This is a genomic window from Roseivivax lentus (genome assembly GCF_900156805.1).
Lineage (GTDB): Bacteria > Pseudomonadota > Alphaproteobacteria > Rhodobacterales > Rhodobacteraceae > Roseivivax > Roseivivax lentus.
The window spans coordinates 219,707-273,893 of record NZ_FTOQ01000004.1 but is presented as its reverse complement, the minus strand read 5'-3'; the positions used below and the strand labels follow the sequence as shown (position 1 = coordinate 273,893).

The 54,187-nt window shown below is 67.7% G+C and carries 59 protein-coding genes and 1 tRNA gene (2 of these 60 cut by a window edge); 26 read left to right on the top strand and 34 right to left on the bottom strand.

Features of this window, described 5'->3' with window-relative positions; translation table 11 throughout:
- From BW990_RS10085 to BW990_RS10060, 6 genes are all read left to right on the top strand, one after another.
- A protein-coding gene (locus tag BW990_RS10085) for a branched-chain amino acid ABC transporter permease (RefSeq protein ID WP_076447804.1) crosses the window boundary here: on the top strand, positions 1-494 show its final stretch. It extends 583 nt beyond the left edge of the window; 494 of the gene's 1,077 nt are visible here — the last part of the coding sequence; its start codon lies beyond the left edge, outside the window; the stop codon is at positions 492-494.
- 60 nt (positions 495-554) lie between these two features.
- A complete protein-coding gene (locus tag BW990_RS10080; protein WP_076447801.1) occupies positions 555-1,856 on the top strand; it encodes an ABC transporter substrate-binding protein in 1,302 nt (433 codons plus the stop codon).
- A 78-nt stretch (positions 1,857-1,934) separates the two neighbouring features.
- A complete protein-coding gene (locus BW990_RS10075; RefSeq protein WP_076447798.1) occupies positions 1,935-2,759 on the top strand; it encodes an ABC transporter ATP-binding protein in 825 nt (274 codons plus the stop codon).
- A gap of 150 nt (positions 2,760-2,909) precedes the next feature.
- A complete protein-coding gene (locus BW990_RS10070) occupies positions 2,910-3,182 on the top strand; it encodes a hypothetical protein (RefSeq protein WP_076447796.1) in 273 nt (90 codons plus the stop codon).
- Positions 3,183-3,367: 185 nt separating this feature from the next.
- Entirely contained in the window at positions 3,368-4,579 is a 1,212-nt protein-coding gene (locus tag BW990_RS10065; protein WP_076447793.1) for a phenylacetate--CoA ligase family protein, read from the top strand.
- Positions 4,580-4,613: 34 nt separating this feature from the next.
- Positions 4,614-6,284, top strand: coding sequence for a peptidoglycan-binding domain-containing protein (locus BW990_RS10060; protein WP_076447790.1), 1,671 nt, complete (start codon positions 4,614-4,616; stop codon positions 6,282-6,284).
- A gap of 94 nt (positions 6,285-6,378) precedes the next feature.
- On the opposite strand, the gene ykgO is transcribed toward BW990_RS10060, so the two are convergent.
- Positions 6,379-6,504, bottom strand: coding sequence for a type B 50S ribosomal protein L36 (ykgO, locus tag BW990_RS10055; protein WP_005850168.1), 126 nt, complete (start codon positions 6,502-6,504; stop codon positions 6,379-6,381).
- Positions 6,505-6,588: 84 nt separating this feature from the next.
- Positions 6,589-6,663 (bottom strand) — tRNA-Val (locus BW990_RS10050).
- 160 nt (positions 6,664-6,823) lie between these two features.
- Here BW990_RS10050 and BW990_RS10045 point away from each other — a divergent pair.
- Positions 6,824-7,687, top strand: a complete 864-nt coding sequence (locus BW990_RS10045) for an N-formylglutamate amidohydrolase (protein ID WP_076447787.1) — start codon at positions 6,824-6,826, stop codon at positions 7,685-7,687.
- A gap of 24 nt (positions 7,688-7,711) precedes the next feature.
- Here the strand turns inward: BW990_RS10045 and lpxK are convergent, their stop codons facing one another.
- From lpxK to rbfA, 6 genes are all read right to left on the bottom strand, one after another.
- Positions 7,712-8,707 carry a tetraacyldisaccharide 4'-kinase gene (lpxK, locus tag BW990_RS10040; RefSeq protein WP_076447784.1) on the bottom strand — a complete coding sequence of 332 codons (996 nt, stop codon included), beginning with the start codon at positions 8,705-8,707 and terminating at the stop codon, positions 7,712-7,714.
- On the bottom strand, positions 8,707-9,966 hold the full coding sequence (locus BW990_RS10035) for a 3-deoxy-D-manno-octulosonic acid transferase (protein WP_159441623.1): 1,260 nt from the start codon (positions 9,964-9,966) through the stop codon (positions 8,707-8,709). The genes lpxK and BW990_RS10035 overlap by 1 nt, the downstream gene beginning before the upstream one ends.
- A 209-nt stretch (positions 9,967-10,175) precedes the next feature.
- Entirely contained in the window at positions 10,176-10,970 is a 795-nt protein-coding gene (locus tag BW990_RS10030) for an inositol monophosphatase family protein (protein ID WP_076447778.1), read from the bottom strand.
- A complete protein-coding gene (locus BW990_RS10025) occupies positions 10,957-12,303 on the bottom strand; it encodes a TldD/PmbA family protein (protein WP_076447775.1) in 1,347 nt (448 codons plus the stop codon). The genes BW990_RS10030 and BW990_RS10025 overlap by 14 nt, the downstream gene beginning before the upstream one ends.
- Positions 12,304-12,370: 67 nt before the next feature.
- Positions 12,371-13,120 (bottom strand): phosphodiester glycosidase family protein, encoded by a 750-nt coding sequence (locus BW990_RS10020; RefSeq protein WP_076447772.1) that lies wholly within the window; start codon positions 13,118-13,120, stop codon positions 12,371-12,373.
- Positions 13,121-13,124: 4 nt separating this feature from the next.
- Complete coding sequence (rbfA, locus tag BW990_RS10015) at positions 13,125-13,523, bottom strand: 30S ribosome-binding factor RbfA (protein ID WP_076447769.1); 399 nt, start codon at positions 13,521-13,523, stop codon at positions 13,125-13,127.
- Positions 13,524-13,607: 84 nt separating this feature from the next.
- On the opposite strand from rbfA, the gene dapB reads away from it, so the two are divergent.
- Together dapB and BW990_RS10005 are read left to right on the top strand one after the other, a co-directional pair.
- Positions 13,608-14,420, top strand: a complete 813-nt coding sequence (dapB, locus tag BW990_RS10010; RefSeq protein ID WP_076447767.1) for a 4-hydroxy-tetrahydrodipicolinate reductase — start codon at positions 13,608-13,610, stop codon at positions 14,418-14,420.
- Positions 14,421-14,517: 97 nt separating this feature from the next.
- A complete protein-coding gene (locus BW990_RS10005) occupies positions 14,518-14,874 on the top strand; it encodes a dihydrodipicolinate reductase (RefSeq protein WP_076447764.1) in 357 nt (118 codons plus the stop codon).
- Positions 14,875-14,973: 99 nt separating this feature from the next.
- Here the strand turns inward: BW990_RS10005 and BW990_RS10000 are convergent, their stop codons facing one another.
- Complete coding sequence (locus tag BW990_RS10000) at positions 14,974-15,156, bottom strand: DUF1674 domain-containing protein (RefSeq protein WP_076447762.1); 183 nt, start codon at positions 15,154-15,156, stop codon at positions 14,974-14,976.
- Positions 15,157-15,221: 65 nt separating this feature from the next.
- Between BW990_RS10000 and BW990_RS09995 the strand changes: the two genes are divergently transcribed.
- The 3 genes from BW990_RS09995 to BW990_RS09985 are packed head-to-tail and all read left to right on the top strand — an operon-like array spanning position 15,222 to position 19,510.
- Positions 15,222-16,475: an RsmB/NOP family class I SAM-dependent RNA methyltransferase gene (locus BW990_RS09995; RefSeq protein WP_076447759.1), complete on the top strand. Its 1,254-nt coding sequence runs from the start codon at positions 15,222-15,224 to the stop codon at positions 16,473-16,475.
- A 60-nt stretch (positions 16,476-16,535) separates the two neighbouring features.
- Positions 16,536-18,647, top strand: a complete 2,112-nt coding sequence (locus BW990_RS09990) for a 4Fe-4S binding protein (protein WP_076447991.1) — start codon at positions 16,536-16,538, stop codon at positions 18,645-18,647.
- Positions 18,644-19,510 (top strand): FAD:protein FMN transferase, encoded by an 867-nt coding sequence (locus BW990_RS09985; RefSeq protein ID WP_076447756.1) that lies wholly within the window; start codon positions 18,644-18,646, stop codon positions 19,508-19,510. Before BW990_RS09990 ends, BW990_RS09985 begins: the two co-directional genes overlap by 4 nt.
- Positions 19,511-19,516: 6 nt before the next feature.
- Here the strand turns inward: BW990_RS09985 and BW990_RS09980 are convergent, their stop codons facing one another.
- Both BW990_RS09980 and rnhA read right to left on the bottom strand, forming a co-directional pair.
- Positions 19,517-20,164 (bottom strand): trimeric intracellular cation channel family protein, encoded by a 648-nt coding sequence (locus BW990_RS09980; RefSeq protein ID WP_076447754.1) that lies wholly within the window; start codon positions 20,162-20,164, stop codon positions 19,517-19,519.
- Positions 20,161-20,619 carry a ribonuclease HI gene (rnhA, locus tag BW990_RS09975; RefSeq protein ID WP_076447990.1) on the bottom strand — a complete coding sequence of 153 codons (459 nt, stop codon included), beginning with the start codon at positions 20,617-20,619 and terminating at the stop codon, positions 20,161-20,163. The genes BW990_RS09980 and rnhA overlap by 4 nt, the downstream gene beginning before the upstream one ends.
- Before the next feature lie 160 nt (positions 20,620-20,779).
- Here rnhA and BW990_RS09970 point away from each other — a divergent pair, with 160 nt between their 5' ends.
- On the top strand, positions 20,780-21,340 hold the full coding sequence (locus BW990_RS09970) for a DJ-1/PfpI/YhbO family deglycase/protease (protein ID WP_076447752.1): 561 nt from the start codon (positions 20,780-20,782) through the stop codon (positions 21,338-21,340).
- 84 nt (positions 21,341-21,424) lie between these two features.
- Here the strand turns inward: BW990_RS09970 and BW990_RS09965 are convergent, their stop codons facing one another.
- Complete coding sequence (locus BW990_RS09965; RefSeq protein ID WP_076447750.1) at positions 21,425-21,874, bottom strand: DUF4399 domain-containing protein; 450 nt, start codon at positions 21,872-21,874, stop codon at positions 21,425-21,427.
- A 198-nt stretch (positions 21,875-22,072) separates the two neighbouring features.
- Between BW990_RS09965 and BW990_RS09960 the strand changes: the two genes are divergently transcribed.
- A complete protein-coding gene (locus BW990_RS09960) occupies positions 22,073-22,978 on the top strand; it encodes a LysR family transcriptional regulator (protein WP_076447748.1) in 906 nt (301 codons plus the stop codon).
- Between the two features lie 73 nt (positions 22,979-23,051).
- Here the strand turns inward: BW990_RS09960 and BW990_RS09955 are convergent, their stop codons facing one another.
- On the bottom strand, positions 23,052-23,582 hold the full coding sequence (locus tag BW990_RS09955; protein ID WP_076447745.1) for a DUF3833 domain-containing protein: 531 nt from the start codon (positions 23,580-23,582) through the stop codon (positions 23,052-23,054).
- 229 nt (positions 23,583-23,811) lie between these two features.
- Here BW990_RS09955 and BW990_RS09950 point away from each other — a divergent pair, with 229 nt between their 5' ends.
- Positions 23,812-25,044, top strand: coding sequence for a GAF domain-containing sensor histidine kinase (locus BW990_RS09950; protein WP_076447742.1), 1,233 nt, complete (start codon positions 23,812-23,814; stop codon positions 25,042-25,044).
- Positions 25,045-25,077: 33 nt separating this feature from the next.
- Here the strand turns inward: BW990_RS09950 and rlmN are convergent, their stop codons facing one another.
- Positions 25,078-26,256, bottom strand: a complete 1,179-nt coding sequence (gene rlmN, locus BW990_RS09945; RefSeq protein WP_076447739.1) for a dual-specificity RNA methyltransferase RlmN — start codon at positions 26,254-26,256, stop codon at positions 25,078-25,080.
- 163 nt (positions 26,257-26,419) lie between these two features.
- The gene (locus BW990_RS09940) at positions 26,420-26,947 is read right to left on the bottom strand and encodes an invasion associated locus B family protein (protein WP_076447736.1); all 528 of its coding nucleotides are present in this window, start codon (positions 26,945-26,947) and stop codon (positions 26,420-26,422) included.
- A gap of 169 nt (positions 26,948-27,116) precedes the next feature.
- Here BW990_RS09940 and BW990_RS09935 point away from each other — a divergent pair, with 169 nt between their 5' ends.
- Positions 27,117-28,118 (top strand): asparaginase, encoded by a 1,002-nt coding sequence (locus BW990_RS09935; RefSeq protein WP_076447733.1) that lies wholly within the window; start codon positions 27,117-27,119, stop codon positions 28,116-28,118.
- A gap of 26 nt (positions 28,119-28,144) precedes the next feature.
- Here BW990_RS09935 and serB read toward each other — a convergent pair whose 3' ends face one another.
- A complete protein-coding gene (gene serB, locus BW990_RS09930) occupies positions 28,145-29,026 on the bottom strand; it encodes a phosphoserine phosphatase SerB (RefSeq protein ID WP_076447730.1) in 882 nt (293 codons plus the stop codon).
- Positions 29,027-29,358: 332 nt separating this feature from the next.
- On the opposite strand from serB, the gene BW990_RS09925 reads away from it, so the two are divergent.
- The 8 genes from BW990_RS09925 to BW990_RS09890 all read left to right on the top strand — a co-directional run bounded on the left by BW990_RS09925 (position 29,359) and on the right by BW990_RS09890 (position 37,527).
- On the top strand, positions 29,359-30,513 hold the full coding sequence (locus tag BW990_RS09925; RefSeq protein WP_076447727.1) for a phosphoserine transaminase: 1,155 nt from the start codon (positions 29,359-29,361) through the stop codon (positions 30,511-30,513).
- A 116-nt stretch (positions 30,514-30,629) separates the two neighbouring features.
- Positions 30,630-32,225, top strand: a complete 1,596-nt coding sequence (serA, locus tag BW990_RS09920; RefSeq protein WP_076447724.1) for a phosphoglycerate dehydrogenase — start codon at positions 30,630-30,632, stop codon at positions 32,223-32,225.
- A gap of 104 nt (positions 32,226-32,329) precedes the next feature.
- Positions 32,330-33,040, top strand: coding sequence for a metallophosphoesterase family protein (locus tag BW990_RS09915; RefSeq protein WP_076447722.1), 711 nt, complete (start codon positions 32,330-32,332; stop codon positions 33,038-33,040).
- 73 nt (positions 33,041-33,113) lie between these two features.
- Positions 33,114-33,548, top strand: coding sequence for a universal stress protein (locus BW990_RS09910; RefSeq protein ID WP_076447719.1), 435 nt, complete (start codon positions 33,114-33,116; stop codon positions 33,546-33,548).
- An 11-nt stretch (positions 33,549-33,559) separates the two neighbouring features.
- Positions 33,560-35,101: an alanine/glycine:cation symporter family protein gene (locus tag BW990_RS09905; protein WP_076447716.1), complete on the top strand. Its 1,542-nt coding sequence runs from the start codon at positions 33,560-33,562 to the stop codon at positions 35,099-35,101.
- A gap of 78 nt (positions 35,102-35,179) precedes the next feature.
- Complete coding sequence (gene fmt, locus BW990_RS09900; RefSeq protein ID WP_076447713.1) at positions 35,180-36,097, top strand: methionyl-tRNA formyltransferase; 918 nt, start codon at positions 35,180-35,182, stop codon at positions 36,095-36,097.
- On the top strand, positions 36,097-36,333 hold the full coding sequence (locus BW990_RS09895) for a hypothetical protein (RefSeq protein ID WP_076447710.1): 237 nt from the start codon (positions 36,097-36,099) through the stop codon (positions 36,331-36,333). Before fmt ends, BW990_RS09895 begins: the two co-directional genes overlap by 1 nt.
- 204 nt (positions 36,334-36,537) lie before the next feature.
- Positions 36,538-37,527, top strand: a complete 990-nt coding sequence (locus tag BW990_RS09890; protein WP_076447707.1) for a glutathione S-transferase family protein — start codon at positions 36,538-36,540, stop codon at positions 37,525-37,527.
- A gap of 9 nt (positions 37,528-37,536) precedes the next feature.
- On the opposite strand, the gene BW990_RS09885 is transcribed toward BW990_RS09890, so the two are convergent.
- Positions 37,537-37,911, bottom strand: a complete 375-nt coding sequence (locus BW990_RS09885; protein ID WP_076447706.1) for a response regulator — start codon at positions 37,909-37,911, stop codon at positions 37,537-37,539.
- A 161-nt stretch (positions 37,912-38,072) separates the two neighbouring features.
- Between BW990_RS09885 and BW990_RS09880 the strand changes: the two genes are divergently transcribed.
- A complete protein-coding gene (locus BW990_RS09880; RefSeq protein ID WP_083950540.1) occupies positions 38,073-39,245 on the top strand; it encodes a lytic murein transglycosylase in 1,173 nt (390 codons plus the stop codon).
- Positions 39,246-39,562: 317 nt separating this feature from the next.
- On the opposite strand, the gene smc is transcribed toward BW990_RS09880, so the two are convergent.
- The gene (gene smc / locus BW990_RS09875; protein WP_076447705.1) at positions 39,563-43,018 is read right to left on the bottom strand and encodes a chromosome segregation protein SMC; all 3,456 of its coding nucleotides are present in this window, start codon (positions 43,016-43,018) and stop codon (positions 39,563-39,565) included.
- A 187-nt stretch (positions 43,019-43,205) separates the two neighbouring features.
- On the opposite strand from smc, the gene BW990_RS09870 reads away from it, so the two are divergent.
- Positions 43,206-43,679: a GNAT family N-acetyltransferase gene (locus BW990_RS09870; protein WP_076447704.1), complete on the top strand. Its 474-nt coding sequence runs from the start codon at positions 43,206-43,208 to the stop codon at positions 43,677-43,679.
- Here BW990_RS09870 and BW990_RS09865 read toward each other — a convergent pair.
- The 16 genes from BW990_RS09865 to BW990_RS09790 form a co-directional block, all read right to left on the bottom strand.
- The gene (locus BW990_RS09865) at positions 43,654-44,067 is read right to left on the bottom strand and encodes a hypothetical protein (RefSeq protein ID WP_076447703.1); all 414 of its coding nucleotides are present in this window, start codon (positions 44,065-44,067) and stop codon (positions 43,654-43,656) included. The genes BW990_RS09870 and BW990_RS09865 overlap by 26 nt on opposite strands.
- Positions 44,068-44,101: 34 nt before the next feature.
- A complete protein-coding gene (locus BW990_RS09860; protein WP_076447702.1) occupies positions 44,102-44,869 on the bottom strand; it encodes an HpcH/HpaI aldolase family protein in 768 nt (255 codons plus the stop codon).
- A gap of 170 nt (positions 44,870-45,039) precedes the next feature.
- Positions 45,040-45,237 (bottom strand): hypothetical protein, encoded by a 198-nt coding sequence (locus BW990_RS09855; protein ID WP_076447700.1) that lies wholly within the window; start codon positions 45,235-45,237, stop codon positions 45,040-45,042.
- Positions 45,237-46,046: a division plane positioning ATPase MipZ gene (locus BW990_RS09850; RefSeq protein WP_076447698.1), complete on the bottom strand. Its 810-nt coding sequence runs from the start codon at positions 46,044-46,046 to the stop codon at positions 45,237-45,239. The genes BW990_RS09855 and BW990_RS09850 overlap by 1 nt, the downstream gene beginning before the upstream one ends.
- Before the next feature lie 120 nt (positions 46,047-46,166).
- Positions 46,167-47,087 (bottom strand): endonuclease/exonuclease/phosphatase family protein, encoded by a 921-nt coding sequence (locus BW990_RS09845; protein ID WP_076447695.1) that lies wholly within the window; start codon positions 47,085-47,087, stop codon positions 46,167-46,169.
- A gap of 1 nt (position 47,088) precedes the next feature.
- Positions 47,089-47,697 (bottom strand): hypothetical protein, encoded by a 609-nt coding sequence (locus tag BW990_RS09840; RefSeq protein ID WP_076447692.1) that lies wholly within the window; start codon positions 47,695-47,697, stop codon positions 47,089-47,091.
- A gap of 266 nt (positions 47,698-47,963) precedes the next feature.
- The gene (rpmE, locus tag BW990_RS09835) at positions 47,964-48,185 is read right to left on the bottom strand and encodes a 50S ribosomal protein L31 (RefSeq protein ID WP_076447689.1); all 222 of its coding nucleotides are present in this window, start codon (positions 48,183-48,185) and stop codon (positions 47,964-47,966) included.
- An 11-nt stretch (positions 48,186-48,196) separates the two neighbouring features.
- Positions 48,197-48,586, bottom strand: coding sequence for a 50S ribosomal protein L19 (gene rplS / locus BW990_RS09830; protein WP_076447687.1), 390 nt, complete (start codon positions 48,584-48,586; stop codon positions 48,197-48,199).
- 53 nt (positions 48,587-48,639) lie between these two features.
- On the bottom strand, positions 48,640-49,449 hold the full coding sequence (gene trmD, locus BW990_RS09825) for a tRNA (guanosine(37)-N1)-methyltransferase TrmD (protein ID WP_234990207.1): 810 nt from the start codon (positions 49,447-49,449) through the stop codon (positions 48,640-48,642).
- Positions 49,450-49,517: 68 nt separating this feature from the next.
- Positions 49,518-50,678: a hypothetical protein gene (locus BW990_RS09820; RefSeq protein ID WP_143526131.1), complete on the bottom strand. Its 1,161-nt coding sequence runs from the start codon at positions 50,676-50,678 to the stop codon at positions 49,518-49,520.
- Positions 50,679-50,764: 86 nt separating this feature from the next.
- The gene (gene rimM / locus BW990_RS09815; RefSeq protein ID WP_076447679.1) at positions 50,765-51,274 is read right to left on the bottom strand and encodes a ribosome maturation factor RimM; all 510 of its coding nucleotides are present in this window, start codon (positions 51,272-51,274) and stop codon (positions 50,765-50,767) included.
- Positions 51,275-51,352: 78 nt separating this feature from the next.
- A complete protein-coding gene (locus BW990_RS09810) occupies positions 51,353-52,132 on the bottom strand; it encodes a MipA/OmpV family protein (protein ID WP_076447676.1) in 780 nt (259 codons plus the stop codon).
- Between the two features lie 234 nt (positions 52,133-52,366).
- Positions 52,367-52,750, bottom strand: a complete 384-nt coding sequence (rpsP, locus tag BW990_RS09805; RefSeq protein ID WP_076447673.1) for a 30S ribosomal protein S16 — start codon at positions 52,748-52,750, stop codon at positions 52,367-52,369.
- 40 nt (positions 52,751-52,790) lie between these two features.
- Positions 52,791-53,117, bottom strand: a complete 327-nt coding sequence (locus BW990_RS09800) for a chorismate mutase (protein WP_076447670.1) — start codon at positions 53,115-53,117, stop codon at positions 52,791-52,793.
- Positions 53,110-53,712: a GNAT family N-acetyltransferase gene (locus BW990_RS09795; RefSeq protein WP_076447667.1), complete on the bottom strand. Its 603-nt coding sequence runs from the start codon at positions 53,710-53,712 to the stop codon at positions 53,110-53,112. Before BW990_RS09795 ends, BW990_RS09800 begins: the two co-directional genes overlap by 8 nt.
- On the bottom strand, positions 53,709-54,187 hold the 3' portion of the coding sequence (locus BW990_RS09790) for a GNAT family N-acetyltransferase (RefSeq protein ID WP_076447665.1). Its footprint extends 49 nt past the window's final position; only the last 479 of its 528 coding nucleotides appear in the window; its start codon lies beyond the right edge, outside the window; its stop codon occupies positions 53,709-53,711. Before BW990_RS09790 ends, BW990_RS09795 begins: the two co-directional genes overlap by 4 nt.

Sequence of the window (54,187 nt, the reverse complement as noted above, 5' to 3'; positions counted from 1 at the left end):
TCATGACGATGCTCTGCATCAATCTCACCCGCGGCAATCTGGGCCGGACCTGGAAGGCGACGCGGGACATGGATATAGCGGCCGAGCTCATCGGCATCAACCTGATGCGGTCGAAGCTCATCGCGTTTGCGATCTCGTCCTATATCGTGGGTGTCGCCGGCGCGCTATACGTCTTCATGTGGAAGGGTGCGGCCGAGCCCAACCTCTTCGACATTCCGCTCAGCTTCCAGGTTCTGTTCATCGCGATCATCGGCGGGCTGGGTTCGATCCTCGGCAATTACCTGGGCGCGATCCTGATCGTTGGTCTGCCGGTGGTGCTGAACCTGCTTCCCGCCGCTCTGGGCCTCACGATCTCGTCGGCGCTGGTCGAGCATCTCAACATCATGATCGTCGGCTCGCTCATCATCTTTTTCCTGATCGTGGAACCCCACGGTCTGGCACAGCTTTGGCGTCTCATCCGCGAGAAGCTGATCATCTGGCCGTTCCCGCATTAATGTGACCGGGCCGGCCCAAAAACAAAGATAACTTCGAACAATCCAATGGGAGGATATCATATGAAACACTTCACCAAACTCGCCGCGGCGGCGGTGCTGGGCGCGACGCTCGGCACGGCGGCGGTGGCGCAGGAACTCTACGCGCCGAACCTCGCCTACCGAACCGGGCCTTTCGCGGCGACCGGCATTCCGCTGATGAACGGTCAGGCGGATTACTTCGCCATGCTGAACGCGCGCGATGGCGGCGTCGGCGGCATCAAGGTCAACGCCGAGGAATGCGAGACCGGCTATTCCACCGAGAAGGGCGTCGAGTGCTACGAGAAGACCAAGGGCCGGTCCATCGTCACGCAGCCCTGGTCCACCGGCATCACGCTGCAGGTCCTGCCCAAGACCAACGTGGACGAGATCCCGATCCTCGCCCCGGGCTACGGCTTCTCGCCGATGGCCGACGGCAAGGTCTTCCAGTGGGCCTTCAACACGCCTTCGGGCTATTGGGACGCGGCCTCGATGATCCTGCAATATCTGCAGGACGAGAATGGCAGCCTCGATGGCAAGAAGATCGCCTTCCTGCATCTCGACCACCCCTACGGCAAGGAGCCGCTGCCGCTTCTGGAAAAGAAGGCGGGCGAGCTGAACTTCGAGCTGCTGCCGATCCCGGTCGGTCTGAAGGAAATGCAGAACCAGTCCGCACAGTGGCTGCAGATCCGCCGCGAGCGTCCCGATTACGTCGTGATGTGGGGCTGGGGCGCGATGAATGCCGGTGCCATCACCGAGGCGGTGAAGACCAAGTACCCGATGGAAAACTTCATCGGCGTCTGGTGGGCCGGGCATGATGCCGACCTCAAGATCGTCGGCGCCGACGGCGCGGGCTACAAGTCGATCTCGTGGTCCTTCCCGAACCCCGAGGCACCGGTGATGGCCGACATCCAAAAATACGTGGTCGATGCCGGTCTCTCGCAGTCCAACCCCGAGGAGATGGCGGGCGTCTTCTACGGCCGCGGCGTAGTGATCTCCGCGATCCTGGCCGAGGGTATCGCGGCGGCGCAGAACGAGTTCGGCGTGGCCGAGATCGACGCGAGCCAGCTGCGCTGGGGCCTCGAGAACATCAACATGACCGAGGAGCGCATCGAAGAGCTGGGCCTCACCGGCATGGTGCCGCCTTTCGCCACGTCCTGCGCCAACCACACCGGCCATTCCGGCGGCTGGATGCTGGAATGGGACGGGGAGCAGTTCGTGAAGGTCTCCGACCACATGCTGCCCGACACGTCGGATTACCAGCAGCTCATCGCCGACAAGGCGGCCGAGTATGCCGAGGCCAACGCGCCCTGGCCGACCAACGAAGACTGCAACGTGGGCGGCTGACGCCCTAACCGGGCGGCGGCCCCCGTGGCCGCCGCTTCCTTTGCGTAATTGGAAAGAGACAAGACAGGGGCTCCCGCCATGCTCGACGCGGCCAAGACCGACCACGCGCTTCTCGAGGTCAACAACGTGGAGGTCATCTACAACCACGTCATCCTGGTGCTGAAAGGCGTGTCCCTGACCGTGAAGAAGGGCGGCATCACGGCGCTTCTGGGCGGCAACGGCGCGGGCAAGACCACCACGCTGAAGGCGATTTCCAACCTGCTGCATTCCGAGCGCGGCGAGGTCACCAAGGGCTCGATCCTCTACAAGGGCGAGCGGGTGCAGGGTCTCGACCCGGCGGCGCTGGTGAAGCGCGGCGTGATCCAGGTGATGGAGGGGCGGCATTGCTTCGCCCACCTGACCGTCGAGGAGAACCTGCTGACCGGGGCCTATACCCGCAAGGACGGCAAGGCCGCCGTCGAGGCGGATCTCGAAATGGTCTACGATTATTTCCCGCGGCTGAAGGAACGCCGCAAATCGCAGGCGGGCTACACGTCGGGCGGCGAGCAGCAGATGTGCGCCATCGGGCGCGCGCTGATGTCCCGGCCCGAGACGATCCTGCTCGACGAGCCGTCGATGGGGCTCGCGCCGCAGCTCGTAGAGCAGATCTTCGAGATCGTGAAGGCCGTGAACGAAGGCGAAGGCGTGTCCTTCCTGCTGGCCGAACAGAATACCAACGTGGCGCTCAGGTTTGCCCATACCGGCTACATCCTGGAATCGGGCCGCGTGGTGATGGAAGGCAGCGCGGCCGATCTGCGGGAGAACCCGGATGTGAAGGAATTCTACCTCGGCATGTCCGACGAGGGCCGCAAGAGCTTCCGCGATGTGCGCTCCTATCGGCGCCGCAAGAGATGGCTGTCCTGACGCCGCGCTGCTAGGCCGGAGCGGGCGTTCGGCAAGACACTCCGCGAAATATATATGTTTCCTGAGGGCGTCTTTTTTCCGGAACCGTTCTTCACGCCCGTCGTTTCATTCCCATCGTTACTTACACGATATGGAACGAAGGAGTTCGCCATGAAAAAGACGACAACCATTCTCGCCGCCCTCGGCCTCGCCGCATCGGGTTCCGCAGCCTTTGCCGCAGCGCATGCCATGGATCCCGCCGCCGTGACCTGTGCCGAATACATCGCCATGGACGATGAAGGCAAAATGGGCCTCGCAGAAGCCGTGAAGACCGCGCTTGAGAGCCCGGCAGACGCCGATGCACTGATGATCGAGATCGACGCCGCCTGCTCCGAGTCGGGCGCGGAAGACCTTGCGGTTCTGACCGCCGCCACCGCAGGCTGATCTTTCGAACATTCGAAGACCGACCCGGACGCGGCTTTCCGCGCCCGGGTTTTTTATTTGGATATCCTGCAAAAGCCTGCTGATGCCGACCCGCCGGGGTCGCGTCGTGGCGGATATCTGATAGCGTCCCCCTCGATATGGAATGACCTGCGCCGTTCTGCGCAGATCGCAGGAGGAGACCCGCAATGACCGAGCCCGATTCGCTTGAAACCCGAAGTGCCGACGAGCGCGACCGCGATCTCGCCGACGCCTTGCCGCATCAGGTGGCGCGCGCGCAGGCCCTCGAGGGCTTCGCGTATTTACGCGATGTCGATGTCTCGGCCATTACCAACCGGGCGTCGCTCGGGCATTTGCCCGTGCTGCGGAAGTCCGACCTCGTCGCCGCGCAATCCGAGGCCCCGCCCTTCGGCGCGCTGGCCGGGCCGCTCGGATCGTTCAGCCACGTCTTCCAAAGTCCCGGGCCGATCTACGAGCCCGGTCACATCGACGGCGACTGGTTCCGCCTGGGCCGCTTCCTGCGTGCCGCCGGTCTGCATAATGGCGACATCATCCAGAATTGCTTCGGCTATCACCTGACGCCTGCGGGGATGATGTTCGAAAGCGGCGCGCGGGCCATCGGCGCGACCGTCCTGCCCGCCGGGACCGGCCAGACCGAATTGCAGGTGCGGGCCGCCGCCGATGTGGGCAGCACGGCCTATGCGGGCACGCCCGACTTTCTGAAGGTCATCCTCGAGAAGGCCGACGAGATGGGCGTCACGCTGTCCTTTTCCAAGGCGGCGGTGTCGGGTGGCGCGCTGTTCCCGTCGCTGCGCGAGTTCTACGCCGCGCGCGGCATTGCCTGCCTGCAATGCTACGCCACCGCCGATCTGGGCCTCATCGCCTACGAAAGCGACGCGATGGAGGGCATGATCGTCGACGAGGGCGTGATCGTCGAGATCGTCACGCCCGGCACCGGCGACCCGGTGCCCGAGGGCGAGGTGGGCGAAGTGGTGGTCACCACGCTCAACGCCGATTACCCGCTCATCCGCTTTGCCACCGGCGACCTCTCGGCGGTGATGCCGGGGCACAGCCCCTGCGGGCGGACCAACATGCGGATCAAGGGCTGGATGGGCCGGGCCGACCAGACCACCAAGATCAAGGGCATGTTCGTGCGCCCCGAACAGGTCGCGGAATTCGTCGCCCGCCATCCCGAAATCGGCCGCGCCCGCGTCGTGGCCGCACGCGAGGACGAGCGGGACGTGATGATTCTGCGCGTCGAGACGACGGCCTCCGAAACGGGCCCGTTCGAGGCCAGCGCCGCCGATATCCTCAAGCTCAAGGCCGCGATCGAGATCGTGAGCCCCGGCACGCTGCCGCGCGACGGCATCGTGATCGAAGACACCAGAACCTACGATTGATCCCGCCTGTTCCCGGTGCGGAGAAAGGACGACGATGACCCGCCTTGGACCTTTTCTGGCTGCCTGCCTATGGGGCAGTACCGCGCTGGCCGATCCGGCCATCCTGCTGATCGAAAACAGCGCGCCCTCGGTCCTCGACCGGCTGCGCGGCGACGAGGGCATCGCCGGTGCCGTGGTGCCCCTGCAGGAGGCCGGTGCGGACGTACTGGCCCTGCGCGGCGCGGATGCCGGCGAGATGGCCGAGGGCCTGTCGCGGTTCCTCGCCACGCTTGATGCGGAGACCGACGGCGTAGCCGTGCTGCTCTCCGGTCGCTTCCTGCACAGCGCGACGGAAACCTACCTGCTGCCGCCCGACGCCGACGTGGACGATGCGGGCACCGTGTTCCGCGATGCCCTGCCGCTGGCGCCTGTGCTGGCGGTGCTCGAAGCCTATCCCGGACGGGCGCTGCTCGTGCTGGCGTCATCGGAGGAGGAGGCGCCGGAGATGCGGTTTCTCAGCCCCGGGATCGGCGATCTGCGCCTGCCGCAGGGCGTGACGGCGATCCACGGCGCCACCGGTCCCGCGACGCGGCTGATCGTCCGCGACCTGCCGGTGCCCGCGCGCACGCTTCTGTCGCTCGCGCGACAGGCGGACCTCTCGGTGGCGGGCTACGCGCCCGAGGCCTTCGCCTTCCTCGCCGCGCCGATCGCGCCGCCCGCCGAAGAGGCGCCGGCCGAGGAGGCGCCCGCCACCCCGACCTTCGATGCGGAGGCCGAAGCCCGGCTCTGGCGGGAGGCGCAGACCGAGGACAGCCGCGAAGCCTACGCGCTCTATCTCGCGGCCTTCCCCGCCGGGCCCAATGCCGCCGAGGCGCGCGACCGGATCGCCGCCATCGCCGCCGATCCCGACCGCGAGGCGCGCGAGACCGAGGAGGCCCTGCAACTCGACCGCGAGGCGCGCGCCGAGATCCAGCGCGACCTGACGCTTCTGGAATACAACACCCGCGGCATCGACGGCATCTTCGGGCCAGGCACGCGCAGCGCGATCACCGAATGGCAGCGCGATACCGGCATCGTCGCCACGGGCTTTTTGAGCGGGAACCAGGTGGCACGGCTGGACCGCCAGGCCGCCGAACGGGCCGAGGCCCTGGAACGCGAGGCCGAGCGGCGCGAAGAGGAACGCGCGCGGGAGGATCGCGCCTATTGGAACGAGACCGGCGCCTCGGGGGCCGAGGCCGATCTGCGCGCCTATCTCGAGCGGTATCCGGACGGCGATTTCGCGGCGGAGGCCGAATCTGCACTGGCGGAGATCGAGGCCGAAGCGCGCGAGGCCGCCGCCGCACAGGACCGTGCCGCCTGGGACGCCGCCGAGGCGGAAGGGACGGAAGCCGCCTACCGGCGCTACCAGTCGAACTACCCGGATGGCGCCTTCGCCGCCGAAGCCCAGCGGCGGCTGTCGGAATTGTCACGCCCCGCGGCGGAGCGGCAGGCCGAGGCGCAATCCCAGGCGCAGGAGGCGGCGCTGAACCTGTCGCCCATCGCAAGACGGCTTGCGGAGGTGCGCCTCGAAGCGCTCGGTCTCGATCCGGGGCGGGTCGACGGCACGTTCGATGCCGATACCCGACGCGCGATCCGGCGCTATCAGCAATCGCGTGGGCTGACGGTGACGGGCTATCTCGATCAGGTGACCGTGGTGCGCCTCTTGGCTGATTCGCTGCGCCGCTAAGGCGCAGCACCCCCTACGGGATGCCATGCGGACATGCGAACACGAAAAAGGCCGCCCCTAGGGGCGGCCTTTTCACATCAACGATCCAGGCGGATCAGCCCTGGCGGGCCTTGAAGCGACGCTGGGTCTTGTTGATGACGTAAACTCGGCCCTTGCGGCGCACAACGCGGCAATCGCGGTGGCGGTTCTTGAGCGAGCGGAGCGAATTCCGGACTTTCATCGGCCTTCTCCTCATATCGCGGCGCCAAGCGCGCCTTTGGGTGTCAGTTCACCCCGGACATAGGCCCCGAGGCGGTGAATTCGATGGTGGGCGGTACTGGGATCGAACCAGTGACCCCTACGATGTCAACGTAGTGCTCTACCGCTGAGCTAACCGCCCATCCCGCCTTGCGGCCCTCTTGCGATGCACCCCATAACGAAATGGGGCGCGGAGGACCCCGCACCGGTGGAGGGTCTTTAAAAGGTCGTGCAGACGAGATCAAGGGCTTTTGGAGTTAGAAAAATTCGCGCTATCTTCTGCGCATCGGCAAGGAGCAGGCATGCCCAAATCGGCCTATCACCTCTATCGACCGGAGACGCTCTCCTCTCCGGTGGTCTTCGCCTCCCCGCATTCGGGGCGCGACTACCCGTGGTCGTTCCTGCGCCACACGGTGCTGGACCAGCATGCGATCCGGTCCTCCGAGGATGCCTATGTCGACCGGCTTTTCGACTGCGCGCCGGATTTCGGGGCGCCCTTCCTCAAGGCCGGCGCGCCGCGCGCCTTCGTCGACCTCAACCGTGCATCCGACGAGATGGACCCGGCCCTGATCGAGGGGGTGCGCCGCGTCGGGCACAATCCCCGGGTAGCCTCGGGCCTCGGCGTCGTGCCGCGCGTGGTGGCCAATGGCCGCTCGATCTATCGCGGAAAGCTGCCCCTGGCGGAGGCCGAGCGGCGTCTCGACGGCTATTGGCGGCCCTATCATAGCCGTCTGCAGCAGCTGCTCGACGAGGCGAAGATGGGATTCGGGCACGCAGTGCTGATCGATTGCCATTCGATGCCGCATGAAGCCGCCGAGGGTGCCGCGCGCTCGGGCGGCGTGCGCCCCGAGATCGTGCTGGGCGACCGTTTCGGCGCCTCGGCCGATCCGGCGCTTGTCGACCGGATCGAGGCGGCCTTCTGTGCCGCGGGGCTCGTCGTGGTGCGCAACACGCCCTTCGCGGGCGCCTATATCGCACAGCATTACGGGCGGCCGTCGCGGCATCAGCATGCGATCCAGATCGAGATCGACCGCGCGATCTACATGGATGAACGCGAAATCCGCCCGAACGCGAATTTCCACGCCTTCCGAAAGCTCCTGCGCGGCGTCATTGCCGAGATCGCCACCCTGCGCGCCGAAAACGCGCCGCCGCTCGCGGCGGAATAATCGCCCGGGCGCCCGATCCGGGCCTCAATCTGCCCCGAAGAGCCGGTCGAGCGCGGCATCGAGCATCGTGGCATCCGCGAATCTGAGCCGGACAGGCAACGTCAGCACCTTCATGCGAAATGCGTCCGGCAGGCGCACGGCGTCCTTTTCGGTGGTGACGAGCTGCGCGCCCGTCGCCGCCGCTTCCGCCTCGAGCCGGGCGAGAAGCGCGGGTGAGAGTGCCTGGTGGTCCTCCAGCGCTTGCGCGCGGACGATTTCCACGCCGAGATCGCGCAGGGTGGCGAAGAATTTCTCGGGGTAGCCGATGCCCGCGAAGGCCAGCGCGCGCAGACCCTCCCATGCCATGCCGGTCTGCAGCGGCGCCAGCTCCGCCTCGGCGCGGGGTAGGCGGGTCAGCGCGGGCCACGCGGTCGAAAGCGCCTCCTGCGCGGGCGGCGGTCCGATCGACAGCACCAGATCGGCGCGGGCCAGTCCGGCGCTCACGGGTTCGCGCAGCGGACCGGCGGGCAGGCAGCGCCCGTTTCCGAAGCCGCGCAGCGCATCGACGACCACGAGGCTCAGGTCCTTTTCCAGCGCGGGATTCTGAAAGCCGTCATCGAGCAGGATCGCCTCGGCGCCCTCGGCCATGGCCGCCTCGGCCCCCGCGGCGCGATCCCGCGCCACCCAGACCGGACCGAAGGCCGCCAGCAGAAGCGGCTCGTCGCCCACCTCGTGTGCGGTGTGGCGGCGGGGATCGACGCGCAGCGGTCCGGCCTCGGTCCCGCCATACCCGCGCGAGACCACATGCGCCGGAACGCCCCGCGCGCCCAGCCGCTCCAGAAGCGCCATGACGGTCGGGGTCTTGCCGGTGCCGCCGGCATTGAGGTTGCCCACGCAGATGACCGGCACGGAAAGCCGCAGACCGGGCCGGGCCACGCGCCGGGCCGTGAGGGCCGCGGTCAGCGCCGAAAGCGGTGACAGCAGCCGCGCCATCGCCCCGGGCGCGTCGGGCGGTCGGTTCCAGAAGGCGGGCGGGCGCATCAGCGGACCTCCTTGCGCGCGGACCGGCGGTCGAGCAGGTCGGAGATGCGCGCGATCACCCGATCTTCGGTTTCGGCACTCGCGGTGACGACCTCCCAGCCAGCATGCGCCATGGCCGCGGCCCGGTCGGGCGCGATCACCTGCAGGACGGCGGAGCCAAGCGAATCGGCGTCGCGCACGATGCGCGCCGCGCCCGCCTCAACGAGCCGCGAATAGGTCGCGAGGTGCCGTCCGACATTCGGGCCGTAAAGGATGGCCGAGCCGAGCGCCGCCGCCTCCAGCGGATCGGTGTCGCCCTGCCCGGCGGCCAGCGACCCACCGAGATAGGCCAGCGGCGCCACCCGGTACCAAAGGCCCAGCTCAGCGGGGCTTTCGCAGAGGATAACCTGGGTCAGATCGTCGGGCATGTCGCCCGCATCCCAGAAACAGGTCCTGAGATCGGTTTCGTCCGCCGCGGCCCAGGCGGCATCGGCATCCGCGCTCGTGGCAGGCACGACGACGAGCAGCAGGCGCGGCGCTAGCCGTCCTGCGGCCACATGTGCGTCAAAGATCGTCCGCATCTCGACCGAGGGCAGGCGCGCGGCCAGCCAGATCGGACGCCCGCCGACCGCTGCGGCCACGTCTTCGTGCAGCTCCGGTGGGCAATCGAGCGGCGGCGCCCCAGCGCCGAGCGTCGCGGCGCGCACCAGTTGCGCCTCCGTGACGCCCTGCCGCCGCAGCTTCCGCTCCGCCTCCCGCGACACGCAGAAGATGGTGTCGAACCGGGACAGGGCCGCCGGTGTCGTGTCGGGCATCCAGCGCGGGGCGGGGGTGGTGAAGGCCGCCTCGTCGGCGTTGATCATCAGGCAGGGCAATTGCGCCTCATGCGCCGCCTCGAGCAGCGCTGGTCGCAGTTCATGGCCGGTCCAGATCATGAGGTTGGGCTGCCAATGGGCCAGGAACGCGGCCGCGGCGGGCAGCGAATCCTCGGGCAGGGCGGCGCTGTGGCGCGCGGCTTCCGGCGTGTGTCCGGTCCAGAGGATGGACAGGTCGGGATGCTGCTGCAGCGTCCTCTGCGCGAGCGCCCAGAGCGCGGCCATGTCGGCGGCAGTCTGCGCATGGAGCCACAGGAGCCAGCCCCGCGGACGCTCCGGCCAGTCGGGACGGCGGTCGCGCGTCTCGGGCGCCCGGGACATGGCGAGATAGGCCGACAGGGCAAGCGGGCGGCGGGCCATGGCGCTAGCGCCCCGTTCGGCCTGTCCGGCGATCCGCACGGGCATGGCCGACCCGGCCCGGTGCCCCGGGGGCGGCGCAAGCGGTGCCATCGTCGCCTGCGCGGGGGCGGCGTGACGCGGAGGGCCGGCGGGATGCGGACGGATGGGCGATGCGACGGGTCTCCTCGGCTGGCGCGGCTTGAGCCTGCGCGGTGCTTCATCCGATGTCGCGCGCGGGCCTCCGGAATGCAAGTCGCAGCGCCTCGGCGCTCGCCTCAGCCGGCCGCGCGCACCGGGTGCCCGAGGGCGCGCATCGTGCCCTGCCAGATGCGCGGCCCGCCCGCGACGATGCCGTCGGTCTTGGCCCGTTCGGTGTTGAAGCGCAACTCCCCGCCGGCGCGATCGCTGACCTGCGCGCCGGCCTCGGCGAGGATCAGCGCGCCCGCCGCGACATCCCATTCCCAGGCGTCGCGGAAGGTCAGCATCGCGTCGAAGGAGCCGTCCGCGACCAGGCACATCCGGTAGGCCAGAGACGGACGGTGCGACCGGCGGAAGGCGGGCGGCCCGTCCGGCCAGTGGCGGGGATCGATATTGGGCTTCGTGGCCAGCACCTCGGCGCCGACGATCTCGGACCGGGCGCTCGGTGCGATGGGCTGGCCGTTCAGCCGTGCGCCGGTGCCCTTCGCGGCCTCGTAAAGCTTGTCGCGCATGGGCAGGAACACCACCGCGGCGGTGATCTGTCCGTTCTCGGACACGGCCAGCGAATGCGCCCAGGTATCCGCCCCGTCGATGAAGCTGCGGGTGCCGTCGATGGGATCGACGATGAAGGTCGCGGGCGAGCTGAGCCGCAGCGGATCGTGGTCGCTTTCCTCCGAGAGCCAGCCATAGCCCGGCCGCGCGCTGCGCAGGATGTCCTCGAGCACGTCGTTCACGGCGATATCGGCGGCGGTCACCGGACCCTGGCCGTCGGCCTTCTCGCGGGTGCCGAGCGGCCCTCCGATGAACCGCGTGGCGGTTTCGGCGGCGCGCTCCGCGGCGCGCAGAAGAAGCTCCAGATCAGTCTCCGGCAAGGGTCAGCCCCTCGACCAGAAGCGACGGCACCACGCGCGTGAGCCACGGTCGCGCATCGTTCGCGGGTGTCATGCGGCGCAGGAAGTCGGGCAGCGACCCGGCGATGGTCACGCCCGACACCGGGTAGGCGATCGCGCCGTTCTCGACCCAGAGGCCCGCCGCACCGCGCGAGTAATCGCCGGTATTGGGATTGATCGTGGCACCGATCATCGAGGTCACGATCAGCCCCGTGCCCATCTCGGCGATCAGGTCGTCGCGGCTCTGCGTGCCCTGCGTCAGCGCCACGTTCCACACCGAGGGCGAGGGCCCCGAGGCCACCGACCGCGCCGCATTGGCCGTCGGCGCGAGGTCGAGCTTGCGCGCGCAGGCGAGATCCAGCGTGTAGGATTTCAGCACCCCCGCCTCGACGATGGCCCGTGGCCGGGTCGGCAGCCCCTCGGCGTCGAAGGGACGCGAGGACATCGCCCGCGGGCGGTGCGGATCTTCCGTCAGCGACAGGCCCGCGGGCAGGACGTCGCGGCCGAGCCCGTCGCGCAGCCAGGACGCCCCGCGCGAGACCGAGAGACCCGAGGCCGCCGCCAGAAGATGGCCGATCAGCGAGGACGAGATGCGTTCGTCGAAAAGGACGGGATAGGCGCCGGTCTTCGGACGGCGCGGGTTCATCCGCGCCATCGTGCGTTCGCCCGCGCTGCGCCCGATCTCTTCCGGGCTGCGCAGGTCGGATTGGAAGATGCGCCCGTCGCCGTCGTAATCGCGCTCCATCCCGGTGCCCTCGCCGGCGATGGCGACGCAGGAATTGGACCGCTGGGTGCGCCGATATCCGCCCGAAAAGCCGTTGGTGGCCGCTAGGTGCACGCGGGTCGCGCCGTAGCCCGTCGAGGCGGAATCGATCCGGGTGATGCCGTCCACCGCCAGCGCTGCGGCTTCGGCGCGGCGCGCATCCTCCTCCAGCATGGCGGGGTCGGGTTCGGCCGACGGATCGCTGAGTTCCAGCGCGTCGATGTCCCAGTCCCGGGCCAGCGCACCGGGCTCGGCGAGGCCGATATAGGGATCCTCCGGCGCTTCGCGGGCCATGGCGACGGCGCGTTCGGCCATCTCCGCCATGGTCTCGGCCCGCACGTCCGAGGCCGACACCGTCGCGGAGCGCTGCCCCAGCAGCACCCGCAGCCCGATCTCCACCGCTTCCGACCGTTCCGCCTGCTCGAGCGTGCCGCCGCGCACGTCGACCGACAGCGAGGTGCCGTCGACCGCCATCGCGTCGGCGGTGTCGGCACCGGCGCGCCGCGCCGCGTCGAGAAGCTGTTCCGTCAGCTGGGCAAGATCGTGGGCCATCGGGTCTCCGGGTCAGTGAGGGTTGCGCAGAGGTAGGCCGAGCCTCGGCTCTGCGCAAGGTCTGGGCCTATTCCGCCGCAGGCACCACGACGCCGACAATGGGCCCCATCGGCCGCCCGAAATCGGCGCGGTTCAGCCCCGGCGCATAAAGCCGCGATATATTGCCGTCGAGAAACAGCGCCTGCGGCAGCGCGAGCCTGTCGCGGAAGAGCCGCCCGAATTCGTGGAAGGTCACCGGCGTCTCCGAGATCGCGAAGACGATCTGCTGACCATCCTCGGAGGTGCCGACGCCGTTGCGCACATACCGGCTGTCGCTGTCCACGAGAAAGCGCGGATGCAGCGCGCCGTCGATCACCAGCATCGGACCCGACTGGGTCGCGTAGCGGCATTCGGGCGGCGCATCGAGATAGCGGCGCGTCTCGATCACGTCCGCGCGGTCCGCGCCGATGCAGAATATGCCGTTCGGCAGCAGCCCGAAATTGCCCGGCCCGGCAGAGGCGATCACGCCGCGCAGCTCTTCGCCGTCCTCGACGTAATGGCCCACCGGCGCGCGGTCGGCATGGTACATGCCCGCATTCATGGCGAAGGCCAGCCGCGCCCCCTTGGCATTCAGCGCCTGGTCGACCTGGCCGAACTGGCCGAAGGGCTCGCCCGCCTCGTTGTAGAGAAACAGCCGCAGGTCCTGCGCCGCATCGACCCGGCAGATCGTGTAGGGCTGGCCGTCATGGGTGATCTGCTCGCAGGCCACCGCCTCCGCATCGGCGGGCCCGGGCAGGGCACCGAAGAGCATCGGAAACAGGAGGGCGGGCCAGCGCATCGGCCTAGTCGTCGTCCAGGTCGCGCTGCACGTCGTCCTGGGAGAACAGGCGCCGGGTCTCGTCGAGCTTGTCGAAGGTCTCGTCGAGGCGAAAGCGCAGCTCGGGTGCGAATTTCAGCGTCAGGTTCTTCGAGACGGCCCGGCGCAGCTCACCCGCATTGCGCGCGAGCAGCTTCACCACGACGTCCTGCCCCTTGCCGCCCAGTGGCACCACGTAGACGGTCGCCACCTTGAGGTCGGGCGAGACGCGCACCTCACCCACGGTGATCGACATGCTTTGCAGTTCGGGGTCGTGGATATCGCCGCGCATCAGCACGTCGGACAGCGTGCGGCGCACCAATTCACCCACGCGCAGCTGACGCTGGCTGGGTCCGGGTCCGTCATGAAAGGATCGTTTGGCCATGCAGGGCAGATACGCCTTCGCCCCCGCTTTGCCAAGGCGGCGCAGGCACGCTAAGGAACCGCCAAGCGAAGCGGGAGCGACGAGATGAGCGATTTGCCGGGTGTGGTTGTGACGGGCGTGTCGGGCCGGATGGGCCGGATGCTGGTGCAGGAGATCGCGGCCTCGGACAAGCTGCGGCTGGCGGGCGCGATCGAGCGGGCGGGCCATGACTGGGTCGGGCGCGATCTGGGCCTGGCCATGGGGGGCGCCGAAACCGGCGTTATCGTGAGCGATGACGCGGACGAAGCCTTCGCCGGGGCCGCGGTGGTGATCGACTTCACCGCGCCCGAAGCGACCATCGCCTTCGGCGCGCTCGCGGCGGCGCGCGGCCTCGTTCACGTGATCGGCACAACGGGCTTCACCGACGACCAGATCGCAGCGCTCGAGGCGGCCTCAGAGGGTGCGGTGCAGATCCGCGCCGGCAACATGTCGCTCGGCGTGAACCTGCTGACCGTGCTGACCCGCAAGGTCGCCGAGGCGCTGGATGCGGATTTCGACATCGAGATCGTGGAGGCGCATCACAACCGCAAGGTCGACGCGCCGTCGGGCACCGCGCTGATGCTGGGCGAGGCCGCGGCGGTGGGCCGGGGCGTGGCGCTGGGCGACGTGTCCGACCGGGGCCGCGACGGGATCACTGGCGCCAGGACGCGTGGCGATATCGGCTTCTCGGCCATTCGCGGCGGCGACATAGTCGGCGAGCATGACGTGATCTTCGCGGGGCCCGGAGAGCGGGTCGTGCTGCGGCACGTGGCCTCCGACCGGGCGCTCTTTGCCCGGGGCGCGCTGAAGGCCGCCGCATGGGGGTTGGAGCGGCCCGCGGGGTTCTACGACATGCTGGACGTGCTCGGCCTGAACTGAGGCCTGTGTTTCAGGCTTTCACACGCGCGTCAGGCCAACTTGTCTTATTGCCAAAACCGCTATCTCTCCCCTCGTAGCCAGATGTGGAGATGAGAAGATGCGCATTGCGGTGATACTGGGCCTCTGTGCCGCCATGATCGTCCCCGCCGCGGGCCATGCCTCGGCGGAGCGGATCGGGAGCAAGCAGGAATTCGTCGAGCTCGTGCAGGGCAAGCGGCTGACCCGCCCCTTGGTCGATCTGCAGGTCGCCCCGAACGGTGCGATTTCCGGGACCGGCGCGGCCTGGGACGTGACGGGAAACTGGACCTGGCAGGACGGCTTTTTTTGCCGCGACCTGGAATGGGGCGGTGATCCCTTGGGATACAATTGCCAGCTGGTGACACGCGACGGCAACCGGGTGATCTTCACCTCGGACCGGGGGCAGGGACGCTCCGCCGGGTTCACGCTACGCTGAAGCCGGGGCGTCGACACAATTCAGACCTCGTCTGAACAGGCCGATCCGCGGGCGGGTCGGCCTTTTGCGTTCGAATGGGCGACAGACGGAGGACCACGATCAGAAGTCGATCGCGAGACCCTTCTTCTCCCAGTCGCCGTAGCGCACCGGTTCCGGCCCGTCGCGGCCGCCGAGTTCGACCGGCATGTCCGCCTGTTCCGCCTCGGCCTTCTTGCGCCGTTCCGCGGCCTCGGCCAAGGCGCGTTGCGCGGCGGGCGGCAGATCGCGTGTCTCGTCGCTCATTCGCTGTTCCTCCGGTTCGTTGCGATTGATATACGCCGCGACGGAAGCGGTACAAGGCGGACAAGATGGATCAGGCGCGGCGCGCAAGCGTGGACCTTCTCGACGGTGTTCTGGGCGAGGGGCGGCTTCTGAGCGAGCTGACCGGCAGCGAAAGGTTCACCCGCCTCGCGCCCGAGGATCGCGCCGCGGCCCAGCGGCTCGCCGGGGACGTGCTGCGCCATCTGGGGCGCGCCGACCGGCTCTTGTCCGGCCACCTCAAGAAAGCGCCGCCGCTGCGCGGGCAGAACATCCTGCGGCTCGGCACGGTGGAGCTGGCCATGGGCGGCGCGGCGCACGGGGTGGTGAATGCCTGCGTCGGCATCGCCGAGGGCCACAAGCGCACCCGCGCGCTGAAGGGGCTCATCAACGCGGTTCTGCGCAAGATGGCCGACGAAGCGCCCGCCGCCTGGGGCGATTTGCCGCCCGCACGTCTGCCCGATTGGCTGCGTGGCCCGCTCCTGGAGGCGTGGGGGCGCGATGCGGTGCGCGGCATGGAGGTGGCGCACCAGGCGGGCGCGCCGCTCGATCTGACGGCGCGAGGCGCTGCCGCGGCCCTGGCCGACAGGCTGGGCGGCACGCTTCTGCCCACGGGCAGCGTGCGGCTCGACGGGCGGCACCAGGTGTCGGCGCTGCCGGGTTACGACGCGGGCGCGTTCTGGGTGCAGGACGCCGCCGCGGCGCTGCCCGTGCGCCTGTTGGGCGACCTCGCGGGCAAGCGCGCGCTCGATCTCTGCGCCGCCCCCGGGGGCAAGACGATGCAGCTCGCCGCCGCGGGGGCGGAGGTGACCGCGCTCGATCTGTCGGCGGCGCGGCTCGCGCGGGTGCAGGAAAACCTCGACCGCACGAAGCTCGAGGCGCGGCTGGTGCAGGGCGACGCGCTCCTGCACGAGGGCGGGCCTTACGACGTGGTGCTGCTCGATGCGCCCTGTTCGGCCACCGGCACGATCCGGCGCCACCCCGACCTGCCCCATGCCCGCACCGGCGAGGGCATCTCGGAACTCATCGAGTTGCAGGCGCGGATGCTCGATCATGCGCTGACGCTGCTGGCGCCCGGCGGGCGGCTGATGTTCTGCACCTGCTCGCTGATCCCCGACGAGGGCGAGGTCCAGATCGACGAGGCGCTTGCCCGTCATCCCGGCCTCTCGGTCATCCCGCTGGAGGCGCCCTGGATCGACGCGGCGTGGCGCAGCTCCAAAGGCGGCCTGCGCCTGCGGCCGGATTTCTGGGCCGAGCGCGGCGGCATGGACGGCTTCTACATGGCCTGCCTCGCGAAAACCTGATCTCTCCCCGCACCAAGGTCGCATTTGGGCGCGGACGGCTTGCCCATAGGCTTCGGCATCATGCGAGGATTACGCGCCCTTCTTGCCGCCTGTCTATGGCTTGTCTGCGCGGTCTCGGCCTCGGCCGAGCCCTCCGATCGCGCGCGTCTCGCCGAGAAGATCATCGCGCCCATGAGCCTCGGCGAACAGATCAGCGAGGACGGCGTCTACGAGCTGCTGAACTCGGGCGGCCAGCATGCGGGCTACGTCTTCGAAACGCTGCCGCTGGCCCCGCTGCCCGGCTTTTCCGGGGCGCCGATCAACGTGTTGGTGGTGCTCGACCTCGAGGGGCGCTTCATCTCGGTCCGGCTGCTCGACCACAACGAGCCGATCTTCGTCTCGGGGCTGGGACAGGCGCCGTTCCATGCCTTCTTCGAGCAATATGAAGGCCATTCCATTTCCGAAAGCATGGTCGTCGGCACGCCTTACGGCGGCGCGACGGCAGGCGGATCGCTGGTCTATCTCGACGGGGTGACCAAGGCGACGGCGAGCGTGCGGATCGCGCACGAATCGGTGCTGGCCGCAACGCTGGCCGTGGCGCGCGAGAAGATGCAGGGGATCGCATCGGGTCCGCCTGCGCATCCGAACCCCGATCACATGGAAGACCTCGACTGGCAGGCGCTGGTCGATCAGGGGCTCGTGGCGCATAAGCGCGTCACCAATGCCGAGATCGACGCGGAATTCGCGGGCACCGTCTGGGCCGATGACGACCCCGAGGCCAGCGATTACCCCGACGAGACCTATCTCGATCTCTGGGTCGTGGATCTGGGCCCGCCCGCCATCGCGCGGGCGGTGCTGGACGACGACACCTTCGAGGAATTGCAGCGCTTCATGGAAATCTCCGATTTCGACGAGCCGATCCTCGTGGTGGAAACCGCGCGGCACGGCCTCGTCTCCGAGGATTTCGTGCGCAACACCTCGCCGGACTGGCTGTCGGCGGAGCAGGGCGGCCTTCCCGTTGCCCTCCGCGATGCGGACCTCTTCGTGGGGCTCGCGGAGGATGTGCCCGAAGCGCTGCATGACGGCGCGGCGCTGATCCTGCGGACCGACCGGCGTCTGGGCTTCGATCCGGCCGCCGAATGGACGCTGAAGGTGCAGGCGGTACGCGAGCACGGCATGTTCCAGCCCGAAATCGGATCGGCCACGCTGGCCCTGAGCCACGCCACGCCCGAGCGGTTCTTCACCCGCCCCGGCCAGATCGAACGGCTGGCGCCCTGGCAGGAGGCGATCCGCAACCGGCAGGGCGATCTGGTCGTGCTGGCCGCGCTTTTGGGCGTCATGGTGCCCAGCCTTCTCTTCGCGCAATCCTGGCTCGCGGGGCTGGCCGCCTTCACGCCCGTTCGGCTGGGCGTTTTGGCCGTGGTTCTGGGCTTCGTCGGTTGGTGGGGGCAGGGACAATTGTCCATCGTCACGCCGCTGGCCGCGCTGCAGACGGCGCTGGCCGGGGGCTCCTATGCGTTCCTTCTTTACGATCCGTTTTCGCTGTTGATCTGGGCGGTGACCATCCTCGGCTTCGTGCTCTGGGGGCGGGGGCTGTTCTGCGGCTGGCTGTGCCCGTTCGGCGCGCTGCAGGAATTCGCCCATCATGTGGGGCGCCTCCTGCGCATCCCGCAGATCGACGTGCCGGCGCGGTGGGACCGGTGGCTCAAATGGATCAAGTACGCGGTGCTGGCGGCGCTTGTGGCGGTCATCCTCACCATCCCCTCCGCGATGGACAAGGCCGCCGAGGTGGAGCCGTTCAAGACCGCGATCACCACCTTCTTCCTGCGCGAATGGTACTACGCCGCCTATGCGCTGTTCTGGGTGTTTCTCGGCATGGTGCTGTTCAAGGGCTTCTGCCGCTATGTCTGCCCGCTGGGCGCGCTCATGGCCATCGGCGGGGCGCTGCGTCTGCGCCGCTGGATCCCGCGCCGCGCGGAATGCGGTTCGCCCTGTCAGCTCTGCCGGGTGAAATGCGCCTACGGGGCGATCGAGAAATCCGGTCGGATCGATTATTCCGAATGTTTCCAGTGCCTCGACTGCGTGACGATCCACGACGATGCCGAAACCTGCGTGCCGCTGGTCCTGCAGAACCGCAGCGCCAAGCGTGCCCCGCGGGTTACCGGTCATCCGAACCAGGTGCCCGCCGAATGAGGCGGCGGCGGTTCCTCACCCTGACGGCGGCCTTCGCCTGCGCGCCGCGCTGGGGCCACGCCGCAACATGGTCGGGCCAGGCGCTGGGGGCGGAGGTGTCGGTGACGCTGCGAGGCCCCCGGGCCGAGGTGACGGCGGCGCTCGAGGATATTCCGGCGATCCTCGCGCGGGTCGAGGCCGCTTTCTCGATCTACCGGACGGACAGCGAGGTCTCGCGGCTGAACCGCACCGGGCGGCTTAGCCCGAGCGCGATGTTCCGCGACCTCGCCCGCGAAGCGGACCGCGCGCATACGGCCACCGGCGGGCTCTTCGACCCGAGCGTCCAGCCCCTATGGCAGGCCCTGGCCACGGGCGGCGATGCGGCGGCGGCGCGGGCCTTGGTGGGCTGGAGGCGCGTCACGCTGGGCGACGCGATCACGCTTGCCCCCGGCCAGGCGCTGACCTTCAACGGCATCGCGCAGGGCTATGCCACCGATCTCGTGCGCGATCACCTGGCGGCGCGTGGCGCGACCGAGGCGCTGGTCGATATCGGCGAGCATCAGGCGCTGGGCGGGCCGTTCCGGCTGGGCCTGGCGGACCCGGCGGCGGGCCTTATGGGTCACCGCAGCCTGCGCGACGGGGCGGTCGCCACGTCGAGCCCCGGGGCCATGCAACTGGCAAGCGGCGGGCATATCCTGTCGTCCACCGGTGCCGCGCCGCTCTGGTCCACGATCAGCATCGAGGCGCCGCGCGCGACACTGGCGGATGCGCTCTCCACGGCGGGGGTGTTCATGGACGTCGCGGCCTTGCAGGCGCTGAAGGCGCGGGCGGGCCTGACCCGGATCACCTGCGTGACCGCCGACGGCGATCTGCGCACACTCTGATCCGGCCTAGCGTGTCTCGTCGGGCGGGGTCTGCTCGCGGGGCGGCGTGCTCTTGTAGGTGGGCAGGTTCCAGCCCAGAAGCAGCGTGCCCGCGCGCAGCCCGAAGGTCACCGCGATGCAGGCCATCGCCGCGATCAGGTCGCCAAGCCCCAGCCAGGCGCAGCCCAGCGTGGTCAGCGATCCGGCCAGCGCGCAGGTCACGTAAAGCTCGCCCTGGCTCAGCACCACGGGCACATCGTTGGTGACCACGTCGCGCATGAGGCCGCCGAGACAGGCGGTGACCATGCCCATGACCAGCACCATCGGCGCGGGCAGCCCCAGCGAGACGGCGATGCCCGAACCCGCCGCCGCCGCCACGCCCAGCGCCGCGCTGTCGAGCCAGCGCAGGGCGACGAGGCGGCTTTCCAGCCGGTGCGCGGTGAAGAAGACCACAAGCGCGGTCAGGCCCGCCACGGCGAGGTAATTCGGATCGGCGATCCAGAAGACCGGGTTCCGGTCGAGCAGCAGGTCCCGCACCGTGCCGCCGCCGACGCCGGTCAGACAGGCGAGGAAGATGAAGCCCACCACGTCGAGCTGCGCCCGCGAGGCGCTGAGCGCGCCGGTGGCCGCGAAGACGAGGACCGCGGCGTAATCGAGAAGCGTGAAGAGGGTCATTTCGACGGCTTGAACGGGGCCATGCCCGCGCGGGCCAACTCGTCCGCGCGTTCGTTCTCGGGATGGCCCGCATGGCCCTTGACCCATTTCCACGTCACGTCGTGCCGGGCCTGCGCGGCATCGAGGCGCTGCCACAGCTCGGCATTCTTCACCGGCTTTTTCGCGGCGGTCTTCCAGCCGTTCTTCTTCCAGCCGTGGATCCAGCCCGTCACGCCGTTTTTCACATAGGCGCTGTCGGTCACGATGGTGATCTCCGACGGTCGCGACAGGCTTTCCAGCGCATGGATCGCCGCCAGAAGCTCCATCCGGTTGTTGGTGGTCGTGGCCTCGCCGCCCGAAAGCTCGCGTTCCTTCACCACCGCCGCGCCGTCGCGCGCCTGCAACAGCGCGCCCCATCCCCCGGGGCCCGGATTGCCGGAGCAGGCTCCGTCGGTGAAGGCGTATAAATCTGGCATGGGGCGGGTGTCGCCAAGGGCGCGCGCGCCGTCAAGAGGCGATTGTCCGCGCATGAAAGCGTAACTTCCGCACATCTTTCCGGAACCGTGCGGCCCGCCTCTTCGTTTGTCCTATGAAGCGGGTGAAGGCCCGCACCAGATTTCGAAAGGAGGCCCTCACATGCCGACGATCAGCACCGCGAAGATCCTTATCATCTCCACCAACGGCTTCGAGCAATCCGAGCTTGAAGTGCCGCGCGACACCTTGCGCGATCACGGCGCCACGGTTCATGTCGCCACGCTCGACGGTCAGTCCATCATGGGCTGGGACACCGACGATTGGGGCCGCGAGGCCGAGGCAGACGCCAAGCTGTCCGAGATCGATCCGGCCGAATACGATGCGCTCGTGCTGCCGGGTGGTCAGATCAATCCCGATCTTCTGCGCGTTGAACAGGACGTGATCGACACGATCCGCACGTTCCACAAGGCGGGCAAGCCGGTCGCCGCGATCTGCCACGCGCCGTGGCTTCTGGTCGAGGCCGATATCCTGAAGGGCCGCAAGGCGACCTCCTATCCGTCGATCAAGACCGATGTGATGAACGCCGGCGCGGAGTGGGTGGACGAGACCGTCGTTGCGGATGCCGGCATCATCACCAGCCGCAATCCCGGCGATCTTGACGCTTTCGTCGCGAAAATCGTGGATGCCGTCGAAGCGGGAACGCAGGACCGCGACGCCGCCTGATCGACGTCTTCCGTCGTTTGAACTGATACATTGAAAAGAGCGCCGCCGCCGGACCAAACCCGGCGGCGGCGTTTTCGCGTGGGCCTATTCGACGGTGATGGTGATCTGATCAGAGGCCACGACCGGGTCGTGCGGACGGTGCATCGCGTCGCCCAGCACCAGCTGCAGGGTATGCGCGCCCGGTGCCAGCTCAAGCGTGGTCTGCGTCTGACCGCCGCCGAAATGGCGGTGATTGTCGTCCGCGGGCAGCCCGTTCATCATCGCTTCGTCATCGCCCTCGGCCTCGCCGAAGGGGGCGCGGTTCACCAGAACGTGGTGGTGGCCCGTCGCTTCGCGTTCGGTTCCGGCCGGTGCGACGCCCATGCCCGACAGACCGAAGCGGACCGTCACCGGCGACGACACGGTGGCGCCGTCCTCGAGGCTGATGAAATAGAGCTCCGCCCCTTCCGGCGCGGGCGTGGCCTCCTGCGCAATGACCGGCGCGGCAAGCAGGCTGAAGGCGAGGCAGGTTGCCGTTGTGAGACGTGAAAACATCGATTTTCTCCCATAATCGGTGCCCTGACGGCACACCCATAAGTATAGCACGCCCCCGCCGCCTGTCGCCTTTGCCGCGTTTCCGAATCGCGAACGCAACCCGCAATTACCTTCCAATTGTCCGCCGCGCGCCGCGATTGTGCCCAGATCTCCAACGATACAGATCGCCGACGACGAATGACGCGAAGGAGCGGCCTAATGGATCGGCTGACCGAGATGGAGGCGTTCGCCACAGTGGTGGATCAGGGGGGCTTCACCGATGCCGCCAAGAAGATGGGTATTTCCAAATCCGCTGTGTCGAAACACGTCTCCTCGCTGGAGGCGCGATTGGGCGCACGGCTGTTGAACCGAACGACCCGGCGGGTCAGTCCGACGGAGATCGGACTGGCCTATTACGACCGGGCGCGCCGCGTTCTGAACGATGCGGGCGAGGCGGATGCGCTCGTCACCTCGATGCAATCGGCGCCCTCGGGGCTTCTGCGCATTTCGGTGGCGACGGATTTCGGGGTGAACCACCTCTCGCCGGTGCTGGGCGATTTCCTGGCGGAATTCCCGGACATCACCGTGAACATGGTGCTGAACAACCGTTACGTGGAGCTGATCTCGGAAGGCTTCGACATGGCCATCCGCATCGGCGAGCTGGAGGACTCGACGCTGCGGGCCCGCAAGCTGGCGGAATGCCAGAAGCGGATGATCGCCTCGCCGGGGTATTTCCAGAAGTTCGGCCGCCCGGCCCGGATCGACGATCTGAACGAGCACAAGCTTCTGCATTATTCCAACCAATCCTCGGGCAATGTCTGGAAGGTGACCGCGCCTTCGGGCGAGAAGCGCCAGGTGCGCACCGCGGGCTGGTTGTCGGTCAACGACGGCCAGTCGCTGCTGAATGCCTGTATCGCGGGCCTCGGCATCGCCTACCTGCCGTCCTTCCTGTACGGCGACGCGATGGCCTCGGGTCTGGTCGAGGACGCCATTCCGGACCTGCCCGCCGAGACGCAGGGCATCTACGCGGTCTATCCGCCGGGCCGGTTCACCCAGCCTAAGGTGCGCGCCTTCATCGATTTCCTGGTCCATCAATTCGCCGATACCGGCGCGACCGACTGGTAAGTTCCCCTGCCTGTTCCGAGGCAATACCTGGCCTGGACGCTCCGCGGCGTCCGGGCCTTTTTCATGGCCCGCGTCAGGGTTTCTCGAAGAAGATCGTGACCTCACCCACGGGCAGGCCGTATTTCGACATGTAGGCCTTGTTCAGCAGCCGGTCGTCGGAGAGTAGCCACATCCAGTCGTCGAAGGTGACCCGCGTCGTCGTGCCGTCCCCGAGCGGCAGGTCGATCGTGTAGCCCCAGTTGAACGTATCGCCCGCCTCGGTGCCGCGCGCTGTGCCGATCACCCCGGGGGCCGTGCCGCGCCAGGTCTCCGCGCCGGTCTTCTCCAGCGTCCAGATGCGTTGCTCGGTGCTGCCGTCCTCGTAGACGAAATCCTCCACGAGCCGCAGTGTCTGCCCGTCCCAGCGCCCGTCGATATCCACGGTGAAGCGCCGGCTGACATTGCCGAGGACATCCTGGAACTGGCCATAGGCCCGGGTCTCGCCCGCGAAGAACCGCTCAAGATCGAGATCGCGGTCCGAGAGTTTCTCGGCATCGAGTGACGGACGCCCCGCGCATCCCGCCAGCATCGCCGCGGCCGCCATCGCCAGAACCCATCGTGCCATCCGTCCATCCTTTCGCCTGTCTTCGCGGGATAGATGGCGCGCGGGGCGGCGCTTTCCATGGCGGTGCGCGCCGCGCGCCACAGGCACGCAGTCCGGGCGCGCGCTTCACACCGTTCCCTTCACCCTGAGAAGGCATGGCATGCGGCAAACAGGCGAGGGTCACAGATTGGCCAAAAAGTCCCTTTAGCACTGCATTTCAGCACTGTTCCGAACCGAGGCGAGGCGACCCATGCGCAGCTATCCGATCCCCTTCAACGAGCAAGAGCGTCTGGCCGCGCTGCGCGCCGTGCCCGGGCTGACGCCCGGCAACGATCCGGTCTTCGACGCGATCTGCGAGGCGGTGCGGGTGCTTTTCGACTGCCCCTTGGCGCATATCTCGGTGATCGAGGGCGAGGAACAATGGTACAAGTCCGTGGTGGGCATGGACCTGCCGACGATGCCGAAGGCGCAGAGCTTCTGCACCTACGCGATCATGTCCGACAACGTGATGGTGGTGCCGGACATGACGAAGGACCCGCGGTTCCGGAACCATCCGATGGTCGTGCCGGGCAGCCCCGGCGCGCGCTTCTACGCAGGCGCGCCGCTGGTTCTGTCGAGCGGGTACCGTTTCGGCAGCCTCTGCGCGCTCGACCTCAAGCCGCACGAGATGCCGGACGAGGCGCAGCTTGCGACGTTGCGGGCGCTCGGGCGCGCCGTCGTCGCCGCCCTCGAGGCCGCGCCGCTGGCCAAGGCGCCGCAAGAGCCCGATATCAGCCAGGCCGGTTTCTTCAATCTCATCAGCCACGAATTGCGCACGCCTCTGACCGTGGCGCTGGGCAGCCTGCGGATGCTGCACGCGCGCATCGACGGCCCGCTCGAGGCGCGGCTTGCGGACGCGGCGATCCGGGCCTCGGAGAACCTTGCCAAGCTGATCGATGCGGTCATCACCTTCTCGGACGCCCAGACTGGTGAATTGCGCCTGAACGACCGCCCGGTTGCGCTGCGCGCGCTTGTCGAAGACGTGGTCGCGATGCATGTCCCGACCGCCGAGGGCGCCGACCGGCGAATATCGCTGGGACATCTGGGATATGACGGCCCGGTGCAGGCCGATCCGGATCAGCTCAAGCTGGCGCTGGCGGCGCTGTCGCTGAACGCGATCGTGCATGGCGGGTCGGACATGGTGCTGGAGACCGCGCAGGATGCGGAGGGCAACCTCGAGATCATCGTCCGCGACAACGGCACGCTGGCGCCGGAGGTGGACCTGGCGGAGCTGTACAAACCCTTCGTGGTGGGCACGGCCATCGACCGGCGCGATGCTCGCGGCGGGCTTGGCCTTGGCCTGCCCCTGACCCGCAAGCTCGTGGAACTGCATGGCGGCGCGTTCGAAATCGACGCGGACGCCACCCATACGGTCGCGCGCATCCGTCTGCCGCATTGGCGGCTCGAGGCGGCGCGACAGCAAGGTGTGATCGCCGCGGAGTGAGCCGCGGCGGCAGCATGAGCCTCAACCTCAGCCTCAGCCGCGGGCGGCTTCGGCCTCGATCTCGCGGCGGCTCTTGCGGGCGCGTTCGGTCGCGGATTTGAGCTGACCGCAGGCGGCCATGATATCCTCGCCCCGCGGCGTGCGGATCGGCGAGGCATAGCCCGCCTTGTAGATGATATCCGCGAAGGCCTCGATCCGGCTCCAGTCCGAGCGCTCGTAGGGCGCGCCGGGCCATTCGTTGAAGGGGATGAGGTTGATCTTGGCGGGAATGCCCGCGATCAGCTTCACCAGCCGCCGCGCATCGGCGTCGCTGTCGTTCACGTCCTTCAGCATCACATATTCGAACGTGATCCGTTCGGAATTGGACAGGCGCGGATATTCCCTGAGCGCGCCCAGAAGCGTCTCGATGTTCCAGCGCTTGTTGATCGGCACCAGCTTGTCGCGCACCTCGTCGGTGGTGGCGTGGAAGGACACTGCCAAAAGACACCCGATTTCCTCGGCGGTCTTGGCGATCTCGGGCACGACGCCCGACGTGGACAGCGTGATGCGGCGCCGCGACAGCGAGATGCCCTCGCCGTCCATTGCGATCTTCATCGCGTCCCGCACGTTGTCGAAATTGTAGAGCGGCTCGCCCATGCCCATCAGCACGACGTTGGACAGAAGCCGCGTCTCGTTCTTGGGCGCGCCCTGTTCGGGCCACTCGCCGAGATCGTCGCGCGCCACCATGATCTGGCCGACGATTTCACCGGCGGTCAGGTTGCGCACCAGCTTCTGCGTGCCGGTATGGCAGAACGAGCAGGTCAGCGTGCAGCCCACTTGGCTGGATATGCAGAGCGTGCCGCGATCGGCCTCGGGGATATAGACCACCTCGACCTCGTGGCCGCCCGCGATGCGGACGAGGTATTTGCGCGTGCCATCCATCGAGACGGTCTTGGAGACGACCTCGGGCAGGCGAATCTCGAAGCTGGCCTTGAGGCGCTCGCGATACTCCTTGGAGAGGTTGGTCATCGCGTCGAAGTCGCGCACGCCCCAATGGTAAAGCCAGGCCCAGACCTGGTTCACGCGCATCTTCACCTGTTTCTCGGGCGTGCCCATCTCGGTCAGCGCGGCCTTGAGGGCCTCGCGGGTCAGGCCGATGATGTTCGGCAGACCCTCCTCCGCCTTGCGCGGGATGGTCACGAGGTCCTGGGTGATCGGTGCATTCGCGGTCATGTCGGGCGCTCCGGGGCGGCACGGGCCGCCTGAAATCCTGTGAAAGTGGGGTGCATATAGGAAGTGCAGGGCGATTCCAAAAGGAAAAGCGCGCGCGGGCAGCGGCCTGCCGCCCGGGCGCGCCGTAAGGCTTAGTTGTCATGCCAGCGAGACCGGCCCGGCGTCAGCTCGTGCAGCGCCGCTCCGCATCCTCGACCGCGGCGGTGAAGCCCAGCAGCGAGAAGGTGTCCTTGGTCTGCGTCCCGCGCGAGGACCGCGCGGTCACGACCGCATCCGCGCCGCGCTTCATCGCGGTCACGAGGCGGGCATCGTCCTGCGGCGTCGCGGGCCAGGCCCATTCGCCCTCGGTGAACAGCTCGAACTCGGTGCCGCTGATATTCACGTTGACCGTCGAGCCGTCCGCGAAGGGATACCCGCCGGTAAAGGCGACCTGGCCCGAAACGCTGGCTTCGGGGCGGAAGAACACCATCAGAAGGATCTCGCCGCGGGTCACGGCGACGACACGGCCGTCGCGGGTGTTCACGCTTTCCTTGTAGGTGGTGACGGCCCAGCATTCGCGCGGATCGGTGCCTTCGAAGACCGACCAGTCGGTCATCGCGTCGACACGGTTCGTGCTTTCCTCCTGCGCTTGGGCGGGCGCGCCGAAAGCGAGACATGCCGCCAAGAGGCTGCTTGCAACTACAGATTTCATCGCCTGAAACTCCACGAGACCTGACTCTCAATATCACGGGTTGTGCCAAGGCGGCTCCGGTTTATCTACCCCGGTTGACCCCCGTCATCGGACGGGACACTAGCCCGATTTTGCCGAGCGCGAAAAGCCCCGTCGGCAGATTATCGCCAAGTCGTGAGGAACGCCCCGCATGAGTCTCCAAGCTGCCCGTCTGTGTGAAATCTGGCGTGGACCGATGGCCGAGTCGGTGCATTACGGCCATGCGGTGGTTGCGGGTCCGGATGGGGTGCCCGTGGAGGTGTTCGGGGATGCAGAGGCGCTAATCCTGCCGCGCTCCTCGGCCAAGATGATCCAGGGTCTGCCGCTGCTGACCTCGGGTGCGGCGGATGCCCGCAGCCTGATCCCGGAGCACCTCGCGCTGGCCTGTGCCAGCCACAGCGGCGCGCCGGTTCACGTGGCGGCGGTGCGCGCCTGGCTTTCGACGCTGGAGCTTGACGACGACGCGCTGCGCTGCGGCCCCCAGCCGAGCCGGGATCGGGACGAGCGGCACCGCATGCTCAAGGCCGACGAGGCGCCTTGCCAGGTGCACAACAATTGCTCCGGCAAGCATGCGGGTTTCCTGACGCTGAACGCGCATCTCGGCAGCGGGCCGGAATACCATGCGCCCGACCACCCGGTGCAGATGGCCTGCCGCGAAGCCTTCGAGACGGTGACCGGTCAGCCGAGCCCCGGATACGGCATCGACGGCTGCTCCGCCCCGAACTTCGCCACGACCATGGCCGCCATGGCCCGGGCCATGTCCTGGTTCGCCACGGCCCATCACCGGAACGACACGCTGTCCCGCGCGGCTGTCCGGCTCCGTGATGCGATGATCGCGCATCCGGGGCTCGTGGCGGGCGAGGGCCGCGCCTGCACGCTCCTGATGCGCGCGGCGTCCGAGCCGGTGGCGCTGAAGACCGGGGCGGAGGGCTTTTTCGTGGCGATCCTGCCAGACCGGGGCGTCGGCCTGGCGGTGAAGATCGCCGACGGCGCGACCCGCGCGTCGGAATGCGCGATCACGGCGATCCTCGTTCGGATGGGCGTGCTCGACCCCGCGCACCCGGATGTGAAGCGGTTTCTGAGCCCTGAGATCCGCAATCGGCGCGGGACCGTGACCGGCGGCATCCGGCCCGCGCCGCTCTTGGGCGCGTAAGACCCTCCCGCCTCCGGTTCAGGGCGTCAGCCGGTCACGAAATCCGTCTTGGCGTAGCCCTGGATGTAAAGCAGCGCGGTCAGGTCGCCGTGATTGACGCAATGCTGCGCCTCTTTCTGCACCGACGGCTTGGCATGGAGCGCGACGCCGGTGCCGGCGCGGCCGAGCATGCCGAGGTCGTTCGCGCCGTCTCCCACCGCGATCACGTCGCCGGCCCCGATCCCGAGCCGGGCGGTGATCTCCTCCAGCGCCTCGACCTTGGCCTGTCGTCCGAGGATCGGGCGCGCGACCTCGCCGGTCAGGACGCCGTCCGCGGTCAGAAGCGTGTTGGCGCGATGCTCATCGAAGCCGAGCGCGCCCGCCACCGATTGCGTGAAGGCGGTGAACCCGCCCGAGACCAGCACCGCATGCCCGCCATGGGCCTTCATCGTGGCAATCAGAGTGCGCCCACCCGGCATGTAGGTGATTCGGGTGCGCAGCACCGTGTCGATCACACCCGCATCGAGGCCTTTCAGAAGGGCCACGCGTTCCGTCAGCGCGCCCTCGAAATCCAGCTCGCCGTTCATGGCGCGCGCGGTGATGTCCTTCACATGCGCGCCGACGCCCGCGACCTCGGCCAGCTCGTCGATGCATTCCTGTTCGATCATCGTCGAATCCATATCCGCCAGCAGCATCCGCTTGCGGCGACCTGCGGCGGGCTGGATCACCATGTCGATGCCGAGCGCGGCCATGTCGATGCGCACCATGGAGGCATTGCCGGGCACCGACTCGACGGCGAACTCGCAGGCCTCGTCGGGCGCCAGCCATTGCAGATCGCCGCCGCCCCAGGCATTGCGCAGCGCCTCCGCCGCGGCGGGGTCGAGGGCGGGATCGGCGGGGTTGCTCAGGAGCGTGACGATCTGGGTCATGAAGGGGCCTCTTGTCGGATGCGGGGCATATAGATTGGCGGGCGTCCGAGGGGAAGGGCGCAGCGAATCCCCGCCCTGCCGCGCATCGCGAGGCCGCATCCGGGGCTTCGTTCCGGTGCGCGTCCACCCATGCGGGACGGCCCGCGGGCTCCACGCGACCGGACCGCCAGACCGCAACCCGGCGATGCGGCGCTCTGTCGCCGTGGCCGCTGTGGCGCCGGAAATCGACCCTAGGACCATTTCCCCACTTGCCGGAGCATCGGCAGAGCAGTACATGCCGCGGTGGGACACCCTTCCCCAACGAAGGGCGACTATCTGGAAGGTTAGCCATCATGAGCACCACGAAACCGGCAACGCGGCCGGAAAACCCGCGTTTTTCCTCCGGCCCTTGCGCCAAGATCCCCGGATTCTCCCTCGACAAGCTGTCCGATGCGGCCCTCGGCCGGTCCCACCGCGCCAAGGTCGGCAAGGACAAGCTGAAAGCGGCCATCGACGGCACGCGCGAGCTTCTGGGCATTCCCGACGATTACAGGATCGGCATCGTGCCCGCCTCGGATACCGGGGCCTACGAGATGGCGATGTGGACCATGCTGGGCGAACGTCCGGCAGAAATGGTCGCCTGGGAAAGCTTCGGCGCGGGCTGGGTCACCGACGCGGTCAAGCAGCTGAAGATCGAACACCAGGTCCACACCGCCGAATACGGCGAGATCGTCGACATGGCGGCGCTCGATTACGACCACGACGTCTGCTTTACGTGGAACGGCACCACCTCCGGCGTGCGCATGCCCTCGGGCGACGCGATCCCGGCGGATCGCAAGGGCCTGACGCTGTGCGATGCGACCTCGGCGGCCTTCGCGCAGGACCTGCCCTGGGACAAGCTCGACGTGACCACCTTCTCTTGGCAGAAGGTGCTGGGCGGGGAGGCCGCGCATGGCATCCTGATCCTCAGCCCGCGCGCCGTCGCGCGGCTCGAAAGCTACACGCCCGCCTGGCCGCTGCCGAAGATCTTCCGCCTGACCAAGGGCGGCGAGCTGATCGAGGGCATCTTCGTGGGCGAGACGATCAACACGCCGTCGATGCTCGCGGTCGAGGATTACCTCGTGGCGCTCGACTGGGCGCGCTCCGTGGGCGGGCTCATGGGCATGATGGCTCGGGCGGATGCCAACGCCAAGGCGGTCTGGGATTTCTGCGACGCCCATGACTGGATCGACAACCTCGCCACCGATCCCGCGACGCGCTCGAACACCTCCGTGTGCCTGAAGTTCACCGACCCGGCCATCGCCGACCCGGCGGCCTTCGCCAAGGCCGTGCAGAAGCGGCTCGAGGCCGAGGGCGTGGCGCTCGACGTGGGCTCCTACCGCGATGCCCCGGCAGGGCTGCGCATCTGGTGCGGCGGCACGGTCGAGACGGCGGATATCGAGGCGATGCTGCCGTGGCTCGACTGGGCCTATCATGCCGAGATGGCTGCGCAGGCCGAAGCCGCCTGAGCGACACCCCCGCCGGGCCCGAAATCTTCGTGAAGATTTCGCCCGAGAATTATTCGAAAATTCTCGGGCGTCGGGCGCGGCCGATCCCATTTCCTTCCATTCAAAGGACCAGACACATGGCTCCCAAGGTACTCATTTCCGACAAGCTGTCGGACGCCGCCGTCCAGATCTTCCGCGACCGCGGCATCGAGGTCGACTTCCAGCCCGATCTCGGCAAGGACAAGGACAAGCTCGCCGAGGTGATCGGCAAGTATGACGGCCTCGCGATCCGCTCGGCCACCAAGGTCACGCCGAAAATCCTCGAGAACGCGCCGAACCTGAAGGTCATCGGCCGGGCCGGGATCGGCACCGACAATATCGACAAGGACGCCGCCTCGAAGAAGGGCGTCATCGTCATGAACACGCCCTTCGGCAACATGATCACCACCGCCGAGCACGCCATCGCGATGATGTTCGCCGTGGCGCGCCAGATTCCCGAAGCTTCGGCCTCGACCCATGCGGGCAAGTGGGAAAAGTCCAAGTTCATGGGCGTCGAGCTGACCGGCAAGACGCTGGGCGTGATCGGCGCGGGCAATATCGGCGGCATCGTCTGCGACCGGGCGCGCGGCCTCAAGATGAAGGTCGTGGCCTATGACCCGTTCCTGAGCGAGGAGAAAGCCGCCAAGATGGGCGTTGAGAAGGTCGAACTGGCTGACCTTCTGGCGCGCGCGGACTTCATCACCCTGCACGTGCCGCTGACCGACCAGACCCGCAACATCCTGTCGCGCGAGAACCTCGAAAAGACCAAGAAGGGCGTGCGGATCATCAACTGCGCCCGCGGTGGACTGGTTGACGAGGCCGCGCTGGCGGACCTTCTGAAGTCGGGTCACGTGGCCGGCGCGGCCTTCGACGTCTTCGCCGAGGAGCCCGCCACCGAGAACCCGCTCTTCGGTCTGCCGAACGTGGTCTGCACGCCGCATCTGGGGGCCGCCACCACCGAAGCGCAGGAAAACGTGGCGCTGCAGGTGGCCGAGCAGATGGCCGATTACCTGCTGACCGGCGCGGTGAGCAACGCGCTTAACATGCCTTCCGTGACCGCCGAGGAAGCCCGCGTCATGGGTCCCTGGATCAAGTTGGCCGATCACCTCGGTGCCTTCATCGGGCAGATGACCGACGAGCCGATCAAGGCGATCAACATCCTCTATGACGGCTCGGTCGCCGAGATGAACCTCGAGGCGCTGAATTGCAGCCTGATCGCGGGCATCATGAAGCGCGTGAATCCCGAGGTGAACATGGTCTCCGCGCCGCTCATCGCCAAGGAGCGCGGCATCAAGCTGTCGACCACGAACCAGGGCAAGTCCGGCGCTTTCGAGGGCTACATCAAGGTGACTGTGAAGACCGAGAAGCGCGAGCGCTCCATCGCGGGCACCGTCTTCTCGGACGGCAAGCCGCGCTTCATCCAGATCAAGGGCATCAATATCGACGCCGAGATCGGCCGCCACATGGTCTACACCACCAACGAGGACGTGCCGGGCATCATCGGCACGCTCGGCATGACCATGGGCCGGAACGGCGTCAACATCGCGAACTTCACGCTGGGCAGGGCCGCTGCGCATGGCGAGGCGATCGCGCTGCTGTATGTCGATGACCGGATCGACGACAAGGTCGTGAAGGAACTGCACGAGACGGGCATGTTCCAGCAGGTGAAGCCGCTGGAATTCGACGTAGCGTGACGCCCGCGCACTGACTTTCCGCAAAGACATCGAGGCCGCGGGTCGCCCCCGCGGCCTTTTCTTTTCCGCCGGGGCGTGCAGGCTCGGAACAAGGGGAGAGCCGAATGATCTACGCGATCGGGGATATTCACGGACAGGCGGACCAGCTCGATCGTGCGCTTGAGGCGATTGCCGCGGCGGATCCGGGCGCGCCGGTGGTCTTTCTCGGCGATTACACCGACCGGGGCCCGGACAGCCGCGGCGTGCTCGACCGGCTCGCCGCTGGCCGCGCGGCGGGCGAGAACTGGACCTTCCTGTTGGGCAATCACGACGACCTTCTGCATGATTTCGTGACGGGCCCGCCGCCCACCCTCCGGGATCCGGCCTTCTGGCTCTCGCCCAATGTGGGCGGGCGGGAGACGGCGGCCTCCTACGGGATCGATCCTGATCCTCGCCGCCCGGATGCCGACATCCATGCGGAGCTGCGCGCTGCGATGCCGGACACCCATCTTGATTTTCTGCGCGACCTCCGGCTCAGTCATGAAACCGACGCGCAGTTCTTCTGCCATGCGGGAATCCGGCCCGGGGTTCCCTTGCGCGATCAGGTCAAGCGCGACCTGATCTGGATCCGCGACCCGTTCCTGTCGGACGCGCGCGATCACGGCAAGCTCATCGTGCATGGACATACCGCGCTCGAGACACCCCGCCATTACGGCAACCGGCTTAATCTCGATGGCGGCGCGGGCTATGGCCGCCCGCTTGTGCCCGTGCGCCTGTCCGGGCGGCGGGCTTTTGCCCTCGAGGACGGGACCGCCCGGGAAATAGTGTCGATTTGAAACAATTCGTTTTGGAGCGGCCGACGATGCGCCTACGCTCGCGGGTCTCAGGCATCCAACAGGGAGTTCACACATGCCCGGACCCGTCCTTGTCGGTTATGATGGCTCTGAGCCGTCCGACCGCGCGCTTGACCACGCGGTGGCGTTGGCCAAGTCGCATGACACCTCGATCATTCTGGTCCACGTGCTCGAATGGTCGCCCTATTCCTTCCTGACGCAGGAAGAGCTGGCCGAGCGGCATGCGCGCCGCAAGGACGAGATGGCCCGCGCCGAAAGCGCCGTCCTCAAACCCGCGCTCGAGCGCGTCTCGGCCAGCGGTCTCAAGATCGAGCCGGTCATCCAGTACGGCCATTCCGCCGAGATCCTGGCCCGCGTCGCCAAGGAGAAGGGCGCCGATCAGATCATCGTCGGGCGCGACGGCAGCGGCGGCCTCGCGGCGCGGCTGTTCGGTTCAACGGCGGCGACCCTCATCCAGATCGCCACCATTCCCTGCACCATCGTCCCGTGAGGATTTCGCACATGACACATTCCCGCTTTCTTCTCGCGGTCATGGCCCTGCTGGCCCTTGCGGTGCCCGCACAGGCCCAGGGCATCGACGAGACCGTGAACGCGATTTTCGCAAATTCCACCGGCTGGTTCGTCAGCCTGATCTTCTCCAATTTCCCCGGCACGAGTTTTCCCTGGATCGTAGGCTGGCTGGTCATCGCGGCGACCGTCTTCACCTTCTATTTCGGCTTCGTGCAGCTGCGCTGGTCGGGCCATGCCATCGCGCTGGTGAAGGGCGATTATTCCGACCCGAACGATGCCGGTGAGGTCAGCCATTTCCAGGCGCTGGCCACGGCGCTGTCGGGCACGGTGGGCCTTGGCAACATCGCGGGCGTGGCGGTCGCCATCGGTATCGGCGGCCCCGGCGCCACCTTCTGGATGATCCTCGCGGGCCTCATGGGCATGGCGTCGAAGTTCACCGAATGTACGCTCGGGGTGAAGTACCGCAACGAATATCCCGACGGCACCGTCTCGGGCGGTCCGATGTACTACCTCACACGCGGCTTCGCCGAACGCGGACTGCCCGGCGGCGGCATCCTCGCGGTACTCTTCTCGGTCTTCTGCATCTTCGGCGCGCTGGGCGGCGGCAACATGTTCCAGGCCAACCAAGCGCATCAGCAGCTGGCGGGGGTGTTTGGGGATTATCCGGGCTGGATCACCGGCGTTATCTTCGCCGCCATCGTCTTCGCGGTGATCGTGGGCGGTCTGAAATCCATCGCCCGGGTGACCGAGAAGGTCGTGCCCTTCATGGGCGTCCTCTACGTGGGCACGGCGATCATTATCATCCTGATGAACGCCGACCAGATCGGCTGGGCCTTCGGCCAGATCTTCGAAGGCGCCTTCACCGGGCTCGGCGTGGCGGGCGGCTTCGTCGGCGCCCTGATCCAGGGCTTCCGGCGCGCGGCCTTCTCGAACGAGGCGGGCGTCGGCTCGGCGGCCATCGCCCACTCGGCGGTGCGCACCAAGGAGCCGATCACCGAGGGCTTCGTGTCGCTTCTGGAGCCCTTCATCGACACGGTCGTCGTCTGCACCATGACGGCGCTGGTGATCATCATCACCGGGCAACTGATCTCCGATCCGGAAACCGGGCTCTACGTGCTGACCGAAGCCGGCAACGCGGTGCAGACCATAGACGGCAATACCGGCGTGTCGCTGACCTCCGCGGCCTTCTCGTCCGAGATCGACGGCTTCAAGTACATCCTCGCGCTGGCGGTGATCCTCTTTGCCTTCTCGACGATGCTGAGCTGGTCCTATTACGGGCTGAAGGCCTGGACCTTCCTCTTCGGCGAGGGGAAGTCCAAGGAGGTCGTCTTCAAGGTGATCTTCTGTCTGTTCGTGATCATCGGCGCCTCGGCCAATCTCGGCCCGGTCATCGACTTCTCGGACGCGGCGATCTTCGCCATGGCGGTGGTCAACGTGCTGGGGCTCTATTTCCTGATGCCGATCGTGAAGCGGGAGCTGGCCAATTACAGCGCCAAGCTCAAGTCCGGCCAGATCAAGAAGTACAAGACCTAGGCGCAAGCGGACGCGCGGCCCTTCCCAGCAGGGGCCGCGCGGGCTAGGACCATGGCGCAAGGATCAATCGGAGGTTCCATGCGCCTGATCTTCATGGGCACGCCCGCCTTCTCGGTGCCGGTTCTGGATGCGCTGGTCGCGGCCGGCCACGACATCGCGGCGGTCTATTGCCAGCCGCCCCGTCCCGCGGGCCGGGGCAAGAAGGATCGCCCGACGCCCGTCCATGCCCGCGCCGAGGCGCTGGGCCTGGCCGTCCGGCATCCCACCTCGCTGCGCACGCCCGAGGCGCAGGCGGAGTTTGCGGCGCTTCAAGCGGATGCGGCGGTGGTCGTGGCCTACGGGCTGATCCTGCCGCAGCCCGTCCTCGACGCGCCGCGCTTCGGCTGCATCAACATCCATGCCTCGCTCCTGCCGCGCTGGCGCGGTGCGGCGCCCATTCATCGCGCCATCATGGCCGGGGACCCGCAGACCGGGATCGCCATCATGCAGATGGAGGCCGGGCTCGATACCGGGCCGGTGCTGATGGCCGAGGCCACCGATATCGAACCCGAGGAGACCGTGGGCAGCCTCGAGACACGGCTGTCGGAGATGGGCGCGCGGATGATCACCGAGGCGCTGATGAAGCTGCCGAGCCTGACGCCCGAGCCGCAATCGGCGGAGGGCGTGACCTATGCCGAGAAGATCGACAAGGCCGAGGCGCGCATCCACTGGTCCCGCCCGGCCCGCATCGTGGACCGGCACATCCGGGGACTGTCGCCCTGGCCCGGCGCCTGGACCGAGGTGGGCGATGTCCGCCTGAAGCTTCTGGGATCGCGCCTCGCCGAGGGCGCCGGTTCGCCCGGCGAGGTTCTGGCGGATGGCTTCCGCGTCGCCTGCGGCGAGGGCGCGGTCGAGATCACCCGGGCGCAGAAGCCCGGCCGCTCGGCGCAGGATGCGGAGGCCTTCCTGAGGGGCTTCGACCTGCCGCCCGGCACCCGCCTTGGAAAGGGATCGTAATGCTGCCCACACTCATCGGCACGGTCATCATCGCGGCGCTGGTCGGCGTCGCCTCGGAAAAGACCGGCTTCACCCATAACGGCATCCTGCAAAGCGTGATCATCTGCATCGGTGGCGCGTTCCTGTTCTATTTCGTCTCGATCATGTTCGGCGTGGGCTTCGGACGGCAGGGCTGGAACGCCATCGCCGCCTCCATCGGGGCGTTGATCATCGTGCCGTTCCATTGGCGCAAGTGACGCCGCGGCCCGGCATCGAGCCGGGCCGCGGCGTGCGAGAGGCCAGCCTCTCGCGCTCTCCGGAGGTATTTCCGGTCCGATCGTGAGGGCGGGCGCCTTGTTGCGGGCCTCTGTGCAGGGGCGCAGGGCGGACGCGCGGTGAGCCGGGATGGACCCGCGACCGGATGCGCTTAGGTATCAGGGCAAGCAACCAAGGAGGATCCGATGGGTCAGCTTGTTGACGGCGTCTGGCACGACACCTGGTACGACACTTCGAAGACCGGCGGAAAATTCGTCCGCTCCGAGACCGCATTCCGCAACTGGATCACCGCCGATGGCGCGGCGGGGCCCTCGGGCGAGGGCGGGTTTCCCGCGGAAAGCGGGCGCTACCACCTCTATGTCAGCCTGGCCTGCCCCTGGGCGCATCGTGCGCTCATCTTCCTCAAGCTCAAGGATCTCGAGGCGCATATCGGCGTGTCGGTGGTGCATCCCGACATGATGTCCGACGGCTGGAGCTTCGATGCGGATTTCCCCGGCGCCACCGGCGACCAACTCTACGGGCTGCCATTCGCGCGCGACATCTACCTCAAGGCCGACCCCGGCATTTCCGGCCGGGTGACCGTACCGATCCTGTGGGACAAGCAGCGCGAGACCATCGTGTCGAACGAATCGGCCGAGATCATCCGCATGCTCAATTCCGCCTTCGACGGGCTGACCGGCAACCGCGCGGATTACTGGCCCGAGGGCCTGCGCAGGGCGATCGAGCCGGTCAATGCGCGGATCTACGACACGGTGAACAACGGCGTCTACAAGGCGGGTTTCGCCACCACGCAGGAGGCTTACGAGGACGCGGTCAAGCCGCTCTTCGCCTCGCTCGACTGGCTGGAGGAACGGCTGGGCTCGCATCGCTACCTGATGGGCGACCGCATCACCGAGGCGGATTGGCGGCTCTTCACCACGCTCATCCGCTTCGACCTCGTCTATCACGGCCACTTCAAGTGCAACCGCAGCCGGATCGTCGATTTCCCGAACCTCTGGGGCTATCTGCGTGAGCTGTACCAATGGCCGGGCGTCGCCGACACGGTCGATTTCGGGCATATCTCGCGGCATTACCATTACAGCCACGAATCCATCAATCCGCATCGGATCGTGCCCGTCGGGCCGGTTCTCGACCTTGAAGCGCCGCATGGCCGGGAGCGCCTGCGCGCCGCCTGAGCGACCGGCTCAGCGCGTGCCGCCGGGCTCCGACGCGTAATGCTCGGCCATCGCCGCGAGGTCTTCGGGCGCCGTGCCCGCGGGCAGGAACGCGCAGGCATTGGCGCACAGGTTGAAGATCGACCCGTCCGAGAAGAAGCTCGACCGGCTGACGAAGATGACCTTGCACTGGGGCTGGCGGTAGCTGGCGAAATCGGCGACGGCGAAGGCGCTGCCATCCTCCAGAAGCAGGTTCAGCACGATCAGATCGAAATGCTCGGTCTGGATGGCCTGCGCCGCCCCCGACTGGCTTTCGGTACGGGTGACCGACATGCCGAGACGCTCCACATGGCTTTGCCAGAGGAGACCGAGGTCTGGATTGCTTTCGACGATCAGGATGTTCATGCGAGCTCGACCCTGCAGCGGGTTGCGACAATATCGGGGAAAACCGGCCGGCAACCTAGGGTTAATTTCGTTTTGGCGTTTTCTGCTCGGATTATCGCCTACTTTTCTCTCCGCTTAGGCGCTGTTAGCGTCCCGCGACCCAAATAGAACAGGAGCCAGACATGCTGCGCGCCCTTGCCGTCGCCCTTGCCCTCACCGCGTCCTGCGCCCATGCCGAGACGCCCTGCGGCGGGTCGTTTTCCGACTTCCTTGCCGGATTGAAGGCCGAGGCTCTGGACCGCGGCATCGCGCCCGCCACGGCGGACCGGTTCCTCGCATCCGTGCAGCAAAGCCGGGCCGTGCTGAACCGCGACCGTCAGCAGGGTTTCTTCCAGGCACCGTTTCTGGAGTTTTCGCGTAAGCTCATCAGCCAGAACCGGCTGGAGCGCGGGCTTGACCTCGCCCGTCAATACGACGCGATCTTCGACCGGATCGAGGCCGAATACGGCATTTCCCGCGGGGTGCTTCTGGCGTTCTGGGCGTTCGAGACCGATTACGGCGCGTTCCAGGGCGATTTCAACACCGCCGATGCGCTGGTCACGCTGGCGCATGATTGCCGCCGGCCCGAGATCTTCCGCCCGCAGGTCTTCGCCGCGATGGAGCTGTTCGCGCAAGGCGCGTTCGATCCGGCGCGCACCACCGGCGCCTGGGCCGGAGAGATCGGGATGGTGCAGATGCTGCCCGAGGATATCCTCGAGAATGGCCGCGACGGCGATGGTGACGGGCGAGTCGATCTGAAGACCTCCGCGCAAGATGCGCTGATGTCGGGCGCGGCGATGCTGGCCGATTTGGGCTGGCGGCCCGGCGAAGCGTGGATCGAGGAAGTGCGCCTGCCCGAAGATTTCGACTGGTACGAGGCCGGGCTCGAGACCGAGAAAAGCGTGGCGGACTGGGCGGCGATGGGCGTCGAGCCGCGCGATGGCGGCTTTGATGGGTCGGGGCCGGGCGCCTCGATCGTCATCCCGCAGGGCCGGAACGGGCCCGCCTTCATCGCCTACCCGAATTTCCGCGTCTATTTCGAGTGGAACCAGAGTTTCACCTACGTGATGACCGCGGCCTATTTCGCGACCCGTCTCGAAGGCGCGCCGATCTACGAGGCCGGCAGCCCGTCGCCGGGCCTGTCGGGCGACGAGATGGTCGCGCTGCAGGAGAGGCTGCAGGCGCGCGGCTACGACGTGGGCGGGGCGGACGGCATATTGGGCGCGGGCACCCGCGCGGCGGTGCGGGACGTGCAGCGCGAGCTGGGCTTGCCGGCGGATGCCTGGCCGACGCGGGCGCTGTTGAACCGCTTATAGGGCCAGCGTTCCGGGTGTTTTGCCGGACCGTAAGACTCCAGGTATCGTTTGAGGTCTCGATAGTCCTTCGTTCGCATGATCATCTCATGAAAGACCCGGCAGAGTTGCAGCTCTGCCGGGTCATTGTTTCTCAGCATATTGGCCGCGCCAGAGCCGGATAATCGTCACGCATAGTGCTGCCATGGCGAGGACGAACATCCACTTTCGATAGTCTTTCTCGTTCCCATGCCATCACCTGCTTACGCCGGGATGTGTCGCGACGGCGCCACAGAGGCACAACTTGGTCAATGACGCGTGGAGCGGTGCCGATGATCGCCTCAGGCGACCATCTTCTCGGCCTTCTTGAGATCGACGGACACGAGCTGGCTCACGCCCTGCTCCTGCATCGTCACACCGAAGAGCCGGTCCATCCGCGCCATCGTCACCGCGTGGTGGGTGATGATCAGGAACCGGGTGTTCGTGCGGCGGCACATCTCGTCGAGCATGTCGCAGAAGCGGGTCACGTTGGCATCGTCGAGCGGTGCGTCAACCTCATCGAGCACGCAGATCGGTGCGGGGTTGGCGAGGAAGACCGCGAAGATCAGCGCCAGCGCGGTCAGGGTCTGCTCTCCGCCCGACAGCAGCGACAGGGTCGAGAGCTTCTTGCCCGGGGGCTGGCACATGATCTCGAGCCCCGCTTCCAGCGGATCGTCGCTTTCGACCATGACGAGGTTCGCCTCGCCGCCGTTGAAGAGATGTGTGAAGAGCAGCGAGAAATTGGCGTTCACCTGCTCGAAGGCAGTCAGCAGCCGTTCGCGCCCTTCGCGGTTGAGCGAGGCGATGCCGGATCGCAGCGTCTTCACCGCCTCCTCCAGATCGGTCTTTTCCGAGACGAGGAGGTCGTGTTCCTCCTGCACCTCGCGGGCATCCTCTTCGGCGCGCAGGTTCACCGCACCAAGCGCGTCGCGCTGACGCTTGAGCGCGTTGACCTTGGCCTCGACCTCGTCGGCGCGCGGCATCGCCTCGGGGTCGACCTCCAGCCGCTCGAGCAGCTTGGCGGGGGTCGTTTCCTGCTCCTCGGAGATGCGCTCGGCGGCTGCGGTGACGGCGTCGCGGGCGGCCTCTGCCCGGGCTTCGGCGGCGGCGCGGGCTTCGCGCGCCTCCGAGGCCGTGCGCTCGGCGTCGCGCTCGGCGGCGACGGCTTCCCGCAGGGCGGTCTCGGCGCTGGCGCGGGCGTCGCTTGCGGCCTTGCCACGGGTCTCTGCCGTGGCGATCGACGCGTCCAGCCGGGCGGCATCGGCATCGAGGGCGGCGGGCAGGTCCTGCGCCTCGGCAAGCTCGGCCTCGGCGGTCTCCTTCCGGGCCACCAGTTCGCTGTTGCGGCCCTTTGCGGTCTCGAGCCGGTGACGCCAGCCGGAAAGCTCCTTCGTCACCTGCTGCGCCCGGGCGCGTCGTGCGTCGCCCTCGCGGCGGATCTCGTCGTGGTTGGAGCGCTTGGCCATCATCGTCATGCGCGCGGCCTCGACGGTCAGCTTGATGTCCTCGACCTCGGCGCGAGCGGTGCCGAGATCGCCCAGCTGGGCTACGGCACGTTCGGCTTCGGCCACCTGGGCCCGGGCGGCTTGCGCCTCGTCCTCGTGGCGCGCCACCGCAAGACGCGCGCTTTCGAGCTTGCCTTCAGCCATGTCGCGTTCCGCCTCGGCGCGGCTGAGTGCGCGGGAGGCCTCCGTCACCGCCTGGTCGGCGCTGCGGCGGGCTTCGCGGGCTTCCTTGTCGGCGCGCGTCAGTTCCACGAGCCGCGCCTTCAGCGTCTCATGCGCCTGTGCTGCGCCATCGAGGCGCGAGCCCGCCCGCGCGCTTTCCTGCTTCAGCGTTTCCAGACGGTTCAACTGCTCGAGCCGCAGGGCGGCGGCGGACGGCATGTCCTCGGCCCAGGCGCGGTAGCCGTCCCAGCGCCACAGATCGCCATCGAGGCTGACCAGCCGCTGGCCGGGCTTCAGTGCCGCTTGCAGCGCTGTGCCCTCATCGGCATCGACAAGGCCGATCTGGCTCATCCGCCGCTCCAGCACCTCAGGCACCGAGACGTGCTGGGTCAGCGCGGTCACGCCCGCGGGCAGGGGTTGCGCGCTGTCATAGGCGGGCAGAACGGCCCAGCCCGACGGGCCGTCGGCCTCCACCTCGGGTGCGCGCAGATCGTCGGCGAGCGCCGCGCCAAGGGCCTTCTCGAAGCCTTGCTCCACCTGCAGCCGGTCGAGGATCTGGCCGCCCTCGGCGGTGTCGCGGTCGAGAAGCCGGGCCAGCGCCGTGACCTCGGCGCTGAGCGCGTTCATCTCGCCCTCGGCCTCTGAGCGCTCCGCGCGGGCATCGGCCTCACGGCTCTGGGTTTCCGCGCGGGCGGCTTCGGCATCGGTCAGCACCGCTTCGGCGCGCTGCGCCATGGCCTGCGCCGCCTCGAGCTTCGTCTCGGCCCGTCCCCGCGCCTCGGCGGCCCCGGCGAGCGTCGTCTCGGCCTCGGTCACGAGCGCGCTGGCCTTGCGGGCCTCGCCCACGTTCCGATCGAGCGTCTTCTGGGTGTCGGACAGGTAGCGATGGGCCGATTGGTGCCGCGCGGCGAGGCGCGCCACGTCCTCGGTCTTTTCGGACAGCAGGCTTTCGCGCTCCTGCAGGATGGTCGCGGCCTCCTGGGCCTCTTCCGCGGCGCGGGCGAGCCGGTCGTCATAGCCGTCGCCCGCCTTGGCGAGCTCACGGGCCTCCCATTCCAGCCGCTCGATGGTTTCGCCCGCATCGCGGTTGAGCCCGGCTTCACGGTCGAGGTCGTGCACCAGTTGTTCGATACGGCGTGACAGGGTCTGGATGGTCTCTTCGGCGCGGGCCTTGCGATCCTTGAGCGCATCGCGTTCGACGGTGAGCCGCTGCAGGATCGCGGCGGCGACGGTTTCCTCCTCGCGCAGGGGCGGCAGCGCCTCCTCCGCGCTTTCGCGCGTCTTCGCCGCGTTGCGGGCGGCGCGTTCGGCCTGGGCCGCGGCGGCAAGCTTGCCGCGCAGCGCCTCTTCGGCGGTGGCGCGCCCCAGATCGGCATCCTTCCAGCGGCGATAGAGCAGCAGCCCTTCGGCCTGCCGCAGATCGGTGCCGATGGCACGGTATCGCGCCGCCTGCTTGGCCTGCCGCGCGAGGCTGGCAAGCTGGCTCGCGAGGCTTTCGATCACGTCGTCGACGCGGGCGAGGTTCGCCTCCGTGTTCTTCAGCTTCAGCTCGGCCTCGTGGCGCCGCTGGTAGAGCCCCGCGATGCCGGCGGCATCCTCGAGGATGCGGCGGCGGGCCTTGGGCTTGGCGTTGATCAGCTCCGAGATCTGGCCCTGCCGCACAAGCGCGGGCGAATGCGACCCGGTGGCGGCATCGGCGAACAGCATCTGCACGTCGCGCGCCCGCGCATCCTTGCCGTTGGTCTTGTAGGCCGAGCCCACGTCGCGGGTGATCCGGCGCACGATCTCGAGCTGGTCGCTGTCATTGAAGCCCGAGGGCGCAAGGCGCTCGGAATTGTCGATCTGCAGGACCACTTCGGCGAAGTTGCGGGCGGGGCGCGAGGCGGCGCCGGCGAAGATCACGTCCTCCATGCCGCCGCCGCGCATGGCGGTCGGGCGGTTTTCGCCCATGACCCAGCGCAGCGCTTCGAGAAGGTTCGACTTGCCGCAGCCATTGGGCCCGACCACGCCGGTCAGCCCGTCCGAGATCACCAGGTCCGTGGGGTCCACGAAGCTTTTGAAGCCGGTCAGTTTCAGTTTCGAAAAGCGCAAGGCTCGGGCTCCCGATTCCGCGTGTCAGGGGCAGAGTGAGGCGTGGCGGGCGGTGGAGTCAAACAAAACTGCCTGTATATCGCTGCTGAGGCAGCCTTATCCACAAGATATCGGTGGATCGCACCATGGATAGCGGGATTGACGCGACTTATCGGCGCCGCTTCGTTGCCCTGAGAAAGGACGGCGCATGACGATCAGAATCGAGACGACCGACCCGCATGCCGATGGCGTGGCCCGATTGCTGCGCGCCAGCCATGCGCTGATGCAGGAGTTGTTCCCGCCCGAAACCAATGCCTTTCTCGATTTCGAGGCGCTCGCGGCGCCGGAGATCACGCTCTGGGCGGCGCGGGAGGGCGATGCGGTGCTGGGAACCATCGCGCTCAGGGACGGGGCGGAGTACGGCGAGATCAAGTCGCTGTTCGTCGATCCCGAGGCCCGCGGGCGGGGCGTGGCCGCCAAGCTCCTCGCCCATGCGGAGGACGCAGCCCGCAGCCGGGGCATCGCGCTTCTGCGGCTGGAAACGGGCGATCTGCTGACGGCGGCGGGACGGATTTACCAACGTGCGGGCTACACGCGATGCGGACCCTTCGGCGAGTACGCGGAGAACGGGTGCAGCCATTTCTACGAAAAGCGGCTCAGCCCTTCCGGCAGGACAGGCTGAAATCGACGGACACCAGCCGCTCGCCCACCGGGCGGGAGGTGCCAAGCGCATCGCAGCGCCAATGCACGCTGCGGGGCATTTTCGGCGGTTTCGGCCCGCCCGGACAGTCCAGCGCCAGGACCATCATCGCCTGATCGCCCATGATCCAGACGACCGGGCAGCCGGTGCGCGTCTGAGCCGCCAACCCGGCCTTGCGCGCGACCGGCTGGAAGCGCGGCAGGAACTCGGGCGAGATACGCTCCGCCTCGATGAGCGGGCCGTTGCGACGAAAGAGAAAGGTGCTGCCGTCCTGCGTCACCCGGTCCGGCGCGATCCGCGCGAAGCCCGGACCGCCGGTGTTGCAGGCGCCGAGAAGCAGGCAGAAAAGGACGATCAGGGCAGGGCGCATGCGCCAAGGAAGCGGGTGTTGGGTTAAGACCGCGTTAACCGACCTGCCATTTCCGGGCGAGCGCCTGCAATCCCAGCGACAGAAAGCTCACATCCGCGCCCACCGCCACAAAGGAGGCGCCCGCGGCGAAATGCGCCTCGAGTGCTGCATCGCCCGTGTCGATGATGCCCGCCGCCTTGCCCGAAGCGGCGATCCGGCCCAGCGTCTCGGCGATGATCTTGCGCATTTCCGGTGCGTCGGCGCGGCCCGGATAGCCCAGATCGGCGGACAGATCCGCCGGGCCGACGAAAGCCGCGTCCACGCCGTCGACCGCGAGGATCTCGTCCAGCGCCGAAAGCGCCGCACCGCTTTCGATCTGCACGATCAGGCACATCTGGTCATTCGCGGTGCCGGGGTAATCGGCGACACGCCCGAACGCAGTCGCCCGGCCCATCATGCCGCCCATGCCGCGGATACCCTCTGGCGGATAGCGCATCGCGCGGACGAGGGCGCGGGCTTCCTCGGCGCTGTCGACCATGGGGATGAGCAGCGTCTGCGCGCCGGTATCGAGCACCTGCTTGATGAGCCAGGGCTCCCCCATGGGCAGGCGGACGATCGGGTGCGTATGGGGCGCAATGACCTGCAATTGCCGCGCGATGGCCTGCAGATCGTTGGGCGCGTGTTCGCCGTCGATCAGAACCCAGTCGAAGCCCGCCGTGGCGACGATCTCGGCGGCATATGGGTCGGTCAGCCCCATCCAGAGGCCGATCTGACGCTTGCCCGTGCGCAGGGCGGGCTTGAAGCTGTTCACGGGGGCTGCCATCGCGGTGCTCCTGTCTTGGGGTGCGGCGCTCAGGGTTGCCGCGTTCGCGGCCCTTGGCAAGGGCGGTGGGCGTATCGGTCCGGTGATGCCCGGGTCTCGATTGCAAACGTCGATTGCGGTTCTGCCATCCTCGGCGCGCCCGGGCGGGAATGTCTGAAAAAGCCGGTCGCTCAGCGCTTGCGCAGCTTGAGGATGGTCCAGATCGCGGTGCCCGCGAAGAACGCGCCGGCGATCCCGAAGACCTCGAACAGGGCCGCGCCGCGCGGCATGCCGCGCACCGCGACGGCGACCGCCAGGAGTCCGAGGCCGGCAATGCTGAAACAGAGGCGGAAGATCAGCTCGCCGCGCGTGGGTCCCGGGGCGGCCATCAGAGAGCCACCTCGACACCCGGCAGGGCGATGGTCTTCATCAGGTCGCGCAATTCCTGCCGGGCCGCGACGTTCGAGATATTGAGCTGCTTCACACCGACATCCTTGAGGTCGAGCAGGGTCAGACCCCGCGGGAACAATTCGCGGAAGATGACCCGCTCGGAAAAGCCCGGGGCGACGCGGAAACCGATCCGCTTGGACAGCCGGTCGAGCGCGCGTTCCATCTTCTGCTTGTTGACCATGTTCTGCGCGCCAAGCCGGTTGCGTAGCACCACCCAGTCGATGGGGGCGAGCCCCGCCTGCGCCCGCAATTGCCGCGCATTCCAGACCATTTCAGAATAGACCGAGGGGCCGAGGATCTTCTCGCTGTCGGACGAGATATGCGCGAGCAGGTCGAAATCGACGAAGCTGTCGTTGAGCGGCGTGACCAGCGTGTCGGCGAGCGAATGGGCGACCTGGCTGAGCCGGGTATGCGAGCCCGGGCAGTCGATCAGCACGAAATCCGATTGCGGTTCCAGGACGGCGACCGCGGCGGACAGTCGGTGATCGTAGACGTTCTCGCCGGGCGCGAGCGTGTCCTTGTCGATCTCGGGCAGTTCCATGTAATGCGGCGTCGGCAGGTCGAGCCCCTCGGCCTCGAGCGTCGCGCGGCGGTTGTGGATGTAGCGCCCGAAGGTCTGCTGGCGCAGATCGAGGTCGAGCGTTCCGACCCGATGCCCCATCCGTGCGAGTGCTGTGGCGATGTGCATCGACACGGTGGACTTGCCTGCACCGCCCTTTTCGTTCCCGACAACGATGATATGCGCCACGCGTATGTCCCCAGATATTCCGCAATCCGTCCCCGGCGCTACGGTATCTTGGGGGCCATCACAAGGGAAGTCGTGAGATGCCTGCAACTGCCGGATGTCCTGCCGGGCGCGGCAGATAGATCACTCGGGCAGCGCGATATCGGCGACGACCGGGTAGTGATCGGACGGCCAGTCGCCCGCGAACTTGCGCTGCAGCGTGAAGGGCCCCGCCCGGGCCGCGGCGCCGCCCGACAGGCCGATATGGTCGATCGCGCCGAAGAGATTGATGCCGCGGTCGAAATGGTAGGTCGCGCCGTCCACGTCGAGGAACGCGAGGCCCGCCCCTTCGAGAACGCCCATCGTCTCGGAGCCCGTGCGGGCGTTAAGATCGCCGAGCAGCAGGACCGGCAGGCCCGCCGCGCGAAACGGGGCGATCCGCTCTGCCGTCAGGGCTGCCGATTGCAGACGGTTCGACGCGGATTTGTATTCGTAATGCACGTTCATCACGACGAATTCCGTGCCGTCGGCCCGGGTCGCGAACCGCGCCCAGGAGGCGAAGGCGGGAAAGGAGCCGTCGAAGGTTCGCGAATAGATCACGTCCGGCGTGTCGGAGAAAAAGAACCAACCCTGATCCACGAGCCTGTAGCGGTCGGTGCGATAGAAGATCGGTTGGGTCGACGGGAAGTCCCTCCAATCGCCGACGGCGGCGGCGGCATAATCCGGATTGTTCTCCAGCAGGTAGCTGCGGGCGAGGTTCACCCGGTCCGAATTGCCCCCCGCGAAGCTTTCCATCTCCTGGAAGGCGACGATGTCGGCGTCGATCACCTTGAAGGCGGCGTCCATCGCCGGCGCGCGGGCCTGCCAATCGCCGACGGACCACGCGCCCGTCGCCCGGTTGAGCCAGATATAGTGGACGTTGTGCGTGGCGACGCGGTGCGTTCCCGCGTCCTTCGGCGGCAGCGGCTCTGCGGTGCTGTTGGTGAAGTGCAAGGCGCAGGCCACGAGCGACAGAAGCGCGAGCATGGCCACGATGATCTGCGCCGTGCGGCGGAAAAATCGCATTTCAGAGCGCGCCGTCCGCAACGCGCACAAGCGTGTCCGAGGCACCGTCTGGGATGCGGTAGCCCTTGCTCGCCAGGACCACCGCGCGCGGCAGCCAATCGTAGCTCGGATCCTCGGGCACCGGCGCCCAGTAGAGAACGCCGCCCTTGCGCCAGGGATCGAGGACGAGCCCCTCCTGCATCGTCTCGCCATTGGCGGAGATCACCAGCGTGGAATGCTCCAGCCGGAACAGGTTGCGGGGCGGGGCGACGGCGCGGTGCAGCGCCAGCGTCTCGAAGTCTTCCTGCCGCATCCGCCGCTCCATGTCCTGCGCCCAGTGCCAGCACAGACCGCGGGGCTTCAGCCCGGCATTGACCTTGGTGTTGTGCAGGACCGGGCCGTCCTCAACCTCGTAGAGCGCGCGCAGTTCCAGCGGATAGGTGATCGCGATGCGGGCGGCGCGGGCGGCCTCTTCGGGGTCGACTGCGGGCGACAGGCCCTCGAAGGCGGACGCGAGGGCGCGGATTTCCGACTGGCTGACGGCGGGGTCGCGTTCGACGGGGGCTGCGGCGCAGCCCGCAAGCAGGAGCGCGGCGCAGAGCAGGGCTGCTCGGTGAAGGACGTTTCGCATGGATTGCTCGAATGGTTCGCGTCTGCTGCGGGACACTAGGAGTGCGCGCATGTCCTGTCGAGGCTCCGCGCGGCGGCTCGCGGTGGGTTGATCGGCTGTCCGCGCCAAGCGCTTGTCGGTGCGGCGCGCATCGCCGGGGCTCTCTTCTCAGCCGAGAGGCGCGGGCCGGGCCCCGCCCCGGGACGCACGGACAGCGCAGGCGCGACCAGGAACGAAAAACGCCGCCCCGAAAGGCGGCGTTCCCGATGGTGATGCGAAAGCGTGGCTCAGAAGCCGAGGCCTTCGTACTTCTTCTTGAACTTCGACACCCGGCCGCCCTGGTCGAGCAGGCGCGAGGAGCCGCCGGTCCAGGCGGGGTGCACGGTCGGGTCGATGTCGAGCGACAGCGTGTCGCCTTCCTTGCCCCAGACGGTGCGGGTCTCGAACGTGGAGCCGTCGGTCATCTTGACGGTCACGACGTGGTATTCGGGATGAATGCCTTTTTTCATGGTCGTGCTCCTCAGGCCTCTGCGCGGTCGCCCTTGGGCGCCTTGTAGGTGGAATCTTCCGCGATCCGGGCCGACTTGCCGCGGCGCGCGCGCAGGTAATAGAGCTTGGCGCGGCGGACGCGACCGCGACGCACAACCTCGATCGTTTCGATGTTGGTCGAGTAGAGCGGGAACACACGCTCCACACCTTCACCGAAGGAAATCTTGCGAACGGTGAACGAGCCGGCGATGCCCTTGCCGTTGTTGCGGGCGATGCAGACGCCTTCGAAGTTCTGCACACGGCTCCGGGTGCCCTCGGTCACCTTGTAGCCGACGCGGATGGTGTCGCCGGCCTTGAAATCGGGAATGGTCTTCCCGAGCGAGGCGATCTGTTCCGCCTCGAGTTCCGCGATCAGATTCATCTGATCCACTCCTATGATTGCTTGCGGTTCGATCCGCAAAGTTGCTTGCCGCCTCAGAGCTCTTGGTCTTCGTCCGGGTCCCTACCTTGCGATTGCAGGTAAGCCCGCCAGAGATCAGGTCGTCTTTCCTTCGTCAGCCTTTCGGCTTCGGCCCGCTGCCAGTCGGTGATCTTCGCGTGATGTCCCGACAGAAGCACTTCGGGGATCGCGCGACCGTTCCAGACGGCGGGCTTGGTGAACTGCGGGTGCTCCAAAAGTCCGTGCGAAAAGCTTTCCTCTTCGACGGACGACTGATTCCCGAGCACGCGCGGTATAAGTCGGACAGTGGCGTCGATCAAGGCCTGCGCTGCAATCTCTCCGCCGGTGAGGACGAAGTCGCCCAGCGAGACCTCCTCTATGCCATAGTGATCGATCACCCGCTGGTCGAGTCCTTCGAACCGCCCGCAGATCACCGTAACGCCCGGCCCCTCCGACAGCGCCCGGGCGCGGGCCTGGGTGAAGGGGCGTCCGCGCGGCGAGAGGTAGATCAGCGGCGCCTCGGGGGCGATGCGGGATCGCGCCTCGGTCAGCGCGCGGTCCATCACGTCGGCGCGCAGGACCATGCCGGCGCCGCCACCCGCGGGCGTGTCGTCCACGTTGCGGTGGCGGCCCTCGCCGAAATCGCGCAGATGGATCGTATCGAGTTGCCAGAGCCGGTCCTTCAGCGCGCGCCCCGTGAGCGACAGGCCGAGCGTGCCGGGAAAGGCCTCGGGAAAGAGCGTGATGACCTGCGCGGTCCAGACACCCGCGAGCTTCGCGTCCGGTGCCAGAAGGTCCCGGGGCCGCGGCGAGGCGGAGATGGATTTGCGGCCATAGGATCGCATGGGTGTGGGTCCGTCCCGGTCAGGCATATGCCGCGGGCTTTAGCCGCTCCGGCGCGGGAAGCAAAGCCTCATGCCGTGCCGAGATAATCCTGCAGCAGCGGCCGGGCGACGACACGCCCGGTGCGGATATCCCAGGCGGGGCGGGGGCGCGGCGCACGGCCGGGATAGGTCTCGAACATGGCGACGGGCATGTCCCAGCGGGGCGTTCCGGCAAGCTCCGCCACGCGGTCCAGGCGCCGGGCGACGGCCATCGCGCCGCCGGTGAGGGCATCGGCGGAGTCGAGGCCGATCTCGTCGCGCAGGTAGCGATCCGCATTCCACTGCGCGATGACCTCGCGCACGCCGTCGAGAAACGCCTCGTCGCCGTCCCGCGCGGCCGTCTCGAGCGAGCCGTCCATGACCAGATCGAAGAACCAGAGCGCGACGGTGGCCCGGTTGCAATCGGGCTCGCAGGCGCAGGCCAGCGCCGCATCCCGCTGCGCGATGTCGTTCGGATCGTACTCGGTGACGACGCGGTGCCAGAGGTCCGGATCGGGCACGCCAAGCGCGTCCAGCGCCGCGAAGAGATCGCCGGGCGGATCGCGCCTGTCGGCAAGGGCGCGGGTCGCCTCGAACGCATCGCGGTTGAGTTCGAACCGGGCGCGCTGCGCCCGCAGGGCCGCGATCTTGTCGCGGGTGTCGATCGCCAGAGACGGATTGCGAAAGCTTTGCGCCAGCCGACCGGCGGTGTCCGGTGCCGCGCGCGCCAGTCTGTCCAGCATGTAGAGTTCGCGGATCTGCGTATCGCTCAGATCGTCGGGGCGCGCCACCTGCCACAGATCGACCACATGGCCGATCATCGCCGCGAGCGCGAAGTCGATCCGATCGGGCTCCGCCGCGCCATAGGGCTTGGGGTCCGGGCGCGCGCGATGGTCGAGCCGTTGCAGGACATGGGCGCGTTGCCGGCGCAGATCGGGGAAGTCCGCGGGCGGATTGCGATGGGCGCGGGGCAGCAGCAGCGCGCCGATGGCGGTGTTCGTAGAGGGATCACGCCTGCGGGTGACGATCCCGGCCCGACGCCAGCCCGACATGTGCACCGCCAGCACTGATACCAGCGCGCTGGTGCCCAGAAGCCCGACCATGCCCACCGAACCTGTGGCCAGCGACACTACCGGCGGAGGCAACGCCATGAGGGCGAAGCCCGGCATCAAGGCCAGTGTCGAAAGCGCCCAGCGCTGCGTATCCACCACAAAACCACCCGTTGGAAATCCGAGGCAGATTGCTGCCGGAACCCGGCGAGAATCTGTCAGCGACGTGGTGCTTTGTTGAAATTGATCTAATCGAAGAGGCCTTCGGGCGGCTCGACCACGATCTTGCCCGCGGTCAGGTCGACCGTCGGCACGATGGTCTGCGTGAAGGGCAGCAGCGCCGTCTGCGCCGATCCAGGGCGCGTGATCTCCAGCAGATCCGCCGCGCCGTGGTTCAGGACCGCCCGCACCGTTCCGAGCGGCGCACCGCCGGTATCCATGACCGCAAGCCCGATCAGGTCGGCGTGGTAGAACTCGTCGTCGGGGAGTTGCGGCAGGCGCGCGCGCGGCACGAAAAGCTGCGTGCCCTTGAGCGCGTCGGCATCTTCCTTGGACCGGACACCGGAGAGGCGCACGGCGAAGCCCTGCTTGACCGGACGGACGATCTGCATGTCGAAGCTGCGGCTTGCATCCTCGGTCTCGAAGGGGCCGTAATCGGCGATGGCCTCGGGCTCGGCGGTAAAGCTCTTCAGCCGCACTTCGCCCGCGACGCCGAACGCGCCGCCGAGGACACCCACACAGATGCGTTCTTCCGACATGGACACTCAACCTCTTGCACGTCGCCGCCCAGCGTTAGCGCAGGCTGCGGTGGATGCGCAATCGGCTATCCCCCGGGCTCAGAAGCCCAGCTGGAAATTCCGGGTCAGGCCCACGCGCGCGCCAAGGTCGTCGCGGCGGCCATTCTCGACGATGGGGCTGTCGGCGGCATCGTTCATGTAACGATCCCAGGTCAGCCCGGTCTCGATGCCCCAATCCTCGTTGATCTGGTAGGTCATCACGAATTCCGCCCCGACCGAGACGAGCCCGCCATCGGCGTCGTAGGCCGGATTGAGCGCCGAGGCTTCGGAGCCCGACACGCCGAAATAGGTATCCGCGAATTCCGCGTCGCCGAAGAGCGCACGCGGGCCCATGGTCAGCGTCACCGCGTCGCTGGCGCGCAGGATCACGTCCGCGCCCATCTCGCCCACGACGCCCTGATGGCCGCCGAAGCCCTGACGCAGATCGGCGAAGGCGCTGAAATTCTGGGTGGCGTAGCTGAGCCCGAGGCCCAACTCGTAGGCCGGGTCGATATCGTCGAGCCCGGTCAGCAGATCATGCTCGCTGGCGTCGCGCAGGCCGATATAGCGGAACGACCCGCCGAGGCCCAGGCCGCGCTTGGGCGCCTGCGGATCGGGATCGCCGAAGGCCAGCGGACCGATATTGATCGAATGGAAGCGGAAGCCGAGATCGGGCCCGTACTCGTAGTCTTCGGACCCGAAATAGGCCGGCCCGGACGACACCCCGCCCCGCAGCGTGAAGCTGAGCGCCGGATCCCCGGGGCTCGCCTGCGACTGCGCGCTCGCCATCGTGGCCGAAAGGACCGCGGCACAGACGGCCACGGAGGTCAGGGTCTTCATCGCGGGTGCTCCTGCGAAAATCTTCCGTTGCACGCGGCGGACTTACCCGCGCATCGATGCGTTATTACCGAGATAGAGTGCCAGTGGCGTTCTGACCAGATGCGGCGCCTGCAATCGCGCATTTCCGCGAGCTTTCGCCGCATCCGCGCCACGGTGTGGCGCCGGAGCACGAAAAACGCGCGGCGGGTGGGCCGCCGCGCGTTCGTTGCAAACCGGAAAGCACCGGGTTGCGGATTACTCCGCGGTCTCTTCCGCGGGCGCTTCGGCCGGAGCCTCTGCCGCAGCGGCCTTCTCGGCCTTCTCGGCGGCGCGTTCCTGCGCGGCCTTGCCGGGCGTGCCCTTCTTGGGGTTCGAACGCTCCTGCTTTTCCATTTCGCCGGCGGCTTCGAGGAAGCGGGCGATGCGGTCGGTGACCTGTGCGCCCTGGCCCAGCCAGTACTTCACGCGCTCCACGTCCATCTTGACGCGGTCTTCGCTGTCCTTGGGCAGAAGCGGGTTGTAGGTGCCGAGCTTCTCGATGAAGCGGCCGTCGCGCGGCATGCGGCTGTCGGCGACAACGATGGCGTAATGCGGGCGCTTCTTGGAGCCGCCGCGGGCGAGACGAATTTTGATGGCCATGGGTGTTTCTCCTTGGGTTGTCGTGGTGACGGCGGCGCCGTCAGGATTGGTGTTGCTTGTGGTGGCGGATGACTTCCTGAATGATGAAGTTCAGGAATTTCTTGGCGAATTCCGGGTCGAGATCGGCCTCTTTCGCCAAAGCTTCGAGCCGCGCGATCTGCGTTTCCTCGCGCGCGGGATCGGAAGGGGGAAGGTCGTGCTGCGCCTTGAGGACGCCCACGGCCTGGGTATGCTTGAACCGCTCGGCCAGCGTGAAGACGAGGATCGCATCCAGCCGGTCGATGCTGTCGCGATGCCCCGCGAGGATCTCGGCGGCGCGGGTGATGACATCGCCCGGGGCGGGCGCTTGCGTGGAGGCGTCAGTCAATGGCCCAGCCTTTCGGTTTGAACAGCGGATCGATGTAGTTCTGGATTTCCATCTCGATCCCGTGGGCGATCTGGCTGCCGCGCAGGACGGCGGGATCGGGATGGCGGTAGCAGACATCGCTGCCATCGACGGTCGGCGCGTCCGGGTCGCGTTTCGCGCCCAGCCGCTCGGCCAGCCGAATGGAATCGAGGTCCTTCGGATCGAGATAGGAGACGGCGGTCTCCCAGCCGCAGGTTTCGAAGAAATGCCGCCGCACGCGCGACGTTGCCTCGAGCGCGAAGCCGTTGCCGGCGCGGTCGGGCCAGATGATCCAGGCGATCTCGCGCTCGGGCCATTTGGCGGGCTGCCAGCCGCCGGCCATGCCGACGGTCTCGCCGGTGTCCTTGAGGTGCACCATCCACATGCCGAAGCCGCGGATCTCCCAATGGCCAATCTCGGCGGCATAGAGCATCCAGGTCTCGTAGGCATTGAGCGGCCCGCCCATGAAGCGCGACCGGTAGGAGGCGAAGGTCGCCTTGAAGTCCGGGTAATCCTTGGCGTCGGGCGCGCGGAGCGCGAGCCGGTGCGTGGTCAGGGTGGGAATGTCGAGGCTCATGCGGCGATCTCCGCAGGCCCGGGATGCCGCCAGAGCTCGTCCTCGCCCATCTGTTCGTTGTGATAGGTCCGCTCGTAGACCGCGCCCAGCCGGCGCGCGAGCGCCTTGGAACGGTCGTTCGAGGGCACGATGTTCGAGGTCAGCGTGGTGAAGCCCAGCTCCTCATAGGCCCAGCGGCGGGCGCGGGCGGCGGCCTCGTAGGCTATGCCGCGACCCTCGAAGCCGTCGAAGACCACCCAGCCCAGTTCCGGCTCGGGCCAAGTTTCGGGGTTCCAGATGCCGGAGATGCCCGCGGTCTCGCCATCCGTCGTCTCGATGACGAAATAGCCGTAGCCGTGCCAGTGCCAGTGACCGACATTCATCGTGAACCAGCGCCAGGCATCGCCGCGCAGCGGAATGTGCCCGAAGCCCGCGCTGCGGGCCGGATCGCGCAGGAAGGCGATGACAGGCTCGGCATCGGACTTCTCCGGGCCGC

What these genes read in the sequence shown, in the direction of transcription:
- serB (WP_076447730.1), bottom strand. Translation starts at nt 29,026, where the DNA reads ATGACCCAGATCGTCACGCTCCTGAGCAACCCCGCCGATCCCGCCCTC.
- BW990_RS10070 (WP_076447796.1), top strand. Translation starts at nt 2,910, where the DNA reads ATGAAAAAGACGACAACCATTCTCGCCGCCCTCGGCCTCGCCGCATCG.
- BW990_RS09895 (WP_076447710.1), top strand. Translation starts at nt 36,097, where the DNA reads ATGCTGCCCACACTCATCGGCACGGTCATCATCGCGGCGCTGGTCGGC.
- BW990_RS09990 (WP_076447991.1), top strand. Translation starts at nt 16,536, where the DNA reads ATGCGAGGATTACGCGCCCTTCTTGCCGCCTGTCTATGGCTTGTCTGC.
- fmt (WP_076447713.1), top strand. Translation starts at nt 35,180, where the DNA reads ATGCGCCTGATCTTCATGGGCACGCCCGCCTTCTCGGTGCCGGTTCTG.
- BW990_RS09795 (WP_076447667.1), bottom strand. Translation starts at nt 53,712, where the DNA reads ATGAGCCTCGACATTCCCACCCTGACCACGCACCGGCTCGCGCTCCGC.
- lpxK (WP_076447784.1), bottom strand. Translation starts at nt 8,707, where the DNA reads ATGCGCCCGCCCGCCTTCTGGAACCGACCGCCCGACGCGCCCGGGGCG.
- BW990_RS09870 (WP_076447704.1), top strand. Translation starts at nt 43,206, where the DNA reads ATGACGATCAGAATCGAGACGACCGACCCGCATGCCGATGGCGTGGCC.
- BW990_RS10060 (WP_076447790.1), top strand. Translation starts at nt 4,614, where the DNA reads ATGACCCGCCTTGGACCTTTTCTGGCTGCCTGCCTATGGGGCAGTACC.
- BW990_RS09955 (WP_076447745.1), bottom strand. Translation starts at nt 23,582, where the DNA reads ATGGCACGATGGGTTCTGGCGATGGCGGCCGCGGCGATGCTGGCGGGA.
- BW990_RS09845 (WP_076447695.1), bottom strand. Translation starts at nt 47,087, where the DNA reads ATGCGATTTTTCCGCCGCACGGCGCAGATCATCGTGGCCATGCTCGCG.
- BW990_RS09865 (WP_076447703.1), bottom strand. Translation starts at nt 44,067, where the DNA reads ATGCGCCCTGCCCTGATCGTCCTTTTCTGCCTGCTTCTCGGCGCCTGC.
- dapB (WP_076447767.1), top strand. Translation starts at nt 13,608, where the DNA reads ATGAGCGATTTGCCGGGTGTGGTTGTGACGGGCGTGTCGGGCCGGATG.
- BW990_RS09970 (WP_076447752.1), top strand. Translation starts at nt 20,780, where the DNA reads ATGCCGACGATCAGCACCGCGAAGATCCTTATCATCTCCACCAACGGC.
- BW990_RS09855 (WP_076447700.1), bottom strand. Translation starts at nt 45,237, where the DNA reads ATGGCCGCCCCGGGACCCACGCGCGGCGAGCTGATCTTCCGCCTCTGT.
- BW990_RS09860 (WP_076447702.1), bottom strand. Translation starts at nt 44,869, where the DNA reads ATGGCAGCCCCCGTGAACAGCTTCAAGCCCGCCCTGCGCACGGGCAAG.
- BW990_RS09940 (WP_076447736.1), bottom strand. Translation starts at nt 26,947, where the DNA reads ATGAAATCTGTAGTTGCAAGCAGCCTCTTGGCGGCATGTCTCGCTTTC.
- BW990_RS10075 (WP_076447798.1), top strand. Translation starts at nt 1,935, where the DNA reads ATGCTCGACGCGGCCAAGACCGACCACGCGCTTCTCGAGGTCAACAAC.
- BW990_RS09950 (WP_076447742.1), top strand. Translation starts at nt 23,812, where the DNA reads ATGCGCAGCTATCCGATCCCCTTCAACGAGCAAGAGCGTCTGGCCGCG.
- BW990_RS10065 (WP_076447793.1), top strand. Translation starts at nt 3,368, where the DNA reads ATGACCGAGCCCGATTCGCTTGAAACCCGAAGTGCCGACGAGCGCGAC.
- rimM (WP_076447679.1), bottom strand. Translation starts at nt 51,274, where the DNA reads ATGTCGGAAGAACGCATCTGTGTGGGTGTCCTCGGCGGCGCGTTCGGC.
- rplS (WP_076447687.1), bottom strand. Translation starts at nt 48,586, where the DNA reads ATGAATCTGATCGCGGAACTCGAGGCGGAACAGATCGCCTCGCTCGGG.
- BW990_RS09985 (WP_076447756.1), top strand. Translation starts at nt 18,644, where the DNA reads ATGAGGCGGCGGCGGTTCCTCACCCTGACGGCGGCCTTCGCCTGCGCG.
- BW990_RS09840 (WP_076447692.1), bottom strand. Translation starts at nt 47,697, where the DNA reads ATGCGAAACGTCCTTCACCGAGCAGCCCTGCTCTGCGCCGCGCTCCTG.
- BW990_RS10045 (WP_076447787.1), top strand. Translation starts at nt 6,824, where the DNA reads ATGCCCAAATCGGCCTATCACCTCTATCGACCGGAGACGCTCTCCTCT.
- BW990_RS09890 (WP_076447707.1), top strand. Translation starts at nt 36,538, where the DNA reads ATGGGTCAGCTTGTTGACGGCGTCTGGCACGACACCTGGTACGACACT.
- BW990_RS09915 (WP_076447722.1), top strand. Translation starts at nt 32,330, where the DNA reads ATGATCTACGCGATCGGGGATATTCACGGACAGGCGGACCAGCTCGAT.
- BW990_RS09935 (WP_076447733.1), top strand. Translation starts at nt 27,117, where the DNA reads ATGAGTCTCCAAGCTGCCCGTCTGTGTGAAATCTGGCGTGGACCGATG.
- rnhA (WP_076447990.1), bottom strand. Translation starts at nt 20,619, where the DNA reads ATGCCAGATTTATACGCCTTCACCGACGGAGCCTGCTCCGGCAATCCG.
- BW990_RS09995 (WP_076447759.1), top strand. Translation starts at nt 15,222, where the DNA reads ATGGATCAGGCGCGGCGCGCAAGCGTGGACCTTCTCGACGGTGTTCTG.
- BW990_RS10005 (WP_076447764.1), top strand. Translation starts at nt 14,518, where the DNA reads ATGCGCATTGCGGTGATACTGGGCCTCTGTGCCGCCATGATCGTCCCC.
- BW990_RS09810 (WP_076447676.1), bottom strand. Translation starts at nt 52,132, where the DNA reads ATGAAGACCCTGACCTCCGTGGCCGTCTGTGCCGCGGTCCTTTCGGCC.
- ykgO (WP_005850168.1), bottom strand. Translation starts at nt 6,504, where the DNA reads ATGAAAGTCCGGAATTCGCTCCGCTCGCTCAAGAACCGCCACCGCGAT.
- trmD (WP_234990207.1), bottom strand. Translation starts at nt 49,449, where the DNA reads ATGCGATCCTATGGCCGCAAATCCATCTCCGCCTCGCCGCGGCCCCGG.
- BW990_RS10025 (WP_076447775.1), bottom strand. Translation starts at nt 12,303, where the DNA reads ATGGCCCACGATCTTGCCCAGCTGACGGAACAGCTTCTCGACGCGGCG.
- BW990_RS10000 (WP_076447762.1), bottom strand. Translation starts at nt 15,156, where the DNA reads ATGAGCGACGAGACACGCGATCTGCCGCCCGCCGCGCAACGCGCCTTG.
- BW990_RS10020 (WP_076447772.1), bottom strand. Translation starts at nt 13,120, where the DNA reads ATGCGCTGGCCCGCCCTCCTGTTTCCGATGCTCTTCGGTGCCCTGCCC.
- BW990_RS09925 (WP_076447727.1), top strand. Translation starts at nt 29,359, where the DNA reads ATGAGCACCACGAAACCGGCAACGCGGCCGGAAAACCCGCGTTTTTCC.
- BW990_RS09885 (WP_076447706.1), bottom strand. Translation starts at nt 37,911, where the DNA reads ATGAACATCCTGATCGTCGAAAGCAATCCAGACCTCGGTCTCCTCTGG.
- BW990_RS09910 (WP_076447719.1), top strand. Translation starts at nt 33,114, where the DNA reads ATGCCCGGACCCGTCCTTGTCGGTTATGATGGCTCTGAGCCGTCCGAC.
- BW990_RS09880 (WP_083950540.1), top strand. Translation starts at nt 38,073, where the DNA reads ATGCTGCGCGCCCTTGCCGTCGCCCTTGCCCTCACCGCGTCCTGCGCC.
- BW990_RS10035 (WP_159441623.1), bottom strand. Translation starts at nt 9,966, where the DNA reads ATGCCCGTGCGGATCGCCGGACAGGCCGAACGGGGCGCTAGCGCCATG.
- serA (WP_076447724.1), top strand. Translation starts at nt 30,630, where the DNA reads ATGGCTCCCAAGGTACTCATTTCCGACAAGCTGTCGGACGCCGCCGTC.
- rbfA (WP_076447769.1), bottom strand. Translation starts at nt 13,523, where the DNA reads ATGGCCAAACGATCCTTTCATGACGGACCCGGACCCAGCCAGCGTCAG.
- rpmE (WP_076447689.1), bottom strand. Translation starts at nt 48,185, where the DNA reads ATGAAAAAAGGCATTCATCCCGAATACCACGTCGTGACCGTCAAGATG.
- rpsP (WP_076447673.1), bottom strand. Translation starts at nt 52,750, where the DNA reads ATGGCCATCAAAATTCGTCTCGCCCGCGGCGGCTCCAAGAAGCGCCCG.
- BW990_RS10080 (WP_076447801.1), top strand. Translation starts at nt 555, where the DNA reads ATGAAACACTTCACCAAACTCGCCGCGGCGGCGGTGCTGGGCGCGACG.
- BW990_RS09960 (WP_076447748.1), top strand. Translation starts at nt 22,073, where the DNA reads ATGGATCGGCTGACCGAGATGGAGGCGTTCGCCACAGTGGTGGATCAG.
- rlmN (WP_076447739.1), bottom strand. Translation starts at nt 26,256, where the DNA reads ATGACCGCGAATGCACCGATCACCCAGGACCTCGTGACCATCCCGCGC.
- BW990_RS09980 (WP_076447754.1), bottom strand. Translation starts at nt 20,164, where the DNA reads ATGACCCTCTTCACGCTTCTCGATTACGCCGCGGTCCTCGTCTTCGCG.
- BW990_RS09965 (WP_076447750.1), bottom strand. Translation starts at nt 21,874, where the DNA reads ATGTTTTCACGTCTCACAACGGCAACCTGCCTCGCCTTCAGCCTGCTT.
- BW990_RS09905 (WP_076447716.1), top strand. Translation starts at nt 33,560, where the DNA reads ATGACACATTCCCGCTTTCTTCTCGCGGTCATGGCCCTGCTGGCCCTT.